Genomic DNA, 57373 nt, shown 5'->3' with positions numbered 1-57373 from the left:
ATCATCACCCTTTCCGTGGGCGCGTCCGGGTTGTCGATCTTATTTAAGAGCAGATCGACCGCCTTGCGCCCGATATCCCGCGACGGCTGTTCGATGGTGGTGAGCGAAACCATCTCCGCCAGCTCGGTGCCGTCAAAGCCGACCACCGCGATATCTTCTGGCACCCGCAGCCCTGCCTGCTGAATGGCGCGCAGCGCCCCCGCCGCCAGCGTATCGGAAACGGCAAACACCGCATCCGGCGGGTTTGCTTTTAGCAGGTTTTGCATCGCCGCCATGCCCGCACCAGAGCTGAGCTCACTGGCGTACTCCACCGCCTGATAGTCCAGATCCCGCAGGTGGATCACGCTCTTGTAGCCGCGTTCGCGCAGGCGGGCATATTTGTAGCTGAGATCGTGGTTGATCATCGCGATACGCTTGCGGCCGCCGTCGGCCAGCTGGCTGACGGCATGCTGTGAAGCGTCCACATCATTGATGCCGACGCAGGAGACCGCGCCCGCATCGGCATATTCGGCGCACTGCACCCACGGTGCAGAACCAATCAGCGCGGCAAGTTCCGGCAGCTTCGAGAAGGCGTCCATGGTGATAATGCCGTCGACGATTTTGCCGGAGAGCAGGCTTAAGCCCGAGCGGGAGCGCTCAATATCCGAGCCGGAGTTGCACAGCAGAATGCGATAGCCGTTCTTTTCCGCCTCGGCTTCGATACCCTTCACCACTTCGGCGCAGAACGGGTTGGCGATGTTCGAGACCATCACCAGGATCATATAGCTGCGGGCAGTGCGCAGCTGACGCGCCAGCAGATTGGGCTGGTAGTTACTCTCCTGGATCGCCTGCAAAACGCGCTCGCGGTTTTTCGCCTTTACGGTATCGCTGTTATTCAGTACGCGGGAGACCGTTGCCACGGATACCCCGGCCAGTTGAGCGATTTTCTGAATTGACATAGCGACGATACATCCTGCGGTTAGCGTTTTGTGCAGGCTACCATAAATTGATTGCCCGGCGAACCGGGCAATACGTCAGTATTCCACGCGCACCCAGCGCTGCTGCTGATGACTTTTCACAATTGCATCAATGATATACATCACACTGGCGCCATCGTAAAAGGTGGCAAACTGCGGATTATCCGGCATCGCGCCCGCCTGCACGGCACGGTAAAACTGCGCCATCATATTTTTAAAGGCATCCGGCCAGCCTTCAATGTGCCCGCCGGGGAAGTGGGCGCTGTCGGCCACGTCAGGGTTCATCAGGCCTGGATCGTCGGTGAGCGTCTGGTTTGCCCGGGCGCGATGGCCGATCCACAGCTGCTGCGGGATTTCCTGATCCCACGCCACCGACTGCTCGCTGCCGTTAATTTCAAAGGTCAGGCGGTTTTTTCGCCCCGCGCTCACCTGCGAGACGCTAAAGCTGCCCTTGCTGCCGTCGTCAAAGCGGAACAGCACCGAGCCAAAATCTTCGGTGGTGACCGGTTTGACTTCATACTCCGCCTGCTCGTCATGGGAGAAGGTCTGATAACCACCCGCGCTGGCCTTGCGCCTCGGCCAGACGATGGATAAATCAGCCATCACCTCGGTAATGCGCCTGACTGTCACATACTGTACCGTATCGCACCAGTGGGAACCGATATCCGCCACCGCCCGCGACGCGCCGCCGAGCGCGGCATCCACCCGCCAGTTGTAGTCGGTTTCCAGCAGCATCCAGTCCTGCAAATAGCTGCCGTGCGAGGCGAACAGCCGCCCGACGGTGCCCGCGCGCATCATGCTCGCCGCCTGGCGCACCATCGCAAACTGACGATAGACAAAGCTCACGCCATGCACCACGCCCGCCTGCTCTGCCAGCGCCACCAGCTCGCGCGCCTCGTCCGGCGTCATGCACAGCGGCTTTTCGGAAAACACGTGCTTGCCCGCGCGCAGGATCTGGCGGTTAATCTCCGCGTGCAGGTGGTTCGGCGTGCAGTTGTGCACCGCATGCAGATTGGGGTGCGCGAGCAGTTCTTCCACGCTGGCGTAAGCATGCGGGACATTTAGCTGGCGCGCCTTTTCCTGCGCCTTAACGAGCGAACCGTCGCAGAGCGCGACCACCTGCACAAACCCGAGACGCCTGAGCGCCTCGATGTGTGCCGGGCCAATAAACCCGCTGCCGATAATCCCGACGTTAATCATGGCAGCCCCCTGCGGCGAAATCATCAAACGCCCGTCCGGAAACGGGAATAATGTGGCGGCGGATAAATTCGCTGCCCTCACTCGCGCCGGTATCGCCATCCTTCAGGCAGCACTCCCACTCCAGCACCGCCCAGCCGTCGTAGTCGTACTGGGTCAGCTTGCTGAAGATGCCCTTAAAGTCGATTTGCCCGTCGCCGGGCGAGCGAAAGCGTCCGGCGCGGTTGATCCACGGCTGGTAGCCGCCGTAGACGCCGCTGCGCCCGCTGGGTCGGAACTCCGCGTCCTTCACGTGGAACGCTTTAATGCGCGCGTGGAAGATATCGATAAAGGCCAGATAGTCCATCTGCTGAAGCAGCATGTGGCTCGGGTCGTAGAGAATGTTGCAGCGCGGATGGTTATCCACCAGCGCCAGAAAACGCTCGAAGGTCACGCCGTCGTGCAGATCTTCCCCGGGATGCAGCTCAAAGCAGACGTCCACCCCCTGCTCGTCGAAGGTATCCAGTATTGGCCGCCAGCGGGTTGCCAGCTCCTCGAACGCTTCCTGAAAACGCTGCTGGTTATGCGGCGGCCACGGATAGAAAAACGGCCACGCCAGCGAGCCGGAGAAGGTCGCGTGCGCCTTCAGCCCTAATCTGGCCGAAGCGACCGCCGCCTGCTTCAGCTTTTCCGTCGCCCACGCCCGGCGCGCCGCCTCGTTACCGCGCACGGCGGCGGGTGCGAAATGGTCAAACGCCTCGCTGTAAACCGGATTCACCGCCACGAGCTGCCCTTCCAGATGGGTCGACAGCTCGCTGATAACCAGCCCGTGTGCGGCCAGCCTGGCGGTGATGTCGTCGCAGTAGGCCTGGCTCTCTGCGGCTTTCTCGACGTCAAAGATGTGCGGATGGTTGCAGGGGATCTGCACCGCCTTATAACCTTTACCTGCCGCCCATTCAGCAAGCCCGTCGAGCGAATTAAACGGCGCTTCTGCGCCAATAAACTGCGACAGAAAAATGCCCGGTCCTTTCATTGTCCTCATACCACCTCCTGAACGTTACGCCTTGTCATCGTCATACTTAAACGTGAGAAGGAAAATCAGCGCGATCGCCGCGGCAGCCACCGCCGGTATCCACCAGAATGTGACCCACGCCTGCGGCACGGTCTGTCCTGCCACCAGGCGGTTGTAGAGCGCGCCGGAAATCTGCGAGCCGAGCAGCATGCCGATGCCGTAGGTGAACATCACGATCATGCTCTGGGCCTGGCCTTTCACCTTTTCGCCCGCCACGCGGTCGGTATAGATAAAGCCGACGACAAAGAAGAAATCGTAGCAGACGCCGTGCAGCAGAATGCCGAGGTACAGCAGAATGCGCCCCTCTTCGCTGACGCCCAACGCGAACATGGCATAACGCACGAACCACGCCAGCATGCCGATCAGCAGCATGACTTTCACGCCCAGTCGGCGGAACAGCAGAGGAATGACCAACATGAAGACGATCTCAGACATCTGCCCGAAGGACATGGCGGTGCTGACGTCGGCAATGCCAGCATCCGCCAGATACGAGGCGGTGTAGGCGTAATAGGTGCCGAGCGGGACAGAGATCAGCATCGCGCAGACGGAGAAGACGAAGAAGTGGCGGGTTTTAAGCAGCGCGAAGGCGTCCGCGCAGAAGAGATCCCGCACCTTAACCGGCAGGCCTTTTGCCGGCGCTGGCGTGTGCGGCAGCGTCAGGCTGTAAAGCGCCAGCAGCACGGAGCTGACCGCCGCCACCTGGAAGATGGTGACGCTGGACGCCACGCCGGTGACGCCGATGAAAATGCCCGCCGCGATCCAGCCGATGGTGCCGAACACGCGCACTACCGGGAAGGTTTTATCCACGTTCGCCAGGCTGTGAAACGCAATGTTGTTGGTCAGCGCCAGTGTCGGCATATAGCAGAGCGTGTAGCCAAACAGCAGGCCAATCAGCAGCGCGCCATTCTCAGCAATCAGCGCCCCCGGCACGAACCAGAGGATCACCGCGCCCGCGAGGTGCATCACCGCCATCACCTTCTGCGAGGCGAAGAAGCGGTCCACCAGCATCCCGAGCACGAACGGCGAAAGAATGGAAGCGATGGGCCCGGCAGAGAACGCGTCGCCAATCAGCAAAGACATGTTGTGCCGGGTCATCACCAGGCCAAGCGTGACCGACCAGCTACCCCAGATAAAAAATTGCAGAAACATCATCAGCGACAGACGCGGCACCAGCAGCCGGTGTTGCGTTATCGCCTTTTCACTACTCTCAGTTGACACCATGATAAGCCTCACCCGGAAAAAGTAATCGATTACAAAACAGTTCAAATAAAAAGTAATCGATTACAAAATAAAGATCCTGTGGATCGAAACGGAATTGGGAGGGGGGTCACGATAAAGGTGGAGTGATACTTTGTAGGCCCGGTAAGCGCAGCGCCACCGGGCGTGAAGGCAGGCAGTGTGGTGTGGTCTGGTTTGGTGCGGTCTGGTGCCCTCACCTCGGCCCTCTCCCACAGGGAGAGGGAGAAAACCGCGCTACTTTTTGCGCGAGAGCTTAAATGCAATAAACAGGAACACCACCCACACCGGCAGCAGCATCGCTGACAGGCGCATCTCATCCATGGTGCACATCAGCACCAGAATCAGGCCGAGGAAGGCGATACAGAGGTAGTTCCCCGCCGGATAGAGCAGCGCTTTAAACTGCGTCTCGCGCCCCTTGCGGCGCATCGCCGCGCGGAAGCGCAGGTGCGCCAGGCAGATCATGATCCAGTTCAGCAGCAGCGTGGCGACAACCAGCGCCATCAGCAGGCCAAACGCCTCTTTCGGCAGCAGATAGTTAATCAGCACCACCAGCGAGGTGATAGCGCCAGAAAGGAACAGCGAGTTGACCGGCACGCCGCGACGGCTGACGCGAGTGAGGAACTTCGGCGCGTTGCCTTGTACGGAGAGGCCAAACAGCATGCGGCTGTTGGAGTAAACCCCGCTGTTGTAGACCGACAGCGACGCCACAAGAATGACGAAGTTCAGCGCCGAAGCGACCACGTTGCTGTTCAAATTGTGGAAGATCATCACGAACGGGCTACTGTCAGATTTCACTTCCACCCACGGGTAGAGCGCCAGCAGCACCACCAGCGAGCCGATGTAAAACAGCAGGATACGGTACACCACCTGGTTGACCGCTTTCGGAATGCTTTTGTGCGGATCGCGCGCTTCAGCCGCGGTGATGCCAATCAGCTCCAGCCCGCCGAAGGAGAACATAATGACCGCCAGCGAGAGGATCAGCCCTTTCCATCCAGTCGCCAGGAAGCCGCCGTGCTGCCACAGGTTATAGATCGTGGCGCGCTCGCCGCCGTGGCCGGAGAACAGCAGCCACAGGCCAAAGCCGATCATGCCGATAATCGCCAGCACCTTGATCAGCGCGAACCAGAACTCGGTCTCGCCATACAGGCGGACGTTCACAAGGTTAACGGCGTTAATGATGATGAAGAAGGCCGCGGCCCAAATCCACGTTGGCACGTCCGGGAGCCAGTACTGCATATAGATGCCGGCGGCGGTCAGCTCGGCCATGCCCACCAGCACGAACATCACCCAGTAGTTCCAGCCGGAGAGGAAACCTGCGAACGGCCCCCAGTATTTATAGGCAAAGTGTGCGAAGGAGCCGGACACCGGCTCTTCAACGACCATCTCGCCGAGCTGGCGCATGATCAGGAAGGCGATAATCCCGGCGATACCGTAACCCAGCAGAACCGCCGGGCCAGCCATTTGAATGGCGGGGCCGATGCCGAGAAAGAGCCCGGTACCGATCGCGCCGCCAAGGGCAATTAACTGAATATGTCGATTTTGCAAACCACGTTGCAGCGTCGGACTCTGATCCGACGAAGCTTCAGCGCTACCATGGCCTGAAGCGGATGACGCGTCTTTCACGCCCTACCCCTGTCTCTTTTTTAGAAGGGGCACGTTTTAACACTTCATGCTGGTGGTAGCAAGCTTAACGCCGGGCCAGCGCATGCGCCCGGCGGATAAACGTCACGACCCGATGATCCCGCCGTCCGCTTTGGTAATCACCACCGTTGACGATCGCGGACGCCCGTTCGGGCTGGCGTCTGGCCAGTTGGAAACAGCGCGCGGATTGGCCGGGTCGGTAATATCATCCCCGCCCTCCCCCGGATGCTGAATGTTGATAAACAGCGTGCGGTTGTCCGGCGTAAACGCAATGCCGGTGATTTCACATCCGCGCGGCCCGGTCAGGAAACGGCGATACTCGTTGGTGCCCGGAATGGTGGCCACCATCTGGTTATTGCCCATCCCCTCGTAGGCTTTCTTATTGATGGTGCTGGAAGAGACGTCGGTCTGGATCCACAGCACGCCCTGGTGATCGAACGACAACCCATCCGGGCTGCCAAATGCCGCGCCCTGCATCGAGCCTTTGGCTTTGGGATCGTCGCCGTCGGTGCGCCCGGCCATGACCAGAATATCCCACTTAAAGCGTGCGGCGGCAGGATCGGCACCCTCTTCGTGCCAGTGCATGATGTGCCCAAACAAGTTGTTGGCACGCGGGTTAGCGGCGTCGACCGGTGCCTTGCCCTCTTTACCGCGATCGCTGTTGTTGGTCAGCGTACAGTAGACGCTGCCGCTGGCGTGCGGATCGACCGCTATCCACTCGGGGCGGTCCATTTTCGTCGCTCCCACCACGTCGGCCGCCAGACGGGTTTTAATCAGCAGATCGCCCTGGCTTGCAAAACCGTTGCTTTTATCCAGGCCATTTTGCCCGAAGATCAGCGGCAGCCAGTCGCCGCTGCCGTCCTCGTTGAACCTGGCGACGTACAGCGTGCCGGACGTCAGCAGCTGCATATTAGCTTCCCGGTTCGCGGGAGCGTATTTTTTGTCGGAGACAAACTTATAGATGTACTCAAACTTCTGGTCGTCGCCCATGTAGACCACCACGCGATTATCGGCGGCGAGCGTGACGGCGGCCCCCTCATGCTTGAAGCGGCCGAGCGCGGTGTGCTTGCGCGGGGTGGAGGTCGGGTTGTAGGGATCGATCTCCACGACCCAGCCGAAGCGGTTAGGTTCGTTAGGGGTTTTATCAACGCTAAATCGCTCGTCCACCTCGTTCCAGCGGTAGGATTCATCGCTGTCGCTGATCCCGTAGCGTTTTTCCAGCGGGTTGAGATCGGTTTTTTTGACAAAAATATCCGACCAGTTCTCCTCGCAGGTGAGATAGGTGCCCCACGGCGTGTGGCCGTTGGCGCAGTTCTGCATGGTGCCCAGAACGCGTTCCCCCTGCGGGTCGGCGGCGGTTTTCATTAAATCCTGATGCCGCGCCGGGCCGGTAAGCTGCATCGGCGTATTGACGGTAATACGCCGGGCGAAGGAAGACGGACGCACTACCTCCCAGCCGCTGCCCGTTTTTTTCACTTCCACCACCGACACGCCCATCGCGTTCTGCCCCTTGCGGGCCTTGTCGAGACTCCAGTTCGCCGTACCGTCGGTAAACAGCATTCCGTTGTCGATGTACTCATGGTTCAGCGCCAGCAGGCCATGCTCCGGGTTTTGCGCCCCCTGCGGCAGGCTAAACCACGCCATGCCGTCGTGGTGCATGCCAGCCTGCACAGCCTGTTCGTCTGTGGTATTGCTGGCGTCCGGCTTAAAGGCCGGCATGTTGTCCTTGATCCCCGTCGGATCGCCCCAGCGATAGAACGGGCGGGCGATATAACCTTCCGGCACCCTGACCGTGTCTTCCGTAGAGACGTCGATGCTGGTAAAGCCCAGGGAAACCGCTTTTGCCAGCGCGGAAGGCTTCGATACCGCGGCAATGGCATTTTCGGGTGTGATCAGATACGGGAATGATACGGCAGCCCCCGCTACGGCCCCCATCTGGAGAAAACGGCGGCGCGAGAGGAACACTTCTGCAACCTCGGAGAATACCGGGTTAGCGCTGCGGTTACTGATATCGTCGCGATGTTCTTTTTTAAATACGGATTTGAGGGGTCTGCCCATAGCGGCTTCCTGTCATTGGCCAAGAGGTAAGGTTGTGGCGACCAGTGTAAGAAGCTTTTATTACAATTTTATAACACGACAACGAAGGGATTGGGGCGTCCCTGCCCCGGATAACGAGGTGGAACGCTTAGAACTCGTAGCCAACCGAGACCTTAAAGGTACGCGGCTCGCCCTGAGTAATGTAAGTACCGGAATCGTCCACGCTTGACCAGTAGTTCTCGTTGGTCACGTTGTCGATACCTGCCCGTACGGTCATCTGATTTTCATTGTGGTTCACCGCGAAGCGATAGCGCATGCCCAGATCCAGCGTGGTGTAGCTGTCCAGCTTTTTGCTGTTCGCAAGATCGGCATACTGCGTGCCGGAGTGGTTAACGCGCGCGGTCGCCGTCAGGCCTTCAATCGGCTTGATATCGTACTCTGCGCCCAGCACGGCGTAGAAGCTCGGAATACCGATCGCATCGTTGCCCTGATTGACGCCGTTTTTGGTTTTGGTCAGCTCGGCCTGCAACCAGGTGGCGCTGGCGTTCAGACGCATCCCGAGCATTGGCTCGCCGAAGACGTTCAGCTCCACGCCGCGGTTACGCTGTTCTGCATCCAGGCCGTAGTGACCGCTGTCGTCAAGGATCGCCGACGGCATTTTGATCTCAAACAGCGCCAGGGAGCCGCCCACGCGGCCAAAGTCCGCCTTTACGCCCACTTCGTTCTGCTTAGAGTGAACGATACCGGTGCTCTGGCCGTAGTTGTTTGCTGAGCGAGGCGCGGTTTCACCGGGCTGTAACGCCTCGGTGTGGTTGGCGTAGAGGGAAATTTCCTCCCACGGTTTATAGACTACGCCGTAGGTGGGCATCCAGCGGCTGCCGTCGAAACCGTCCGCGTCGTTTTCCGCACCGGTGATTTTGTTGTACCCGCGAATCACCACTTTCTGATGCCGCGCGCCTGCGGTGAACAGCAGCTTGTCGTCCAGCACGCCCAGGGTATCGCTCAGCAGCCAACCCTGCGTGCGGGTGCGCCCGCTGGTCAGCGGATCGCTGTATTTGCCGCCTGAGCCGTTGAGGTTGGAGCTGTCCGGCATATCGACGCCGGTGTTGTGGTAGATGTTGGTGGTCGGATTATCCTTCGTCGCCGACATTTTCCACGCGATCTTTTCGTTTTTGGTCATCGCCGAATAGCCAACATTGACCTTGTGCGAGACGAATCCGGTAGTGAAGTTACCGCGAATGCCCGCCATGCCGCTGACAGAATCGCTGATGCGGTTGGTATCAAGACGGCTGACCACCGCATTACCGCTCTTATCGAGGAGCTTCGGCGCGCTGTAGATCCCTTCTTCGTGCGCGTGCTGCGCGCCGAGACCGGTATACGCCGTCCAGCTATCGGTGATGTCATACTCGCTGCGCCACATCCCGAACTCGTTTTCGATATCGCTGTAGGCCCACTTCTGCGAGAAGTTGCGATCGTTCTTCGGCGGTTCAGGCACAAAATCCACCGCCGAGATGTTGACGCTGGTCGGGCTGCCGTGGAAGGTTTTTTTCTGGTAGCCCAGGTCCAGCGAGGTGCGGAAACGGTCGCCCTTGTAATCCAGGCCGGTGGAGAGCAGCGTGGTGCGGCGGCGGTCGTTCGGCACGCCGGTTTCCCCTTCGCGATGCACGAGGTTCACCCGCGCGCCAAACTGGTCGTTATCGCCAAAGCGGCGGCCCGCATCCAGCGTGGTGCCAATCTGGGAATCCGAGGTGTAGTCCACACCCACTTTCGCCTGCGGGGTGTCGCCCGCGTGTTTAGGCTCAAGGTTGATCATCCCGCCCACGCCCGAGCTTGCGGCACCGTTCATCAGGGAGTTGGCCCCTTTGAAGATCTCGATGCGGTCGACCATCTGGGCATCCACCACCTGACGCGGCAGCACCCCGGACAATCCGCCAAAGGTCATGTCGTCGCCGTCAAACTTCAGGCCGCGAATGCGGAAGGTTTCCGCGCTGTTGCCGTAACCCTGAACGAACTGCACGCCCGCGTCGTTGGCAACCACGTCAGCAATGGTTTTTGCCTGCTGATCTTCCACCAGCTTCGAGGTGTAGCTGATGATGTTGAACGGCACGTCCATGGCGTTCTGCTGACCGAGCATACCCATGCGCCCGCCGTTCGCCACCTGCCCGTCAAGGAAGGCGGGCACCAGCTGGTCGCCGCCGGGTTTGAAATCACTCCCCGCCGTGGACTGGACGACGATGGTGTCCTCTTTTTTCTCATCCGCCGCAAAAGCGGAGTGGGTTACCGCGCCGATGGCAATCGCCAGCAGCGTTTTGTGCATTGTGGTGTTGTTCATAATGAGCTCTTAACGTGCGCGCAAAAATGACCCGTTGTCGGGCCTTAAAAGTTATTAAAAGAAATGCAAATGAGAACTATACGCATTATGTATACGTAATCAAGTGTCAACGGCCTCTCTGAGCGAGAAGCGGCAAGAAACAATGTTGGGAGGGAGGTAGGGCGCGCAACCACCCCGAAACAGGGGTGGTTACTAAGGTATTATTTTTTCTTGTAAATATCGGCGGTGCCATGAATTTTGTTGTTTGTATTACCGGAAGTCAGCACCAGTACATCAGCACCTTCTTTATCGGCCTTTTCGACCAGCTCTTTTTTCGCATCGTCGACAGAGACTTCGTTAGCCGTGCTCACGGTACCGATTTTTTCATACTGAGACTCAACTTTCTCAAACTCGTTTTTCGTCAGCAGTTCAGCCGCAAAGGTATTGGTGGTAAACAGAAATGCAGCGCCCATCAAAATAGCAGTCGTTTTTTTCATAACCTTTTTCCTTGAGATTAATCAGCAACTACAAAAAGCCCCACGAGTGAGAGTGAGGTGATATGAGCATGGTAGAGGAATAACAAAATTGCCACAGCGTAAGAAAAATACTGTTATAACAGTCAATTGTGCTGTGAAAAATGTGCGTTAACGCTACTTTCGCGATGGGTGTTTCATGAAGAAAATCAGGCTGGCTTGAAACTGGCGTAAGCGCCTGTTTTTAAATGGCACGCCCTGTAGGATTCGAACCTACGACCTACGGCTTAGAAGGCCGTTGCTCTATCCAACTGAGCTAAGGGCGCACGGAGAAGAGTGTACTTCGCGGTGGTGAAACGCCTGGAATTATACGGTCAATGCGTAGTGAGTCAATGCCTTTTCCGCCTTCTCTGGCGATAATGACTAGCTGATTGTAAATACGGCTGTTTTTTCAACATTTATCCCTCTTTTACGGGCTGCGAAAAGGCTTAGCCGCTTTTAAGTAACGCCTGCTGTTTTCCTGTTTACTTCACCTTCACACTGTCCTGCGGTATCCCGGCCGCCTGGAGGCTGGAAGTGAACAGGACGACGGAGTGACAGCGCCAGAGCAGACAGGTTTTCCCGCGTGCGTGCAGCACATCTCACACGACATTACAGGCATTAAGCTTGAACCTATTGTCGCCCTCTCCTCTTCACGCGCGGTGGGAGCCGAAGTGCTCAGCGTGCTGTCGCCGCATCAGCAAAGCGAAAGCTTTTTCCAGGACTGGTCAGCCACCCGGGCGCTTGTGTTGCTGGAAGCACAGATCGCCGCGTTAAAAAACCCCTTCCCTTGTGACAACCTTTTCATAAATTTGCCGATAACCGTTCTGACCATACCGGAAATGTTCCAGCGTTTACTGCAACTTAACAGCCCACCGCTGAACATTGAACTCGTGGAACCTGCCTCGTTCTTTTCACTCTCAGACCCGGTACGTCAGAGGGTGAGTTGTGCGCTTCAGCAGTTGACCGCGCGGGGACACCGGATCTGGCTGGATGATATTGATGAAGCGTCAGGGCAAGCATTTTTATCCTGTCGCCTGCCGTTAAGCGGAATAAAAATCGATAAGATCGCTTTCTGGCGTTTACGTGAAACGCCGGCGCTGACACAGCTGGTCACCCTTTGTTCAAAAATTGCTGCGAATGTGCTTATTGAAGGCATTGAAACAGAACGGGACCGTACATGCGCGCTTCATGCTGGCGCGCGCTTCGGTCAGGGATATTATTGGCCATCCTGGAGATGGCAGGAGGACTGAACGGTCATCGCCAAGAGGGAAGCTATGCGAATGACAGTACGCCGTTACCGGCGTCGTCGGACAGGAAGTGATTCACTGGGTTCTACGCACTCGCCTTTTGCTCTCCCATTTTTTGATCGTCTCGAATATTTGAGCCAGTCAATCAACCAGACCCGCAAAACCGATGCTCCCTTTATCATTCTGGTCACACAGGATAATTATTTCCGTTCCGGTTTTCTGAGCGGGCAGTCGCCCCTGAGCAATTGCTGCGACTATTCCACGCTGGATGCCGCTCTCAGTGATTTAAATCACTGGCCTTCATCGCGTCTGGTAGTTGACATTGAAAGCCGCGCCTCGCCGCTCATTGACCTGCTGGACCGATTACGCCGCCACAGCCTGTTCGCCCCCTACCTGACACCCTACCTGCTCGTCCGCGCCGATGATTATGATGCTCGCCTGTTTTGTAAAGCGGCTGGCCCTTTTCATGTGCTTGAACGCCAGCTTACGGCGTTGGCTATGCAACAAACCTTGCTGGAAGCACCGGCACCCGCCGGCAACCGCAAAGAGTGGTTTTCACGGGATGAATGGCCGATCTTACAGGCGCTGTCACAGGGTAGCTCCTTGCGTCAGATCGCGCAGTTACAGAACCGCCCATATAGCCGCATTATTTACCGTCTCAGCTGCATCCTGGCGAAACTTGGACTGAATCATCGTCATGAGTTGCTACATCTTCTCAACAACCTCTCAGATTTCACGTATTAACGTATTCAGTAACTTCTTAATTCCTAAAGACCTTTAGGAAATTACTTAGGATACATGTTAAATTTTTGTGTTTTTTAACAAAACTTTCGATTTTATAACTATTCCTAATTCTTGACCTTAAACCATGCGAAATGCTGCTGGTACGCTCAACGAGAGTGATTTTATCCATGCGTTAAGGTTCTGGCGCTTCCGTTAACAGGATGATAATGGTGTAAAAACAAGCGATTTACCTGTAAAAGAATGCGATGAGAGGTGAAGAAAACAGCAGATAGTGCTGTTCTGTTGTTGGGAACGGCAATTTGCCAGGAGACGTTTGAAACGGAGAGATGACGCACGAAATGGCGGATTTCAGGGATGGCGGGCAGGCGGGATGCTGGTTGTCACAGCCCGCTCACTGTTAACATTCATTTAACATACAGTAAAATCGTTTATTTTTTGTTATTACATAAAGATGAAAGTGTGTGGTAAATGCAATATCAGGACATTTTTGCTAATTTTAAAAAGTTAGTGATTCAGATCCAGAACATAATAATCAGCAATATATGGATATTAATTTACAGGCTTTTCGGACAATACTTAAACGGTATAATAAGACGTGTTTGACACGCGAATAAGAAAAATCATTTTGCCATAACCAGCCTTATGAGATAACTGCGCTGAGGCATTGATATCACCACTACGTAAACAAGGATGCTTTCGCTCTTCCCAGGGACATTTACCGTACAAGGATCTGCGCAATTATCCTTCCGGCTTTTCGAGAGTTTTAACAAAACTCAGCATAACGCTTTTAACAATCTGAGGCATAAAAAATGAAACCGGCATCCGTTATCATTATGGACGAACACCCTATCGTCAGAATGTCGATAGAAGTCCTGCTACAGAAAAATAAAAACATCCAGGTCAAACTGAAGTCAGGCGACAGCCACGAAGTGCTTGACTGTATACGCAACCACCCCATTGACCTGGTCATTCTCGATATTGAAATGACGGGCACGGATGGGTTCGTATTACTGAAAAGAATCAGGAACTTAAATAAAGACATTAAGGTTCTTTTCCTCTCTTCAAAATCTGAAGCCTTCTACGCAGGACGCGCCATCCGCGCCGGGGCAAATGGTTTTGTCAGTAAGCGAAAAGATCTGGGGGAAATTTATAACGCGGTGGAAATGATACTGACGGGCTATTCTTTCTTCCCTTCAGAAACATTAAGTTTTATAAACCATCTGGGGTCGCGGACGGGCGCCGCTGTGGATATGCCATTATCGAATCGTGAAGTGACGGTTCTGCGATATCTGGCGAACGGATTATCTAATAAGGAGATTGCGGATCAATTATTACTTAGCAACAAAACAATTAGTGCCCATAAGTCTAATATCTTTTCCAAGCTGGGCGTGCAAAGTATCGTTGAATTAATTGATTACGCGAAAGCGCACGAATTACTGTAATCCCTCTCTCTCCCTGCAACATATAATCGTCACAGGGAGAGTGGATACGATTAATTATAATTGATCATGAACGTTGCATCGGCGTCAGCCCGGCCCGGCTGCGGATTATCCGCCGTGGCGATATAATTGGCATAAAACGACAGTTCTGCATTTCCCTGCGCATCCACCGCCACCGTCTGGCTGGCCTGCTGCAACGCGAGGCGCGTTTTATCCCGGTCAAGGATCTCCACGGCCACGTTGCTGGCCGCGCTGGCATCATTCAGCGCCAGCAGGCTGTTATCATGCCCGTCCATCTTCCCCGTAAATGTGACCGAAGCTGCCCCCGGCGGGCATCCGGTCAGCTTCAGGGTGAACGGCACAGGCTGCGTCCGGCTCCCCGTTGTGCGGAGCTGTTTCGTGGGCCAGGTGCCGAGCGTGACGGTTTTATTGCTGTCGTCCCCCTCCGCCACGCAGGTAAAATCCACGATATTGCCGTAGAGCTGAATGTTAATTTCCCCAAGCGCCGTCTCTGCGTGTGCAGGGGAGCAAAGCGCAAAGAGCGCGACGGCTAAATACCGTATTCCGTTTCGCATATCTGCTCCTTAGTCGTAGTCGACGCGTAAATAGCCGCGAGAGGTAAAACGCCCCTCGGCAGGTTTTTTACCGGTCACGCTGACGGGCCACGCGCGGATCCCCACCTGTGCCTGAGCGCTGTCGTCCAGACGGAACGGGATTTTGCTGGTCAGGTTGTTGGGCGTCAGCGGCACGCCATTACTGTTGGCAATCACAAAACCCACATCCGCGTTATCGGAAACCAGCGTACTGCCTGAAACCTTCTCCGCTTCAACACGCATCGTGAGCATGGCGTTCGCCTCGACGTTGGTGCATTTTATGCCGATGGTTTTGCTTTGCGCTGAGATCCCCTCCGGCTTATTCCCGATGCCCGCTTTACTGAACAGGGAGGCGCCGATGTCTCCGAAATCGAACTCCACCACATTCCCGGCATTAATTTCACAGCTCTGAGGCACCTGAATGGTCCCGCTGTAGCTGATGGTATAAACCGGCGTGGTGAGCGGATCCGAGGAGGTCGTGGTGACGTAAACCCGGAACATGGTCGCCCGGGGGATCACCACCATATTAATAAAGCGTCGGGTCACCTTAAGCCGGAAGACGAGGCTGGAATCCTGTACACCAAACGGTTTGTTTTTAGACACGTTCGGATGGCTCCCCATCTGAATGTACTTTCTGGGTGGATAGAAGGTGCCAGCGTAGCTGTCGGTGATTTTCATCGCTCCGTCCAGATAGTCGTTAAGCTTCAGATACTGGTAGCCATCGCTGGTGCCCGTGACCGGGAAATCGGTAACATAGCTGCGCTTGGTGGTGTTCCCGGACGTTCCCTTAGGACAGACGGCGTTAACACCCACCCACTGAGACTTCTCGCTGAGTGTGACAATCTGCCCCACCTGGTTATTGGAGCTGTTGAATTTATCCGTCAGGTCGTAATACACCTCCGTCGGCACGCCATTTTCATTGACGCAGACGGTGGCGAACGCCTGAGATAGCGGCAAAAATGCCAGCAGGGATAGCCCCAGATAATGGATTTTATTCACAGCGGATCCCCTTAAGTGTGATCGCCTGTTGCAGGCTCTGTTCTGGCAGGCTGTAGGGCGCACGACACTGGGACTGCTTCCCGTCTCCCCACTGAATCAGCAGCTCCCCGCTCAGTGGCAGCCCGCTCAGGTAAATCTGACCGTCATCTCCCACCATGCTGGTTACGCCGCTCTGCGTCTCACGCACCACCGCCCCAAACGGCACAGGCTGGTTATCACGCTTAACGGTGAGCAACGCGCGCACGCCGATGCGGGTGTCAAAACTGGCGCGCACCAGCGCACCGTTCGTCGGCACGACGCTGGAAACGTTATTTTCAATGTCGGTGTTGTTGCTCATGGTGTTAGTGTCGAGCGCCACGCGGTTGTAACGGTACACCGTGGCGTACGGCATCACCGCATAGCCACGCCAGTCGGTTTTGACACCGGTCTGGTTTTCGACGCTCACGCCTGACGCGCCCGGCGCTTTGATCAAGACGTTGGTATCGCCCAGCGGCTGACTGAATGTGATGCCGTCTGAATGCCCTACCACGCCGCCGGAGAGCTGCCAGTTGAGGTCGTGCTGATCCCGGGCGTAGTTGTAGCCCACGCCCAGCGTGCCGTACGTCGCCTGCCAGTTAGCGCTGGCGCTGCCGCTGGCACCGTTATTGCTGGTGTGACCCTGCGTGACGCTGTAGTTCAGGTTACGATCCTGGAGCAGCGTTCCGCTGATCCCGGTCTGCCAACTGGTATCACCGTCGCTGTTACGGCTGGCAGAGGCCGTGGCATAGGCCCGATCGATCGCGTTATCGCGACGGTAGCCGTGACGGGTGAACAGGCTGAACGGGACGGAGACGTTGAACGAGGCGATCCGGTCGGTTCCATCAATGCCGACGGCCTTGTTCCACGACCAGGATAAGGCGTAGCTGACCCCTTTCACCCCGCCCGCGTAGCCAAGCTGATACCAGACGTTGGATTCGCTGGTGCCCCAGTAACTTTGCTGGCTGCCCGACACGTACACCGAGCCGTAATCGCCAAGAGACTGGGAGATATTGAGCTGGAAACGCCCTTTTTTATTCAGCGTCAGGTTGTGATAGCTCTGCACGTCCGGCACGCCGTCATCGTCCTGATCGTCGCCATACTGGTAGCCTTCCATTGTGCGCCAGGCCACATCGTCGAGGGTGTAGAAGCCTTTGGTCGAGTAGCGATAGCCCAGCAGCTGGAAGTTGGTGCCGAATCCGTTAAGGGATTTTGCGTACAGGAACCGCAGGGACTGCCCTTCATGGCGGCTGTCATCGGCAAGCTGGCTGCGGGCATGGGTGAGATCAAGTGAAACCGCCCCCCAGTCACCGAGGTTTTTACCCGCGCCAATGGCGATGGCGGTATAGCGCGAGGCCAGCTGCGTTCCGCCGTACAGCGTGTAGCCGTCGGCAAGACCCGCAATCATCGTACCCTGAGTAAAGAACGGCGTGTCCTGCTCGCTGTTGCCGCTGCGATAGTCCCCTGCCACCAGATCGTATTTCCAGCGTCCTTCACGCTGGAGCAGCGGAACGGTGGAATACGGGACGGTGTAGCGCTGCTGGCTGCCGTCCTTCTCTTCCACCGTCACCTCCAGGTCACCGCTTGAGGAGGTCGGGTTAAGATCAGTTATCGCAAAAGCCCCCGGCTGCACATAGCTCTGGTAAATCACGTATCCGTTCTGGCGGATCACCACTTTGGCAGGGGTGCGGGCGATTCCGCGCACGGTAGGCGCGTAACCTTGCAGACTGTCCGGGTACATACTGTCGGACGAATAGAGGCGACCACCGCGAAAACCGACGCTGTCGAAGACATCGTTTCCGGTGTTGCTGTCGCCAAGCACCAGCTCGCTTTTCAGCGGGATGATCGTACGCTGCGCCCAGGTACCAATATTTTGCCAGCTGCTGTGCCGCTGGCCGTTGCTTTCGGTATAACGCCACGCGCCGTTATTGCGTAATCGCCAGGCGCCATAGTTCAACCCGCTTTGTAGGTTCAGATAGTAGCTGTCGTCGTCGCTGCCCCGGTTGCCGGTAAAGCTGTAGTTCAGCAGCGCGGCAGGGATGCCTTCATCCCACTGTTCAGGCGGAATATATCCGCGGGCGCTGTTTTGCATCGCCACCTGAGGCAGGCTGACGTTCAGGCGCAACGAGGCGAAGTTGAACGCCGCTTCGCTGCCCGGAATAGCCGTGGTGAGCGGAACGCAGGTATCGCCCTGCACGTTGCTCAGTTCCGGGAAGGCGGCGATATTGACGCCAAAGCGATCGAGCATCGCGCGCGTAATGCACGGCGACAAACCGCCTGCGACCGGCGGCGTGTTGTCAGCTTGCTCAAACCGCACGTCCTGCGTGCCGATAAACTCATCGTTACGCCAGATATCGACGCGATAGACGCCCGGTGCCTGCTGGTGGCCTTTTTCAAAACGCGACAAATCCGCGACGTTCGCCGTGTCATCGGAGAGAAACGCCGGGTTAAAGTAGCTTTCGCCCCAGCCAGCGAGTGGCCAGAGCGTTGCCATCAGTGCCAGCGCAACCGGGCAGTAACGCCATTGAGTGTTCATCGCCCTGTCTCTGCTCACAGGCTGACGCTACGCGCCGGCGTAATGGCGCCATAGTCATTCACACTCTGCCAGGAGAGCGTGCCGCTCGTAGCGGCAGGCAGCACCTGCTGCGCCGAGCTTTTAGGAGCAACCATCAGGTTATCCAGCGTCTGTCCGCCGAGCTTCAGATTGACCAGCGTGACGTAATACGGTGAGGCATTGCTCACCTTAAGATGGTTGCCGACGCGCTCAAAGCGCAGCTGTGAGAGCGCCTCTTCCGGCGGCATCGCCAGGTTAGCCGGGCGAACAAACAGCTTGATACGTGACAGAATAGCCAGTTGCAGGACGTTGTTGCCGTCCTGATGTTTTTTGCTGACGGAGGGAATCGCTTTGACGTTCATGTAAAAGAGCGATTCGCGATCGGCAGGCAGCGCCGGGCCTGCGTAGATAATGCGCAGGGTGTTTTCGCTGGCCGGCTCGCTGACAAACAGCGGCGGCGTGACGGCAAAGGTTTTTTCCTTTTGCCCGTTGGCATTTTCTATCCACGCGTTAATTAAATAGCGCTCTTGCTTATTGCTGTTGGTGATCGCCAGCGACGTTTGTTTGGCATCGGCCGGATAAATAACGCGCGTCGCGCCCAGCGCAATTCCGCCGGACGCATTCGCGCTGGCAGAAACCATCATCAAAATAAAAGATAAAAACAGTCCAGGTTTAATCAGGGTGTTCATCACAACCGTACCTTTAATAATTAGTTCGCAGGCGTCAGGGATAAATCAACGTAAACCAGACATTCGACTGAATAGTGCCTGGTACAAGGTGTTCGGAAATTGCCCGGTAGCGGGCGCTGAAATGAAATACCAGCTCGCGGGTGTTAATGGGTAACCAGCTCACCGCCGTCGCGTTCGGGATGATCTGACGTTGCTGTTCGTCAAAAAGCGCCAGCCCGACACCACTGCTGACCGCATTTTCCCCCGGCCGCGATGTCGCCAGGAAAACCTGCGGGTCTTCTGCCGGTGTCACTCCCTGGAACTGGATCCCCACGGTGCGGGAGACGTCCACGCTGCAATCCAGCAGACGTACGGTGAAAGGCACATTAACCGTGGAAAAGCTGCCGACGCCGGAAAAGGCGTTTGTGCGGTATTGCCCCATATCCACGCGCATATTCTGGCTGTCCGGAGCCACGGCGCAGCCGCCGTTAACCAGCTCTCCCCTGAGGTGTACTTTGCCGCCGTCAATAACCACGGTATGTGCGTTTACCGCTGGGGCAATCGCAAGGGCGCACAGCAGTATCCCAGTCCTTGTCATCCTTCGCTCCCGGTATAGGCGATCAAAAGACCTCTTCCCTGAGGCCAGCCACATCCCTGTACTCAGGCATTACTCGTATTTCATTACGAATGTTGCGTCCGCGTTTGCCTGGCCTGGCTCGGTGGTCGCCGCCGTGGCTTTATAGCGTGCGGTGAAGTTCAGGGTGTTAGTCCCTTCAATCAGGTTCTGCGCCGCAGAGAAGGTTGCACCGTCCGGGGTCAGCGTGGAGGATTTGCTGTCGAGGATCTCAATACCTACGCCCTTCGCGGAGTTGTCGTTGTTACCGGAGCTTACCGCCAGCAGCGTTTTGTCGGTGGCGTCGATCTGGCCGGTAAACGCGACAGCAGCGGTTTTCGCTACCGCAGGATCGCAGTCGTTCAGTTCGATGGTGAACGGAATATTGGAGGTGGTGTCACCCACTTTAGTGAATTTCGCGGTACGGTACTGGCCAAGATTAACCGTCTGCTCTGAAGAGTCAGTATTCACTGAACACGCGGCATTCACTAATTCACCTTTAAAATGCACCGTACCACCGTTTACAGATACAGGCGCTACCGGATCTTCTGCGTGAGCGGCACCCGCGACCAGGGCCAGAGTTGCAATAACAGTAGAAGCAATGTTGCTGAGTTTCATGTCTATTCCTTTAAAATGTAAATAACCCTTCCCGCGCATATTCGGGAATAAGAAATACGTTCAATTAAAAAATTGAAGGCTTATTTCGGAGAGGACAAAGTAGCTCAGGAATCTATTTTGTAATATGTCAAAACGCTGCCATTTAGCCAGGTCACATCCTAATCACCTCTAAGAAATTGACCATGCCCTGAGAAGGGATTTTGCGGGACATCGATGAAATCTCGTAAAGGGTGACTGACAGCGGCGCTCGCTTCTGACAAAATACAGGCAATCCCCCCTTTCTAACGTTACAGACGGAATCTTCTCTCTGATGGCAGCAAAGATTATTGACGGTAAAACGATTGCGCAGCAGGTGCGCTCTGAGGTTGCGGAAAAAGTGAAGGCGCGTAAAGCCGCCGGATTTCGCGCCCCCGGGCTGGCCGTTGTGCTGGTTGGCAGCAACCCGGCTTCGCAAATTTATGTCGGCAGCAAACGCAAAGCGTGTGAAGAGGTGGGGTTCGTCTCCCGCTCTTACGATCTGCCGGAAACCACCAGCGAAGCGGAACTGCTGGAATTGATCGACACCCTGAATGCCGATAAAGAGATCGACGGTATCCTGGTTCAGCTGCCGCTGCCTGCGGGCATCGACAACGTGAAGGTGCTGGAGCGTATCGCGCCGGACAAAGACGTTGACGGTTTCCATCCGTATAACGTAGGCCGCCTGTGCCAGCGCGCGCCGCGCCTGCGTCCATGCACCCCGCGCGGCATCGTGACGCTGCTGGAGCGTTATAACATCGATACCTATGGCCTGAACGCCGTGGTGATTGGCGCCTCCAACATCGTGGGCCGTCCGATGAGCATGGAGCTGCTGCTGGCGGGCTGCACCACCACCGTCACCCACCGCTTCACTAAAAACCTGCGTCACCACGTCGAAAACGCCGATCTGCTGATCGTTGCGGTCGGCAAGCCGGGCTTTATTCCGGGCGAGTGGATCAAAGAGGGCGCAATCGTCGTGGACGTGGGTATTAATCGTCTGGAAAACGGCAAAGTGGTCGGCGACGTGGTGTATGAAGATGCCGCAGCGCGCGCATCCTATATTACTCCGGTCCCGGGCGGCGTTGGCCCGATGACGGTAGCAACACTGATTCAGAATACCTTGCAGGCGTGCGAGGAGTATCACGACGTAGAGGACGCGTAATCATGGCAACTTTTTCTTTAGGTAAACACCCGCACGTTGAGCTGTGCGATCTGCTGAAGCTGGAAGGCTGGAGCGAAAGCGGCGCGCAGGCGAAAATCGTCATCGCCGACGGGCAGGTAACAGTAGACGGCGCGGTGGAAACCCGCAAGCGCTGCAAAATTGTCGCGGGTCAGACCGTGAGCTTCGCAGGTCAGAGCGTGACCGTGACGGCCTGAGCTGTCTGATGCCCTCACCCTAACCCTCTCCCACAGGGAGAGGGGATAAACATCCCCTCACACCCATCACGGTTAATTATCGATCAACTTCAAATAATCACTATTCCCTCTGGCGAAATGTGAAATTTAAGTTGCGCGATTTTCAGACTTTCCCCACGATAAGTAGAACGTTCTACTAAAACGTTCTACTTACAATAACAGCGCAAAAAAAGCGCTACTCGGGGGAAATCAGCATGAGCCTGATATCAGGGTTTGTTAAATCGCTGTCTAAGTTATCGATGATTGGTCGCGCCTTAATGCTGCCAATTTCACTGCTTCCCGCTGCGGGCCTGTTGCTGGCCTTCGGCGATAAGTTCCACTTGCCGCTGATGATGAACGCAGGCGGGGTTATCTTTGATAACCTGCCAATGCTCTTCGCCATCGGCTCTGCCGTCGGACTGGCTTCGGAATCCGGCATTGCCGCTCTCTCTGCGGCGGTCTCCGTGTTTGTCACTAACATCACCATCAGCACCGTGCTGAGCATTACGCCGGAAATGGCCTCCCAGGGCGGGAAATACGCCATGGTCGTCGGCATTCCGACGTTACAGATGGGCGTCTTTGGCGGCCTGATCTGCGGTATTCTTGCGGCCTGGTGTTACAACCGCTTCCACACCATGCAGCTGCCGGAATCCCTCGGCTTCTTCTCCGGCAAGCGCTTTGTGGCGATTGCGACGGCGTTTCTGTCGTTCCTGCTCGGCCTGCTGCTGCCGTACGTCTGGCAGCATATTCAGTCCGGCATCGACGCCCTGTCCGTGGTGGTGAACGGCGATAACCAGGCGGCCTCGACCTTTATCTTCGGGCTGGTGGAGCGCGCGCTGATCCCGCTCGGCCTGCACCACATCTGGTATCCCTCCTTCTGGTATTCGTTCGGGGATTACACTACCCAGGCGGGTCAGGTGATCCACGGCGACCAGACCATCTGGTTCAAGATGCTGGAAGAGGGAGTGAAATCCTTCAGCAGCGACACCTACCAGAACGCCGGGAAATTCATGCAGGGCGAGTTCCCGCTGATGCTGTTCGCACTGCCCGCGGCGTGTCTGGCGATGTACCACGAAGCGCACACGAAGAATAAGAAAATCGCGGCCGGTATTCTCTTCTCCGCCGCCCTCACCTGCTTCCTGACGGGCATCACCGAGCCGGTAGAGTTCACCTTTATCTTCGTGGCGCCGATCCTTTACGTCTTCAACGCCATCATGGCAGGCCTGGCGTACATGACCATGTACCTGCTGCATGCGCATATCGCCAAGTCGTTCTCGGCGGGCTTTATCGACTACCTGTCGTTCGGGATCCTGCCGTCGTTTAACGGCTATCAGACCAACTTCCTGAGCGCCATTATCATCGGCATTCCGATGGCATTAATCTACTACTTCACCTTCCGCTTCGTGATCCGCCGTTTCGACGTGAAAACGCCGGGCCGCACCGAAGTGACCGCCAGCGCGAATGACAAGTCCGATTCCGAACTTGCCACCGAAATCATCGGCCTGCTGGGCGGTGCGCAGAACATTGATTCCGTCGGCTCCTGCATCACGCGTCTGCGTCTGGAAGTGGCGAAGAGCGAAGCGGTGGACCGGGACGGGCTGAATGGGCTTGGCGCGCGCGGCGTGGTGTTCGTGGGCGATAACGGGATACAGGTGATTTTCGGGGCCAGAGCACAGTTTATCGCCCAGACGATGTCCACGATGATTGGCAAATAATAAGATGCCTGAAGGAGGCGTCTCCTGTACGCTGGGGGTCGCCTCTTATCTGGCTGATAATCGGTAAATTTCAGGGAGCGGTTTTGAAGAAAGTCAGCATTATTGATGTCGCAAAGCATGCGGGCGTGTCGGTTTCTACCGTTTCGCTGGTGCTGCGCCAGAAAGGGAAGATCTCAGAGGCGACGATCGGGAAGGTCAATGCCGCCATCACAACGCTGGGCTATGTTCATAACGTCGCCGCTGCCAATCTTCGCGCCAACACCTCCAACCTAATCGGACTGATCCTGCGCGACTTCAGCGACAGCTTTTCCATCAAGGTGATGGCGAGCATCGTTCAGGAGCTGGAGAAGCAGGGTTATATGGTTTTTCTCGGTCAGCCGCTGAATGACGGCGAACATCTTGAGCGTACCCTGCTCTCGTTTAAGCAGCAGGGCGTGGCGGGCGTCATCTACCTGGCGTCGGACACCCGCGCCGCCTCTCTCCCGGAACACATTCGCCACTGCCCGCTGCCGCTTGTGGCGGTTTCGCAGTCATTGCTGGAAGAGAAATGCAACCTGGTGATGCGCGATAACCGCCAGGCGGCGAACCTGGCCGCGCGTTATCTTATCGAGCGCGGGCACCGCAACATCGCCTACATTGGCGGGCGCGACGGGTGCCGTATCCGCGAGCAGCGCCTGCTCGGTTTTCGCAGCGCGATGACGCAGAACGGCCTGGTCTGGCGTGAGGAATATTCTCCCGCCTGCACCGATGACACGCAGGCGGCGGCCATGGCGACTCGTCAGCTGCTGGAGAAGAACAACACGATTACCGCCCTGCTCTGCCATTCACCGGACGCGATGATCGGTTCGATCTCCGGTATTCACCAGGTGGGGCGCACGGTGGGCAAAGACGTGTTTTTAACCCAGCAGGTGGCGCTGATTGGTTTTGAAGATATGCTCCACGTTAATCTTACATCACCGTCACTGACTTACGTTTCGTCTGCCAGCGAAGAGACCGGCCGCCAGGCGGCAGGGCTGATGATCCGCAGGCTGAAAGAGCCGGATCTGCAAACGCAGCGCATTACCCTCTCCGGGCAGCTTATCGCGCGGGAATCGGCGTAAAATCAGAATTTAGCACAGGTTTGCTGCGGCGGATCTGCTGCTATATTCCCATGATTTGCCATGGATAAATGCAATGCCTACCGTTATCACCCACGCTGCCGTACCTCTGTGTCTGGGCTTAGGGCTCGGAACCAACGTCATCCCACCCCGCCTGCTGTTTGCCGGGATCGTCCTCGCCATGCTGCCCGATGCCGATGTACTGGCGTTTAAATTCGGTGTTGCCTACGGGAATATTTTCGGCCATCGCGGTTTCACTCATTCGCTACTGTTTGCCCTGGTGGTGCCGATACTCTGCGTGCTGGCAGGCCGACGATGGTTCAGGGCCAGCCTGACGCACTGCTGGCTGTTTTTAACCGTGTCGCTGCTGTCGCACAGCCTGCTGGATTCGATCACCACCGGCGGGAAAGGCGTCGGCTGGCTGTGGCCCTGGTCAGATGAGCGCTTCTTTGCGCCGTGGCAGGTGATCAAAGTCGCGCCGTTTGCGCTGTCGCGCTATACCACGCCATACGGGCATGAGGTCATTATCTCAGAACTGCTGTGGGTGTGGCTGCCGGGGATGGTGCTGATGGGGATGTTATGGTGGAGAAAACGTGCGCGCTGATGCCCTCACCCCGGCCCTCTCCCATGTAGAGAGGGAGAAAACCTAACAATTCCCTCTCCCTGTGGGAGAGGGTTAGAGTGAGGAGAAAATTACTTACGACGCCAGGTGGTTCCCTGCGGGCCATCTTCCAGAATAATGCCCATCTCGGTCAGACGGTTACGCGCCGCATCCGCCGCCGCCCAGTCTTTCGCCTGACGCGCTTCCAGACGCGCTTTAATCAGTGCTTCAATTTCCGCCACTTCGCCGTCGTCCGCCTGCGCGCCGCTTTGCAGGAACACATCCGGCTCCTGCTCCAGCAGGCCGAGCACGGAAGAGAGCTTACGCAGATGAGACGCCAGCGCATTGGCCGCCGCCATATCTTCTGACTTCAGGCGATTCACCTCACGCGCCATGTCGAACAGCACGGAATAGGCTTCAGGGGTGTTGAAGTCGTCGTTCATGACCTCAACGAAGCGGGCTTCGAACGCCTCGCCGCCTGCGGCTGGAACAGACTTGTCGGTGCCGCGCAGTGCGGTATACAGACGCTCCAGCGCAGCGCGCGCCTGCTTCAGGTTCTCTTCGCTGTAGTTCAGCTGGCTGCGATAGTGGCCAGACATCAGGAAGTAACGCACGGTTTCCGCGTCGTAATACTTCAGCACGTCGCGCACGGTGAAGAAGTTACCCAGCGATTTCGACATCTTCTCGCGGTCAACCATCACCATCCCGGAGTGCATCCAGTAGTTCACGTACTCGCCGCCGTGAGCACAGGTGGACTGCGCGATTTCGTTTTCGTGGTGCGGGAACATCAGATCCGAACCGCCGCCGTGGATGTCGAAATGGTTGCCCAGCTGCTTGCAGTTCATCGCGGAACATTCAATGTGCCAGCCCGGACGCCCTTCGCCCCACGGGGATGGCCAGCTCGGTTCGCCCGCTTTGGACATCTTCCACAGCACGAAGTCCATCGGATTACGCTTCACGTCAACCACGTCCACGCGCGCACCGGCCTGGAGCTGGTCCAGATCCTGGCGGGAAAGCGCACCGTAGGTTGGGTCCGTCGGCACCGAGAACATCACGTCGCCGTTGTCCGCCACATAGGCGTGACCACGCTCGATCAGCTTTTGGGTGATATCAATGATTTCATGGATATGGTGGGTCGCACGCGGCTCGCTGTCCGGACGCAGAATATTTAAGGCGTCAAAATCCTTGTGCATTTCGGCGATCATGCGATCCACCAGCGCGACAAAGCTTTCGCCATTTTCATTAGCACGTTTAATGATTTTGTCGTCGATGTCGGTGATATTGCGCACATACTTCAGGTTGTAGCCCAGGAAGCGCAGGTAGCGTGACACCACGTCGAACGCGACAAAGGTACGGCCATGGCCGATGTGACAGAGATCGTAAACCGTAATACCACACACGTACATGCCGACTTCCCCGGCATGGATAGGTTTAAATTCCTCTTTTTGGCGCGTCATTGTATTAAAGATTTTTAACATCGAAGATTCCATGTAAACACGTGTGTGGATTGTTTGTTCCTTATAATACCCATAATTCGGAGTACGGTCAGCACACAATGCAAGGTGATCGTGTCCTGTGGTTATGCTATAACAAGCCCCTATATGTGACCCGAGCACGGGTCGACGCACCACAATAACGGAACAGGATGCAAAAATGGTTACTTTCCACACTAATCATGGCGATATCGTAATCAAAACCTTTGATGACAAAGCGCCTGAAACAGTTAAAAACTTCCTGGACTACTGCCGCGAAGGTTTCTACAACAACACTATTTTCCACCGTGTGATCAATGGCTTTATGATCCAGGGCGGCGGTTTCGAGCCTGGCATGCGCCAGAAAGAGACGAAAGAAGCGATCAAAAACGAAGCGAACAACGGCCTGAAAAACACCCGTGGTACGCTGGCAATGGCCCGTACTCAGGCGCCACATTCTGCAACCGCACAGTTCTTCATCAACGTAGCGGACAACGACTTCCTGAACTTCTCTGGCGAAAGTCTGCAAGGCTGGGGCTACTGCGTATTCGCAGAAGTGGTTGAAGGGATGGACGTGGTCGACAAGATCAAAGCCGTTTCTACTGGCCGCAGCGGTATGCACCAGGACGTTCCTAAAGAAGACGTTGTGATTACAAGCGTGACCGTCAGCGAGTAATTCGTGGCGACACTCTTTATTGCGGATCTACATCTGCAAACAGAAGAACCGGCGATAACCGCCGGTTTTCTGCGTTTTTTACGCGGTGAAGCGAAAAACGCCGACGCGCTGTACATTCTGGGCGACCTGTTTGAGGCCTGGATTGGCGACGACGATCCGAACCCGCTGCACCGTGAGATGGCTGCGGCCATTAAAACGCTGGTGGATTCCGGCGTCCCCTGCTATTTCATTCACGGCAACCGTGATTTCCTGATCGGCCAGCGCTACGCCCGCGAGAGCGGCATGACGCTGCTGCCGGAAGAGCAGGTGCTAAACCTCTATGGCCGCAATATTCTGATCATGCACGGCGACACGCTCTGCACTGACGATACTGGCTACCTGGCGTTTCGCGCCAAAGTTCACACCCCGTGGATCCAAAAAGTGTTCCTCGCCCTGCCGCTGTTTATTCGCAACCGTATCGCCGCCAGAATGCGCGCGGGCAGCAAGGCCGCCAACAGCAGCAAATCGATGACCATCATGGACGTCAACCCGCAGGCGGTGGTGAAGGTGATGGAGAAGCATCGCGTTCAGTGGCTGATCCATGGCCATACCCATCGTCCCGATGTGCATTCCCTTATCGCCAACGGCGAGCCCGCCCATCGCGTGGTTTTAGGAGCCTGGCACAGCGAAGGATCGATGGTCAAAGTCACGCCGGAAGGTGTTGAACTGATCGCCTTCCCGTTTTAACCCTCCCCGTCTTTTCGCCCATTTCCCGACCACGCAACCGTTTTCCTTGCCGGTATTACATGCTATTCTCTGTGCCCTCGAAAGCAGTGTGTTCCGCACCACAGGAGTTTTAAGACGCATGTCTTCCCGCAATAATCCGGCGCGTGTCGCCATCGTGATGGGGTCCAAAAGCGACTGGGCTACCATGCAGTTCGCCGCCGAAATCTTTGAAATCCTGAATGTTCCGCACCACGTCGAAGTGGTTTCCGCGCACCGTACGCCGGATAAACTGTTCAGCTTCGCCGAAAGCGCCGAAGAGAACGGTTACGAGGTGATCATTGCCGGTGCGGGCGGCGCAGCACATCTGCCGGGCATGATTGCCGCCAAAACGCTGGTGCCGGTACTGGGTGTTCCCGTGCAAAGCGCCGCGTTAAGCGGGGTTGATAGCCTTTACTCTATCGTCCAGATGCCGCGCGGTATTCCTGTCGGTACGCTGGCGATTGGTAAAGCGGGTGCGGCAAATGCCGCCCTGCTGGCCGCGCAGATCCTGGCGACGCATGATAAAGAGTTACATCAGCGTCTGGCGGAGTGGCGTAAAGCCCAGACCGACGAGGTGCTGGATAACCCGGATCCGCGGGGTGCAGCATGAAGCAGGTTTGCGTTCTTGGTAATGGTCAGCTTGGCCGGATGCTGCGTCAGGCCGGTGAGCCGCTGGGTATTGCCGTCTGGCCCGTCGGGCTGGATGCCGAGCCGGAAGCCGTGCCGTTCCACCAGAGCGTGATCACCGCCGAAATTGAACGCTGGCCGGAAACCGCCCTGACCCGCGAGCTGGCGCGCCATAACGCCTTTGTAAACCGCGACGTGTTTCCGATCATTGCCGACCGCCTGACGCAAAAACAGCTTTTCGACAAGCTCGGCCTCGCGACCGCGCCGTGGCAGCTGCTTTCCGATAAGCGCGAATGGGATGACGTCTTTGCGATGCTGGGAGACCTGGCGATTGTGAAGCGTCGCGTCGGCGGCTACGACGGCCGCGGGCAGTGGCGCCTGCGCGCGAACGACACCGCCGAGCTGCCGGATGACTGCTACGGCGAGTGCATCGTTGAGCAGGGCATTAACTTTAGCGGTGAAGTGTCGCTGGTGGGCGCGCGCGGGCATGACGGGCACACCGTTTTTTACCCGCTAACGCATAACCTGCATCAGGACGGGATTCTGCGCACCAGCGTCGCCTTCCCGCAGGCCAATGCTGACCAGCAGGCGCAGGCGGAAGAAATGCTCTCTGCCATCATGCATGAGCTGGGCTATGTGGGCGTAATGGCGATGGAGTGTTTCGTCACGCCGTCGGGTCTGCTGATCAACGAACTTGCGCCGCGCGTGCACAACAGCGGTCACTGGACGCAAAACGGCGCCTCCATCAGCCAGTTCGAGCTGCACCTGCGCGCCATCACTGACCTGCCGCTGCCGCAGCCGGTGGTGACCAGCCCGTCGGTGATGATCAACCTGATCGGCACCGATCTGAACTACAACTGGCTGAAGCTGCCGCTGGTGCACCTGCACTGGTACGACAAAGAGGTACGTCCGGGGCGTAAGGTCGGCCACCTGAACCTGAACGATACCGACACGGACCGCCTGAGCGCTACGCTGGAAGCGATTGTTCCCCTGCTGCCGCCAGAATACGCGAGCGGCATTGTCTGGGCGCAGTCAAAACTGAAGTAAGTATCCCCCGCCGGGGAGTTGACCTTCCCCTTCCCCGGCGTACAATTCCCGCCCATTGCTGCTCAGTTTTCTTCTGGAATCACCATGAACGATGGAACGGACTATCGCGCGATCCTCGCGTCCGATACCCCTTTAATCGACGTTCGCGCGCCGATCGAATTTGCCCAGGGTGCGATGCCCGCCGCACTCAACCTGCCCTTAATGAACGACGACGAGCGTGCCGCCGTCGGCACCTGCTATAAACGCCAGGGTCCGGACGCCGCGCTGGCGCTCGGCCATAGCCTGGTCAACGGCGAGACGCGAGAGGCGCGCATCAACGCCTGGCGGGAAGCCAGCCTGGCCCATCCTGAGGGCTACCTTTGCTGCGCGCGCGGTGGCCAGCGCTCACACATCTCCCAGGCCTGGCTGAAAGAGGCGGGAATCGATTATCCGCTGATCCGCGGCGGCTATAAGGCCCTGCGTCAGACGGCGATTCAGGTGACCATTGAGCAGTCACAAAAACCGATGGTGCTTATCGGCGGCTGTACCGGAAACGGTAAAACGCTGCTGGTTAAGCAGCATGCGCAGGGCATCGATCTGGAAGGGCTGGCGCACCATCGCGGCTCATCATTTGGTCGCACGCTCACCCCGCAGCTTTCCCAGGCCAGTTTTGAAAATCACCTTGCCGTCGAACTGCTAAAAAAAGACGCCGCGCGCTGGGTGCTGGAAGATGAAGGCCGGATGATTGGCTCTAACCACCTGCCGGAATGCCTGCGCGACCGCATGGTTGACGCCCCTGTCGTTGTCGTCGAAGACCCCTTTGAAGTCCGCCTGGAGCGCCTGCGCGAAGAGTATTTCGACCATATGTGGGCCGATTTTTCTGCTGCCTACGGCGAGAAAGCGGGCTGGAAAGCGTATAGCGAATATCTGCATCACGGCCTGTACGCCATTCGTCGCCGTCTGGGACTGCAACGCTTCGCGGAATTTACCGCCCTGCTGGATGCCGCGCTTGTCGAGCAACAGCGTACTGGCAGCACTGACGCGCACTTCAGCTGGCTTGTGCCGCTGCTGAAGGATTATTACGACCCGATGTACGGCTATCAGCTGGAGAAAAAGGCGGAGAAGATTGTGTATCGCGGGACGTACGAAGAAATTGCTGAGTGGCTCGATCGCTGAAAAATAAAGCCGGGTGGCGAGGTAAAAGCAAAACGGCAACCTGGGTTGCCGTTTTTAATGTTTTTTCCCTCTCCCCGTGGGAGAGGGTCAGGGTGAGGGCATCAGGCCGCACCCTACATGACAACTTAGAAGTCGTAACGCAGACGCACCAGGTTCATGTCGCCCAGGTTGTCGGTGCTGGAGGTGAACACGTGTTCGTAATCCACGCGGAAACCGTAATCCAGCTGGAAGCTGATACCCACACCGTTGTCGATGCGCTGGTAGTTACGGCCATTCACGTACTCGATACGGTCGCCCATGAAGTACGGCTGGATGGATTTCACCGCATACTGACCAACAGGGAACTTGTAACCCGCAAAGTATTCAATACCCCATGCATCACCGGCGAAGTAGTCGTTAACGGACACTTTTTTGGTGGTCAGGAAGTTTTGATACCAGCCGCCGCCTGCGGAGAAGGTCCAGTTATCCGGCGTCCAGCTCAGGGCGGTACCAAGGATGTTCTGGTCGTAGGATTTGCTGTCGCCGTTGTCCGGGTTACGCATGTCCGCGCGGGTGTAGTTCCACGCTGCGCCCCAGGTCAGATCGGTGGTCAGGTGATAATCGATACCCAGTGAACCGCCGCCTTTACGCTTGTAGCGCAGGCCGTTGCCCGGCAGGTATTCGCTGTCTTCAAACAGGTAAGAGGCGTAGATGTCAGCATCGCCCACGGTTTTCTTGTACTTCAGCATCTGGCGTGAACGGTAAGAGCCGTCGTAGTCGCCATTAATCCCGTTACCTGGCGCCTGACCAATCATGTCGTAGTCCCAGATATCGGTTTTTGCGCCCACCACGTCATAGTACACGCTGTTCTGCTGGCCGAAGGTCAGCGTACCCCAGGTGTCGCTCTTCAGACCGGTGTAGAGCATACGGCGTGAAGTATCGTGCGCGCCGTCGGCGTAGTGGTTATCCCAGTTAAACTGCGCCGGAATGTTCACACCCAGCTCGTAGTAAGTGATCCAGCTGATGTCATCGAACAGGTAGTAGTCTGCCGCGAAACGGAAGCGGGTACCGCCGTCAAAGCCGTTGCGCTTGTAGCCGTTTTTGCCGTCATCGCCGGTCATGTTCTGGAACTGAGGACGAATACTACCGCCAACGGTGAAGTTCAGGCGGCTCAGCGGGTTACCCGCCTGCGGATCCTGTTTCAGAAGAGTGATTTCCGCCTGGGATGCGAAAGAAGCCAATGCCACTGCTGCGCCGATCGTTGTCGCCAGCGCTGTTTTTCTTATAGTCATTCTTTTTCCTTGATAGACACGCTGCTAAATATTTAGCTGGTGAATATTAACCGGAAAAATTCGGGCTGTGTGGGCGGGTTTTTAATGTTTTGTGCTACTAAATGCAGGGGCATTAACGATTTGTGCCGTTAAGCAATGACGCACCAGCAGAAATGCCGGTGCGTCATCATCACGTCAGTAAACTAGCTGACAAACTGGCGGAATAGCGCTTTACCTTTCAACAGCCGGGATCCGAGCCAGCCGCCGCACAGGGACAGCAGCACGGCGCCGCAGACGGGCAGCGTGAGCCACAGCCGCCAGTCGGGCTCCCACGGGAAGTCGAAGACTTTGCTCTGGAGTACCGCCAGCGCCGTTTCCGCCCCGATGGCCGCCACCAGGCCCGCCACCAGCCCGAGCAGGGCAAATTCGCTCCACAGCGTGGCGCGCAGCAGCCGTTTACTGGCCCCCAGCGTGCGGTAGACAACCAGCTCCTGATGACGCTGACGCATGCCGACCTGCACCTGCGCCAGCAGCAGCAATATGCCACAGATCGTCACCAGCACCACCATCACCTCCAGCGCGCGGCTTACCTGCTCCAGCACCTGCCCGACCTGTTTAAGGATCGCGCCAATATCCAGCAGGCTCACCGTCGGAAATTCCCGGTTAAGCTGCGTCAGCATGCCGTTGCCGTTTTCCCAGCGGAAGCTGGTGAGCCAGCTCTGGGGCTGTCCGTCCAGCGCACCCGGCGGGAAGATGAAGAAGAAGTTTGGCCGCAGGCTTTCCCAGTCCACTTTACGCAGGCTGGTAACTTTGGCGGTGAAATCCTGGGTATCACCGGTGAAGGTCACGCTGTCGCCGAGGTTCACGTTCAGGCGTGTCGCCAGCCCCTCCTCCATCGACACTTCCCCCGCTTTCGGCGGCCAGGTGCCAGCAACGATCGGGTTATGGTCCGGACGTTTCGCCTGCCAGGTCAGGTTGAGTTCGCGGTTGAGCGATTCATCCTTATTTCCCTCCGTCGACTGGCCGTTGATCTGCGTCAGTCGGGCGCGCACGATCGGATAGAACGACTCGGGAATAATGTGATGCTCGGACAGGAAGCCCTTCAGCGGCGTCACCTGCTCGGGCGCGATGTTGATCAGGAAATAGTTCGGGCTTTCTGGCGGAAGCTGCTGCTGCCAGCGATCCAGCAGATCCCCGCGCAGCACCAGCAGAAGCGCCAGCAGCATAAACGACAGCGAAAATGCCGAGAGCTGGCTGAGGGTAGACCACGGCTGGTGCAGCAGTCGGTTAACCGCTAACCGTATGGAAAGTGATTTAACTGTCAGCTTTCTCAGCACATTAAGCAGTATCCAGCCCACTACGCCGCACAGCAGCGCCAGCACCACCGCGCCCGCCAGCACCGCCCACAGCAGCGTACTGCCGCCCATCAGCCAGGCCAGCAGCCCGACCGCCACCGCAATAATCACCGGCAGGTAGAACTTCAGCGGCCAAACGCTGGCCACCACATCGCGGCGCAGCACGCGCAGCGGCTGGGTGGCGAGCAGCAGTCGGTACGGGCGTAACCCCACCAGCAGGGAGATCGTCGTCATCGCGCCGATTGCCCACAGCCACGGCCAGAGGCTGGCAGGCGGTAATGCGGCGGGCAGTACCGGTTTGAGCAGCACCATCAGAAGCTTTTCAAACAGCAGCCCTATCGCCCCGCCGGTCAGAGCCGACAGCGCCAGCACCATCAGCCACTGGCCGACAATCAGCTTGCGCAGTTGCGCGCGGCCCGCGCCGAGGGTTTTGAGGATCGCCACCAGATCGTAACGGCTGCGGCAGTAGTGCCCCATCGCCACGGCAACCGCCGCAATGGCAAGCAGCAGGGTTAACAGCGCCGACAGCAGCAGGAACTGCTGAGAACGCTCAAGAGATTTGCCGAGCGCCCCGTCATCCTGCTCCAGCCCGTACCAGCGGTGTTCCGGCTTGAGCTGCGGCAGGAGCCATTTTTCGTACGCCTCCAGCTGAGCTGGCGTTCCGCCAAACTTATACCGCCAGGTGACACGGCTTCCCGGCTGGACGGCGTGGGTTTTCGCCACATCCGCGGTGTTCATCAGCAGGCGCGGCGCAAGCTGGAACGGATTAAATCCGGAGTCGGGCTCCTGCACCACTTCCCCGGCAATTTTGAGTGTCGCGTCGCCGACATCGATACTGTCGCCGGGTTTCAGGTTCAACAGCGCCATCAGTCGCGATGCCAGCAGGACCGTACCGGCCGTCGGTTTTAGCCCCGGCGGGCTGGTTTGTAAGTCACCGTACATCGGGTAGATGTCATCCACGGCTTTTACGCTGGCAAGCTGCGGCGTGTCGCCCGCAAAGGTCATGGTCTGAAAGGTGATCTGCTCCCCTACTTTCAGCCCCTCTGTGCGCGCTTCCTCAATCCAGCCCGGCGGCACGGGGCGAGAACTTTGCAGAGCCCGGTCCCCGGCCATAAATTCCCGACTCTGCTGGCTAAGCCCTTTCTCCATACGATCGCTGACGCTACCGAGCGCCAGCACGCAGGCCACCGCCAGGCTCAACGCCAGCCAGACAATCAGCAGCGAGGGCGAGCGCCACTCGCGCCAGAACCAGCGGGCAATCATGCTTCCTCCTGAAGAATACCGTTCACCAGCCGCAGGCGGCGGTCGCAGCGGGCGGCCAGCTGCGGGTCGTGGGTAACCAGAATCAGCGTGGTGCCGTGCTCGCGGTTGAGGGAAAACAGCAGATCGGCAATTTTGTCCCCGGTTTTACGGTCGAGATTGCCCGTTGGCTCATCGGCAAACAGCACTTCCGGGCGCCCGTTAAACGCCCTGGCCAGCGCCACGCGCTGCTGCTCACCGCCGGAAAGCTGTGCCGGAAGGTGGTCGAGACGTTTTCCCAGCCCCAGCTGTTCCAGCAACGCCTTCGCGTGATCGCGGCTTTCACGGGTATTTTCACCGCGCAGCAGGCCAGGTAGCTCAACGTTTTCCAGCGCGTTCAGCGTCGGGATCAGCATGAATGACTGAAAGACAAACCCGATATGCCGGGCTCGCAGCGCGGCGCGGGCCTCTTCATCAAGCGCGTGGAGGGGCTGGCCGACCAGGTTCACTTCCCCACTGCTGCCATCGTCCAGACCGGCGAGAATGGCCAGCAGCGTGGACTTACCGGAACCGGATTCACCAATCAGGGCGATGGTTTCGGCACGTTTGACAACGAGTTCAACTCCGGTGAGGATGGAAAGCTCGTGTTCCCCCTGACCGACGGACTTCTTAAGACGATGAACTTCAACAATGTTTTCCGCTGGCATTTGCCCTTCCTGTTTTTGATGCTGATGACCTTCCGCGCGGCGGCTGCGGACACGTTATTGATTCTGGGCGACAGCCTGAGCGCGGGCTATCGTATGGCCGCCAGTGCGGCCTGGCCCGCCCTGCTCAATGATAAATGGCAGTCCCGGGCCTCTGTCGTGAACGGCAGCATCAGCGGCGATACGTCGCAGCAAGGCTTATCGCGCCTGCCTGCCCTGCTTAAGCAGCATCAACCGCGTTGGGTGCTGGTCGAACTGGGCGGTAATGATGGTTTGCGCGGCTTCCAGCCTCAGCAAACGGAGCAAACGCTGCGGACCATTTTGCAGACCATTAAGGCCGCCAATGCCCAGCCGCTGCTGATGCAAATTCGCCTGCCCGCTAACTACGGCCGTCGGTATAATGAGGCGTTTAGCGCGATCTATCCTAAGCTTGCCAAAGAGTTTGATATTCCGCTGCTGCCATTTTTCATGGAAGAGGTCTATCTGAAACCCCAGTGGATGCAGGATGATGGCATTCACCCCAATCGCGATGCCCAGCCGTTTATTGCCGACTGGATGGCAACCCGGCTGGCTCCTTTAGTAAAACATGACTCGTCAAACAGCTGAGAACCTGACAGGTAAAGTTATGCAAAAATCGGTCTTAATAACAGGATGTTCCAGCGGAATTGGCCTTGAAAGCGCCCTTGAACTGAAACGTCAGGGGTTTTGGGTGCTGGCAGCCTGCCGCAAACCCGAGGATGTCGAACGCATGCGAGGGCTGGGATTTACCGGCATTCTGCTGGATCTCGATTCGCCAGAGAGCGTAGAGCAGGCCGCCGATGAGGTTATCGCCCTGACCAACAACCGTCTTTACGGTCTGTTCAACAATGCGGGCTACGGCGTGTACGGCCCGCTACAGACTCTCTCACGGGAACAGCTGGAGCAGCAGTTCTCCGCAAACTTTTTCGGGGCGCATCAGCTTACCATGCGCCTTCTCCCGGCCATGCTGCCGCACGGCGAAGGGCGGATTGTCATGACCTCCTCGGTGATGGGCCTGATCTCCACGCCGGGCCGCGGGGCTTACGCTGCCAGTAAATATGCGCTTGAAGCCTGGTCCGATGCGTTGCGCATGGAGCTGCACCACAGCGGTATTAAGGTCAGCCTGATTGAACCCGGCCCGATCCGCACCCGCTTTACGGAAAACGTTAACCAGACGCAGGCGGACAAACCGGTCGAAAATCCCGGCATCGCGGCGCGTTTTACGCTTGGGCCAGAAGCCGTCGTTGCCAAAGTGCGCCACGCGTTTGAGAGCGATACCCCTAAAATGCGCTATCCGGTCACGCTGGTGACCCATGCCGTCGGCTGGTTGAAACGCCTGCTGCCGGGGCGGATGATGGACAAAATTTTGCAGGGTTGAGTTGAAGCGACCACGCTTACCCCCATGTAAAGAGTAAACCGATAAAAGAGAATGCCGCATGTCCGTACAGAATATCGTCAACATAACTGAAGCTAACCTGCAACAGACGCTCGAACAGTCAATGACTAAACCGGTGCTGTTCTACTTCTGGTCTGAACGCAGCCAACACTGCCTGCAACTGACGCCGGTCCTGGAAAGCCTTGCCGCGCAGTACAACGGTCAGTTCATTCTGGCGAAGCTGGATTGTGACGCCGAACCGATGGTGGCTTCCCAGTTTGGCCTGCGTGCGATCCCCACCGTCTACCTGTTCCAGAACGGTCAGCCGGTGGATGGCTTCCAGGGGCCGCAGCCAGAAGAGGCGATCCGCGCCCTGCTGGATAAAGTCCTGCCGCGCGAAGAAGAGCTGAAAGCGCAGGAAGCCATGGCGCTGATGCAGGAAGGCAAGTACGACGAGGCGCTGCCGCTGTTAAAAGACGCGTGGCAGCTGTCGAACCAGAACAGCCAGATTGGTCTGCTGCTGGCAGAGACCCAGATTGCGCTGCACCGCCCTGAAGACGCGGAAGCCGTGCTGAAAACGGTGCCGATGCAGGATCAGGATACCCGTTATCAGGGTCTGGTGGCGCAGATTGACCTGCTGAAACAGGCGGCCGATACCCCTGAAATTCAGCAGCTTCAGCAGCAGGTTGCAGACAAACCGGAAGATGCCGCGCTGGCAAGCCAGCTGGCGCTTCAGCTTCACCAGGTGGGGCGTAACGAAGAGGCGCTGGAGCTGCTGTTTAGCCATCTTCAGAAGGACCTGGGCGCCGCAGACGGACAGGCTCGGAAGATGTTCCAGGAGATCCTGGCCGCGCTGGGTACCGGTGACGCGCTGGCGTCGAAATATCGTCGTCAGCTGTACGCGTTGCTCTACTAGCAAAAAAATGCCCGGTGGCGCTAATGCTTACCGGGCCTACAAAAGCAGATATTACCCCGTCTTTTTCAACTGCGTCACCACCAGCTGGTGGCGAGCGTTGTAAAACTTCCGATAGGTCAGGTAGCAGGCAATGATGGTGGACAGGCTCGCCGTAGAGAGCAGCATAAACGTCACCATAATCTGGTATTTAATGGCTTTTACCGGATCGATACCGGCAAAAATCAGCCCCGACATCATGCCCGGCAGGCTCACCAGCCCCACCGTTTTGGCGGAATCCACCGTTGGGATCAGCGAAGAGCGAATGCTGTCGCGGATCAACCTCGCCGAGGCCACCTTCGGCGTCGCGCCAAGGCTTAGCTTCTCCTGAAGCTGCTGCCGTTCACTGCTGAACCGTTGCCCCAGATTGTTGTAGCACAACCCGACCGCCACCATCGCATTGCCCGCAATCATCCCGGAAATGGGGATCACCTGCATCGGTGTAAATTCTATCGAGCCGGAAAGCACCAGCACAGCCAGCGTTAACGCGGTCCCGGTAGTGATGGCGATCAACGACGAAATGAACGCTTTATCGATGTATTTACTGCGTTTCTGCGCGTTCCATGCCGCGTTAAAGCAGATAAACAGCACCATCAACAGGGTCAGCACGGCATGATTGACGTTGAAGATGTATTTCAGCACATAGCCGACGATGATGAGCTGAATGACCGCGCGGGCGATACTCCAAAGAATATCTTTTTCCAGCCCCAGCTTTTCCCGGTAGCTGACCACAATCGCCACCAGCACCAGGACCATCGACAGCGCCAGCGATTCGTTAGTTATGTTATGTTCACCCACGGTGAGCCTCCTCCATTTTCCCGCCCTGCGGCCTGAGCGTGATGACATCATCCGCATGGGTAATTTCATTTGAATCATGCGTCACCCACAGCACGGCAATATTCTGCTCCCGGGCGTAGCGATGGATAATGTCATTGACGTTGCGCTTGTTAGCGTCATCCAGCGCGCTGGTGATTTCGTCCAGCAACAGCGCCTTCGGCAAGAATTGCAGGTTACGGATCAGCGAGACGCGCTGCTTTTCCCCTCCCGACAGTTCGGCGATCGATTTGGTCAGCGTCTCCGGCGAAAGCCCGAACCGGGTCAGATCGTCGGTAAACTTTTTCGGATCAGGCGTTTGGTTGCGGATGTGCCAGGGGAAAACCAGATTGTCGTACACCGTGTCGCCAAACAGGGACGGCGTTTGCACGCAGTATGACACCTGCTGGCGATAGCTTTCCGGTGAAAGCGTGGCGATATCTTTTCCTGCAAACAGGATGGTTCCCTCCGTTGGGCTCAGTAGCGAAGCCACGATTTTCAGGAGGGTGCTTTTGCCGCAGCCGGAGGGACCGGTTATCAGTTTAAATTCGCCCGGAGAGAGACAAAAATCGACGTGCTGAAGGATGGTGTTATCACCCACACGAAAGCCAACATCCCTGATATCCAGAAGATTTTTTTTATTATTCATTCCGATTCCATTAACCGCTGTGATAAGAAGAGCCTTTAGCATAATCCTTTCCGCTACGCAGCGCGAATAGCCTTAACCTATAGCAAGTGTTAAACTTTTTGCCTGTTTATTGTCACCTCTATCACTACAGGAAGTCAGCAACATGACACATATCTTTTATGAGTTCTCCTCCCTGAAGCCTGGTGTTCCTGATGTGGAAACATTAATGGAAGTCATCAATTCTTCTGAACTCACGCGTTTTGTCATGGGTGCAGAGGTGGTCGATTTTGTTAAGAAGGCGCTCATCGTTAACACCACAATCGGTAGCTTTAAAAACTGCTATTTTGCTTTTGATGATGGGGCTTACTTTCTCGAGTTTGACGGCAAGGGTAAATCCAGACGCTTTACTGAGGTGCCTGACTGGTTCGTTTCCCCTGCGGAATTTGCCCGCTCGCAATGGCTGATTAACCATGACCTGGCCGATGTGAAGGCGACGGCGTTTATTGACGTGCTGATGTCCTACCCGCTTAAAGAGCGCCGGGCGCACTGCAATCTGCTGTTTGGTCTGGATCTGCATAAGGTCAATGTGGTTCCGGCACCTACAGCCCCTGCCGGAAAAATGGGCAATAAAAACGGAAAAACTACCAAGCCTCGCGTTACGGATCTCGGCTCTTTTGAGCTTTTTACCGCGTTCTTTGCGCGTATGAAAACCGCCGTCAATGCTAATGAATTCCCTACCCTACAGGTGCTGACCGGCCAGGAGGATCTTACAAAAGCGCCGCACAACTTAAAGCAAGGGATCAGAACCTGGTTTAAAGCGATTACTGGCGATCTGCCGCCGAACAACAAACGTGTCGGGGCGGGCAATGCGGTATTGTTCTGCGCTCCCGTTCGCGAGCAGATCCAGCAGATAGAGGCCATCGGCCTGGAAAAATACTATCAGGGCTTATCAAAAGCCATCGCTGACGCCGGGGATGGGTTTATCACTGACTTCAGCTATACCTGGTCTGAAAAGTAACGCTTTGCGCCCCGCATCCCGAACGGGGCGTTTTATTTCTGCCAGTCCGGTTCCCACCTCTTTACAGGGGCGAAATCCTGTTCGTTAGCCGATATACTTACGTTCAACAAATACGCAGTTTTCTCGTTACGGCATGCAAAACAGGAGGTTTTTATGCTCATCGTTGTTCCTGTCCTTATTTTCGTTGCGCTGGTTATCGTGGGCGCAGGCGTCAAAATTGTCCCGCAGGGTTACCAGTGGACCGTCGAACGCTTCGGTCGCTACACCAATACCCTTCAGCCGGGTTTAAGCCTGATCGTCCCGTTCATGGACAGAATTGGGCGCAAGATCAACATGATGGAGCAGGTGCTGGATATCCCTTCTCAGGAAGTCATCTCCAAGGATAACGCCAACGTCACCATCGATGCGGTGTGCTTTATTCAGGTGATTGATGCGCCAAAAGCGGCCTATGAGGTGAGCAACCTGGAGCTGGCGATCGTCAACCTGACCATGACCAACATCCGTACCGTGCTTGGCTCGATGGAGCTGGATGAAATGCTCTCCCAGCGCGACAGCATTAATACCCGCCTGCTGCACATTGTGGATGAAGCCACCAATCCGTGGGGGATCAAAGTGACACGCATTGAGATCCGCGACGTGCGCCCACCGGCAGAGCTGATTGCTTCCATGAACGCGCAGATGAAGGCCGAGCGTACCAAGCGTGCCTATATTCTTGAAGCCGAAGGGGTGCGTCAGGCTGAAATCCTGAAAGCGGAAGGGGAAAAACAGTCGCAGATCCTGAAAGCCGAGGGCGACCGTCAGTCTGCCTTCCTCCAGGCGGAAGCGCGTGAACGTTCGGCAGAAGCGGAAGCCCGCGCGACGCAAATGGTCTCCGAGGCGATTGCCGCCGGGGATATCCAGGCCGTGAACTACTTCGTCGCACAAAAATATACCGATGCGCTGAAGGAGATCGGCTCCGCGAACAACAGCAAAGTGGTAATGATGCCGCTGGATGCCAGCAGCCTGATGGGGTCTATCGCCGGAATTGCCGAACTGATCAAAGACGGCGGAAACGAGCGTAAAAAATGATTGAGCTCATCGTTGCACATCCTCATGCGTTCTGGCTAAGCCTTGGCGGACTGCTGCTGGCCGCCGAGATGCTTGGCGGCAACGGTTATCTGCTGTGGAGCGGGGTTGCCGCGGTGATTACCGGGCTGGTCGTCTGGCTGCTGCCTGTCGGCTGGGAGTGGCAGGGCGCGCTGTTTGCCGTGCTGACGCTGCTGGCCGCCTGGCTGTGGTGGCGCTGGCTGAACAAACGGGTGAAGGCGCAGAAGCCGGTCGACGCGCATCTCAACCAGCGTGGGCAGCAGATCGTGGGTAAACGCTTTACGCTTGATAACACGCTAATAAACGGACGCGGTCATATGCGCGTGGGGGACAGTTCGTGGCCGGTGGTGGCCGATGATGACCTCAGCGCCGGCACGCGGGTTGAGGTCATCGCGGTGGAAGGTATTACCCTGCGGGTTAAAGCCTGTTAGGCGTGGGTTTTACGGTGGCAGCAGCCGGAAAGATTGTCGATAATCGGGCACTCGGCGCTGTCATCTCCCGGGCAGGATTCTGCCAGCTGTAACAGTTGCTCACGCATCGCCTGTAATTCGATGATATGGCGTTCGATCTCCGCCACTTTTTCCAGCGTACGTTTTTTCACGTCGGCACTGTGGCGTTTCGGATCGTTAAACAGGTTAACCAGCTCGCCGCACTCCTCAAGGTTAAATCCTACCTGTCTTGCCTGGCGCAGTAACGTCAGTTCATCAAGATGCAGCTGCGTATAGCTGCGGTAGCCGTTCTCACTGCGCAACGGTGGCGTCACCAGCCCTTTTTCCTCATAAAAGCGAATCGCTTTGCTGGTTAAACCGGTTTTTTTCGCAACATCGCTGATATTCACATTTCCCCCTTGACCTTCCCCTTGATGGAAGGTTTAACCTTCATAACAGTTAGCGAAAAGCAGAGTGAAGGTCAACAATTGACCAGAACATTATACGGGAGTTTTGTTATGTCTCACACTATTGACCTGACACTGGACGGCCTCTCCTGCGGCCACTGTGTCAAACGCGTTAAAGAAAGCCTGGAGCAGCGTCCTGACGTGGAAAGCGCTGAGGTGACTATCGATCATGCCGCCGTGACCGGCAGCGCCAGCGCCGACGCGCTGATTGATACCATTAAACAGGCCGGTTACGGGGCGGAGTTAAGCCACCCAAAGGCTAAACCGCTGGCAGAGTCATCATCCCCGTCGGAAGCACTGACAGCGGCCACTCCTGAGCTTCCGGTAGCTGATGACATTGATGACAGCCAACAGCTGCTGATCAACGGCATGAGCTGCGCCAGCTGCGTTTCCCGGGTACAAAACGCCTTACAGGCGGTACCGGGTGTAGCACAGGCACGGGTAAACCTGGCGGAGCGTACTGCGCTGGTGATGGGCAGCGCCTCCGCCGCAGAGTTAGTGCAGGCCGTGGAGAAAGCGGGCTACGGGGCGGAGGCCATCGAAGATGATGCCGAGCGCCGCGAGCGCCAGCAGGAAACGGCTGTCGCCACCATGAAGCGCTTCCGCTGGCAGGCGATTGTCGCCCTGCTGGTCGGTATTCCGGTGATGGTGTGGGGCATGATGGGTGACAACATGATGGTCACCGCTGACAACCGCACCCTGTGGCTGGTGATTGGTCTGATTACCCTTGCGGTGATGGTGTTTGCAGGCGGGCATTTCTATACCAGCGCCTGGAAGAGCCTGAAAAACCGCACCGCGACGATGGATACCCTGGTCGCCCTCGGGACCGGCGCGGCGTGGCTCTATTCGATGAGCGTTAACGTCTGGCCGCAGTGGTTCCCGATGGAGGCGCGCCATCTCTATTATGAAGCGAGTGCGATGATTATCGGTCTGATTAACTTAGGCCATATGCTCGAAGCCCGCGCGCGTCAGCGCTCGTCGAAAGCGCTGGAAAGATTACTCGATTTAACCCCGCCGACGGCCCGCGTGGTCACGGACGACGGGGAAAAAAGCGTTCCGCTCTCAGAGGTACAGCCGGGAATGACGCTGCGCCTGACCACCGGCGACCGCGTGCCCGTCGACGGTGAAATCACCCAGGGCGATGCCTGGCTGGATGAAGCGATGCTGACCGGCGAGCCGATTCCTCAGCAGAAATCTCAGGGCGACGCCGTGCATGCCGGTACGGTCGTGCAGGACGGCAGCGTGCTGTTCCGCGCCAGCGCGGTCGGGAGCCATACCACGCTGTCACGCATCATTCGCATGGTCCGCCAGGCGCAGAGCAGTAAGCCGGAGATTGGTCAGCTTGCCGATAAAATCTCCGCCATTTTTGTGCCGGTAGTCGTCGGTATTGCCCTGCTGAGCGCGGCAATCTGGTATTTCTTCGGCCCGGCGCCGCAGATTGTCTACACCCTGGTGATCGCCACCACGGTACTGATCATCGCCTGCCCTTGTGCCCTTGGCCTGGCCACGCCGATGTCGATTATCTCTGGCGTCGGACGCGCCGCCGAATTTGGCGTACTGGTCCGTGATGCTGACGCCCTGCAACGGGCAAGCACGCTGGACACCCTTGTTTTTGATAAAACCGGCACGCTCACCGAGGGCAAACCGCAGGTGGTGGCCGTCAGTACCGTTGGCTGTACGGAGACGGATGCCCTGCGCCTGGCCGCCGCGCTGGAACAAGGCTCCAGCCACCCGCTGGCGCGCGCCATCCTGGAGAAAGCCGGTGATGCTCGTCTGCCGCAGGTAAGTAACTTCCGCACCCTGCGCGGTTTAGGGGTCAGCGGTGAAGCCGAAGGCCATACGCTGCTGCTGGGAAACCAGGCACTGCTGACTGAACACGGCGTTGATACGTCCGCGCTGGACGCTGAGCTGAACGCGCAGGCCTCTCAGGGCGCGACGCCGGTTCTGCTGGCGAGGGATGGTCAGGTGGCGGCGCTGCTGGCCGTGCGCGATCCGTTACGCCAGGACAGCGTAGATGCCTTACAGCGCCTGCACCGCGCGGGCTATCGTCTGGTGATGCTGACCGGGGACAACCCGACCACCGCTAACGCCATCGCCAAAGAAGCCGGTATTGATGAGGTGATCGCGGGCGTGCTGCCGGACGGCAAAGCGGACGCCATCAAGAACCTGCAAAGTCAGGGTCGCCAGGTGGCGATGGTGGGCGACGGCATCAACGACGCCCCGGCGCTGGCGCAGGCTGACGTAGGAATTGCGATGGGCGGCGGGAGCGATGTCGCCATTGAAACCGCGGCGATCACCCTGATGCGCCACAGCCTGATGGGCGTGGCGGACGCGCTGGCGATTTCGAAAGCCACGTTGCGCAACATGAAGCAGAACCTGCTGGGGGCGTTCGTCTATAACTCGCTCGGCATTCCGATTGCCGCCGGGATTTTGTGGCCGCTGACCGGTACCCTGCTGAACCCGGTTGTTGCGGGTGCGGCGATGGCGCTCTCGTCAATTACCGTGGTGAGCAACGCTAACCGTCTGCTGCGGTTTAAACCGAAAGATTGAACCTTGTACCCGTACGCGCTAGCATGAACCTTTACGTTTATGGAGCGCGTATGGGTCTGTTTCATCGTATAAAAACATCGTTTCGCGCCCTTTTCCCTCGCCGTTACGCCTGGCCCGGTCTGGATATCTCGCTTCCCGGCGGGCAACACCTGCACCTGGTCGGCAGTATCCATATGGGCACGCAGGGTATGTCACCTCTGCCGCCCGGTCTGATAAAGCGCCTGAAGCGCGCCGACGCGCTGGTCGTCGAGGCGGACATCTCGGGCCATGAGTCACCGTTTGCCGGGCTTGAAAGCGATCTCCCGCTGGCGGAACGTCTGAATGAGGCCCAGCTCGCGGAACTGACGCGCGTCGCCGAGGAAACCGGCGTATCGCTCTCCATGATTGACACCCTGCCGCTGTGGCAAATCGCAATGGTATTACAGGCCACGCAGGCCCAGCGTCTGGGGCTGCGGGGTGATTACGGCATTGATTACCAGCTGCTGAACGTGGCGCGGGCGCGCCGTATGCCGATCATCGAACTGGAAGGTACGGACAGCCAGATTGCGCTCCTGCGAGAGCTTCCCGACGACGGTCTGATGCTGCTGGATGATACCCTCACCCACTGGCACACCAACGCACGCCTGCTGCAGACTATGATTGGCTGGTGGCTGGATGCACCGCCCGCGGACGGCAGGCTGACGCTACCGTCGACGTTCAGTGAATCGCTGTATGATGTGCTGATGAATGCGCGTAACAAAGCCTGGCGAGAGACGCTGCATGCTCTGCCAGCGGGGGAATACGTGGTGGCGGTTGGGGCGTTACATTTATACGGCGAAGGGAATTTGCCGTCGTTGCTGAAATAAAAAAATGGCCAATATCTCTATTGGCCCGTCAAAGAGGAATTTCATCGTTTTTATTATACCGAAGTGACCTTCGGCTGAGCCGATTGTCGCTCAAAGTGACCATCACTGCCAACACTATTGCGCAAGATGGTGCTATTTTTTAGACAAACGTCAGGCGTATGCTGGCTGCATGAATTGTCTGTCGTAAGAAGGATAGCTATGACTCCCGCCGTTAAATTACTTGAAAAAAACAACATTTCTTTCCGGATCCACACCTACGATCACGATCCGAATGAAACCAACTTTGGTGATGAAGTGGTGCGTAAGCTGGGGCTGAACGCGGACCAGGTCTATAAAACGCTGCTGGTGGCGGTGAATGGCGATATGAAGCATCTCGCCGTGGCGGTGACTCCCGTGGCGGGACAGCTGGATCTGAAGAAGGTCGCCAAAGCGCTGGGGGCGAAGAAGGTGGATATGGCGGATCCGATGGTGGCGCAGCGCACCACGGGCTACCTGGTGGGCGGCATCAGCCCGCTCGGGCAGAAAAAACGCCTGCCGACGCTGATCGATGCCCCTTCACAGGAATTTGAGACCATCTATATTTCCGGCGGCAAGCGCGGGCTGGATATTGAGCTGGCCGCGGGCGATCTGGCGAAAATGCTGGACGCGAAATTTGCGGATATTGCGCGCCGGGATTGAGAAAATTGCCCGGTGGCGCTGCGAGGTAAAAGCAAAACGGTAACAGGCGTTACCGTTTTTTGTGTTCGCGCCCTCTCCCGGTGGGAGAGGGTTGGGGTGAGGGCATCAGGCCGCACCACACTACTGCCAGCTCACCTCACCTTTCGGCTCATACGCGTTCACGTCAATCGGGGAATTTTGCTGGATAAACTGCTTCAACACTTCCGCATCAATAAACCCGGTATTTACATAGCCCGGTTTGTTATCGATATGCGGATAGCCGTCGCCGCCGGTGGCGTTAAAGCTTAACGTTGCCAGGCGGTAGGTTTTCGCCGTATCAACCGGTTCGCCTTTGATTTTGAGATCGTTGAGCTTACCGTCCTTCGCGACGAAGCTGACGTTAGCAAACTGCGGATACGCCCCGGAATCTGGCTTCATCTGCGCCACGGCGGTCAGGTAGTCAATCACCTCCTTCCCGCTCATGTCCGCATAGACCACCACGTTGCCAAACGGCTGCACTTTGAGCACGTCTTTATAGGTGATGTCTCCGCCTTCGATGGAGTCACGAATACCGCCGCCGCTCATCACGGCGAAATCCGCATTCGTGCGCGCCATCTGCGCGGCCAGCACCAGACGCCCCATATTGGTCTGCACGAAGCGGACTTTGCTGCGGTCTCCTTCCAGTCGTCCGTTAAGCGTGCCAATCTTCACGTCCAGCTGCGCTTTCCCTTTGCTCTGGAACGGCGTCAGCAGAGAGAGCATCTGCTGGTTTTCAGCGATCTCTGGCGTGTAGAGTACCCGCTCGCTTTTGCCGTCCGGGTAGGTCACTTTCTTCTTCAGGTTGACCGGGATGAGCTGATAGTGCACCAGCTTCATCTCGCCGTTACGGAATTCGAAATCCGCGCGGCCAACGTATTTACCCCACTCGTGGGCCTGTACAATCCAGATCCCGTTCTGACGATCCGGCGCGCACGGCGTGCCGGGCACATAATCTACCTGCTTTTTATTCTCAGAAGCCATGCAGACCGGATCCTGCGAATGACCGCCCACAATCATCGCCAGCGAGCCCGCTGGAAGGCTGCGCGCCATCTCCACGTCGCCCGGCGCGTTAGAGCCGTGCTGACCGTTATCGTAATGCCCCATGTGGGTGGTCGCGATAATCACATCCGGTTTTTCATTCTGCTGCAACTCCTGGATCACCAGCTTCGCTTCGTCCGCCGGTTTACGGAATTCGATGTCGGTGAAAAATTCAGGGTTGCCAATTTTGGCCGTATCGTCGGTGGTTAAGCCGATGACCGCGATCTTCAGATCCTGACGCTTGAACAGCGCCCACGGTTTAAACAAGCGCTCGCCGGTGCTTTTCTGATAAATATTGGCGGAAAGGAACGGGAATTTGGACCACTTCTCCTGCTGGCGCAACACGCTCAGCGGATTATCAAATTCGTGGTTTCCGACCGCCATCGCATCGTAACCAATTAAATTCATGCCGCGGAAATCAGGCTCGGCATCCTGCAAATCAGATTCCGGTACGCCGGTATTAATATCCCCGCCCGACAGCAACAGCACGCTGCCGCCCTGGGCCGCGACCTCTTTACGAATGCCGTCCACCAGCGTTTTTTGCGCCGCCAGGCCATATTCACCGTATTCGCTGCGCCAGAAATGGCCGTGATGATCGTTAGTATGCAGAATGGTAATTTTATAGGTTTTATCTTTTTCATACGCCTGCGCGGGCAGGCTTGTTAGCCCCCATGCGGCGATGAGCGCCAGCGCGACGCCACGCTTCATTAACTTCATCTTCTCTCTCCCTGACCCATAGACAAACGCAAAAATTACAGTGACTCACAAGAATAGACAAATAAGTTTTCAGAATTGCGACTTTCTTCAAATGTCACGGACGGGTATGTTAGTCGGATAATAATTACTCCCTGCATCTCTAATAACAAATCGACGTGGTATTTATGGCAATCAGTGAATCAACCCAGCCCGTCCAGGGCGCTCCGGCGTCGCCGCCGAAATCGCGCACTTCCTTTAAAGTATTAGGCGCAATCAGTCTCTCTCATCTGCTCAACGACATGATCCAGTCGCTGATTCTGGCGATCTACCCGCTGTTGCAGTCTGAGTTCTCATTAACCTTCGTGCAGATCGGAATGATCACCCTGACCTTCCAGCTGGCCTCTTCGCTGCTACAGCCGGTGGTGGGCTACTGGACGGACAAATACCCGATGCCATGGTCGCTGCCCATTGGGATGTGCTTCACCCTGAGCGGGCTAGTGCTGCTGGCCATGTCTGGCAGCTTTGAGGCGGTACTGGTTGCCGCGGCGCTGGTGGGAACCGGTTCATCGGTGTTCCATCCGGAATCGTCCCGCGTGGCGCGTATGGCCTCCGGCGGACGCCACGGGCTGGCGCAGTCTCTGTTCCAGGTGGGGGGGAACTTTGGTAGCTCCCTCGGTCCTCTGCTGGCGGCGGTGATTATCGCGCCCTACGGTAAAGGCAACGTGGCGTGGTTTGTGCTGGCCGCGCTGCTGGCGATTGTCGTCCTGGCGCAAATCAGCCGCTGGTATGCCGCGCAGCATCGCGTAAATAAGGGAAAACCTGCCGCGAAGATAACCAACCCCCTTCCGCGCAATAAGGTGATCCTTGCCGTCAGCGTGCTGCTGGTGCTGATTTTCTCGAAATATTTTTATATGGCGAGCATCAGCAGCTATTACACCTTCTATCTGATGCAAAAATTCGGATTATCGGTACAAAACGCCCAGTTCCATCTCTTCGCCTTCCTGTTTGCGGTGGCGGCAGGCACGGTGATTGGCGGCCCTGTGGGGGATAAAATCGGACGTAAGTATGTGATTTGGGGCTCTATCCTCGGCGTTGCGCCGTTTACGCTTGTTTTACCGTACGCAACGCTGGAATGGACCGGAATATTGACGGTGATTATTGGTTTTATTCTCGCGTCGGCGTTTTCAGCCATTCTGGTCTATGCGCAGGAACTGCTGCCGGGACGTATCGGTATGGTTTCCGGCCTCTTTTTCGGTTTTGCCTTTGGCATGGGCGGCCTTGGCGCAGCCGTGTTAGGGATGGTTGCAGACCACACCAGCATCTTCCTGGTCTATAAAATCTGCGCTTTCCTGCCACTTCTGGGGATGTTGACCATATTCCTGCCTGACAACCGCCATAAAGCGTAACTTCACGGCTGCCAAAGTTAAACTTTGGCAGCCGGATAACCTGATGTCATAAGGCTTTCCTCTCCCTCCCCTCAGCAAATTTATCAAAATCTGCCTTTTTTCATGCTTATTGCCTTTTTATTGTGTTTTCAACAATTATTCATAAACATAAGCGTAAAAATTGTCATAAACTATTAATCGGCTTTTTGGTATTTGCACCAAAAATGGATCACCCATCGCAAAAGGAGACGGAATGCACCACGCCACACCGCTTATCACCACCATTGTTGGTGGACTTGTGCTCGCTTTTATTCTCGGCATGATTGCCAATAAACTGCGTATTTCGCCCCTGGTAGGCTATTTGCTGGCGGGCGTGCTGGCAGGGCCCTTTACGCCGGGTTTTGTCGCAGATACCAAACTGGCGCCTGAGCTGGCGGAATTAGGCGTGATCCTGCTGATGTTTGGCGTCGGGCTGCATTTTTCCCTGAAGGATCTGATGGCGGTAAAGTCGATCGCCATACCGGGAGCGATCGCCCAGATAGGGGTGGCGACGCTGCTGGGCATGGCGCTTTCGGCGGTGCTGGGCTGGTCAATCATGACCGGTATCGTATTTGGGCTGTGTCTTTCAACCGCCAGTACCGTGGTGCTGCTGCGCGCGCTTGAAGAGAGGCAGCTGATAGACAGCCAGCGCGGGCAAATCGCGATAGGCTGGCTGATTGTTGAAGATCTGGTAATGGTGTTGACGCTGGTTCTGCTGCCCGCCGTCGCCGGGATGATGGAAAAAGAGAATATCGGCTTCGCCTCGCTGGCACTAGATATGAGCATTACCATCGGTAAGGTTGTGGCGTTTATCGCCATCATGATGCTGGTGGGCCGCCGTCTGGTGCCGTGGATCATGTCCCGCAGCGCCGCCACGGGCTCGCGTGAACTGTTCACGCTTTCAGTCCTTGCGCTGGCGCTGGGCATTGCCTTTGGCGCCGTCGAGCTGTTTGACGTCTCCTTTGCGCTGGGCGCGTTCTTCGCCGGGATGGTGCTGAACGAGTCCGAGCTGAGCCACCGCGCCGCGCACGATACCCTGCCGCTACGTGATGCATTCGCGGTGCTGTTCTTCGTCTCCGTCGGGATGCTGTTCGACCCGTTGATCCTCATCCAGCAGCCGCTGGCCGTGCTGGGTACGCTGGCAATCATCATCTTTGGTAAGTCCGTTGCCGCCTTCTTCCTGGTGCGGATGTTCGGTCACTCGCCGCGCACGGCGCTGACCATCGCCGCCAGCCTGGCGCAGATTGGCGAGTTCGCCTTTATTCTTGCCGGTCTGGGGATGGCCCTGAACCTGCTCCCACAGGCTGGGCAAAATCTGGTGCTGGCGGGGGCGATCCTCTCCATCATGTTGAACCCGGTATTGTTTGCCCTGCTGGAGAAATATCTCGAGAAGACCGAAACCCTCGAAGAGCTGACGCTGGAAGAGGCGACAGAAGAAGAGAAACAGATCCCGGTGGATATCTGCAACCACGCGCTGCTGGTCGGTTTTGGCCGCGTCGGCAGCCTGCTGGGTGAAAAACTGATGGCTCAGGGCATTCCACTTGTAGTGATTGAAACGTCACGCACCCGCGTCGACGAACTTCGCGAGCGTGGCATCCGCGCGGTGCTGGGCAACGCGGCTAACGAAGAGATTATGAATCTGGCGCATCTGGACTGCGCTCGCTGGCTGCTGCTCACTATCCCGAACGGTTACGAGGCTGGCGAGATTGTCGCCACAGCCCGTGAAAAATGCCCGCATATCGAAATCATTGCCCGCGCCCATTATGATGACGAAGTGGAGTACATCACCGAGCGCGGCGCGAATCAGGTGGTGATGGGTGAGCGTGAGATTGCGAATACGATGCTGACAATGCTGACGAAACCGCCGGTTGAAGAGGCAGTAACGGGGTAAGTTTTGTGCTGCCTGATGCCCTCACCCTGACCCTCTCCCGCAGGGAGAGGGAACAAACACTAAAAACGGCAACCACAGGTTGCCGTTTTACTTTTACCTGTCCCAATACGCCTCTTCGAGGCTGTCTTCCCGTTCCGGCAGCCCCCGCGTTAAGCGCGGAGAATGCTGGTTCAGCACCTGATAACTCACGCGGTTCGCGTACTTACACACCTGCGCCAGCGAGGAATAGGTCAGCCAGTCGAAGGTATGTTTGCTGGAATTCGGCACGTTGGTTTTGTGGTAGGCGTTGGCGGTAATGTCGTGCAGCAGCGCGGCCAGCGCGCCGTCGCCCGCGCCGTTAGTGTTCATGATCTTCTCAGGGCCACCCATATACGGTGCGATGTGAGAGAAGATACGCAGCGGGTTGATGCAGTCTTTATGACGCATAGCGCGGCTGAACTCATACTGGTTAAATTCGGCGATTGCGCCCGGCAGCAGCGGGTGCTGGGTTTTACGCTTGCTCTCTTCTTCCGTGAAGCCCGCCATGTACAGCCCGACCGGCCCGGCGGTGCAGAGCACCAGGTCCACCCAGTCCAGCGCCTTATCAGACGCTAGCAGCGGATCGCTTTCGCCGGTCAGCGCTTCGGCTTCTTCTTCATTCATCGCCAGAATCGAGACGTGTTCTTTCAGGAAGGCCTGCCACCACTCCGGGTTGTCGGCAATGACGAATTTGGTGCCCAGCGTCAGAACCACAGGCACGTTGTATTTCTTCGCGTACTCAATTGCCTTCATGGTTGCGTCCGGCATTGGTTCGCCCGGCTTGCAGCGCACCAGATAGGAGGTCAGTACCAGCGCAGACGCGCCCGCGATCACCTCTTCCGGGATACTTTCAGCGCGCAGCTTATTCATATGGCCGGGGCTGATGGCAAAGGTACGCTCGCCGGAATCGCTTATCAGCGTAAAGCAGCGGCCAATCGGCCCGTCAACGCCCTGTAAATAGTTCAGATCGGTGCGGCTGGAGGTATTGCACAGGTAGCGGTAGGCGTAGCCACCGATTTCGATATTGCTGCACATCACGCCAAGCAGCACCGAGCGGTCGTCTGCCAGTACGGAGTAGTTGTGCATGGTGTTGCCGATAGTGCCGCCGGCAAACTGGTGGGTGATAAGATTTTCGCGCACCAGCTCCTGATACAGCGCTTCAGCAACGTCATCCTCAATCACCAGCGAGTGCCCGGCGCTCAGACCGTAACGTGCGACAAACGCATCATCCACTTTGGCTTCAATGTCCACCAGCGTCTGATCGATACCGACCACCCAGGCAGCGCTGGTTTCGCTTTCCTGCTGAATTTGCTGTAACAGCGGATCGCGGGCATCGACGGGGAAATAGTGTTTGGACTTACGTTTACCGGGAAATTTCATGGTCTGAACTGTGCAAAGAATACGGGCCGGGAATGGTAGCACAAACCCGGCCCGTAACGCGATCAGCGGCGGGTGGTGACCAGTGACACCATCATGTCGATGTGTTCAGGGGAGTCGTTAAGCGCAGGAATATATTCGTATTTCGTTCCGCCCGCCTCCATAAAGAACTCTTTGTTCTGGACGGCAATTTCTTCCAGCGTTTCCAGACAGTCCGCCGAGAAGCCCGGCGACATCACCTGAATGTGCTTCACGCCCTTCTCGCCCAGCATTTTTAGCGTTTCATCAGTATACGGGGTCAGCCAAGGTTCACGGCCGAAGCGCGACTGGAAGGTCATCATCACCTTCTCAGGCGGCAGGCCGAGGGCGGAGACCAGCTCGCGGGTGGTATCGCGGCAACGCTGGGGGTAATCGTCCCCTTCGTTCGCGAAACGCTGCGGAATACCGTGATAGGAGAGCAGCAGCAGATCCGGCTCGCCGTGTTTTTCAAACGACGCGCGCACGCTGCTGGCAAGCGCCTGAATGTACAGCTCGTTATCGGCGTAGTCGCGGATAAAGGTGATACCCGGTATACGGCGGCGGGTCGCCAGAATGCGCCCCAGTTCGTCCCAGACGGCAGCTACCGTGGAGCACGAATACTGCGGATATAGAGCCAGCACCACAATGTGTTCAACGCCCTGCGCCAGCAGAGAGTCAACGGCGCTTTCCAGGGACGGCTTACCGTAGCTCATGCCGAGCGCAACGGGCATGTCCGGCAGGCGGGCGGCCAGCGCCTTCTCCTGACGACGGCTGTACACCATCAGCGGCGAGCCCTCTTCCATCCACACGGACTGATAGAGCTTTGCCACACGCGGGGAACGAATCGGCAGAATGACGCCACGCAGCAGTGGCCACCACAGCAGTCTTGGGGTATCCACGACGCGCGTGTCGCTTAAAAATTGTCGCAGGTAGCGTTTTACCGCCGCTGGAGTAGGTGCTTCTGGGGTGCCCAGATTGGCAAGCAGGATGCCGGTTTTCGCCTGACTCATTCACGCCTCTTAACCATTTGATAGGCTGTCAATTGTAGCGGAAATGCGTTTAAACGAAACCCATTGCTGCAATAGGTAAGATGAGAATTTTTCTCACCCGGGGCTCCGGGTGAGAGAGGTGCGCTTAGCCGAGAATTTTTTCCAGCTCTGCACGTACGTCAGCCACGGCTTTGGTGCCGTCCACTTTCGCGTATTTGGTGTTACCCGCCTGCGCTTCTTTGGTGTAGTAGCCGATCAGCGGTGCGGTCATCTGATGGTATTCCACCAGGCGTTTACGCACGGTTTCTTCCTGATCGTCTTTACGGGTGGTCAGCTCTTCGCCGGTCACGTCGTCTTTGCCTTCAACCTTAGGTGGGTTGAATTTAATGTGGTAAACGCGGCCAGAAGCAGCGTGTACGCGACGGCCAACGATACGGTCAACGATCAGCTCGTCCGGTACGTCGAACTCCAGCACGTAATCCACGTTGATGCCCGCTTCTTTCATGGCGTCAGCCTGAGGAATGGTGCGCGGGAAGCCGTCCAGCAGGAAACCATTGCGGCAGTCTTCCTGAGCAATGCGCTCTTTTACCAGCGCGATAACCAGTTCGTCGGTCACCAGCTTGCCTGCGTCCATGATGTCTTTAGCTTGTTTGCCCAGCTCGGAGCCAGATTTAACAGCGGCACGCAGCATGTCACCAGTAGAGATTTGCGGAATACCGTATTTCTCCATGATGAACTGAGCCTGAGTTCCCTTACCCGCGCCCGGAGCGCCAAGCAGAATAATACGCATTGCGAAAATCCCCTCAAATGTCGATTCAATTTTTCAAAAGCGCTAAACAATACCACCAGAACGGGTATCGCTCAAGGAAGGCGGGGAGGCTGAAACGGTTAATGAGGGGAGATAATTTGGGAGAGTGCGGTCTGGTGCCCTCACCCTAACCCTCTCCCACAGGGAGAGGGAACTCTTTCACCCTCTCCCTGTGGGAGAGGGTCGGGGTGAGGGAAGATTACGCCAGCAGCAGCGCATTCACACGTTTAATGAACAGGTTAGGATCTTCCAGCGTACCGCGCTCGGCCAGCAGGGACTGATCCAGCAGCAGTTCAACCCACTCCGCAAAGCGGGCGTCGTCCTGGGTATCCGCCGCGCGTTTCACCAGCGGGTGATCCGGATTAAGCTCAAAGATATATTTCACTTCCGGCACGGCCTGGCCCGCCGCAGCGAACAGCTTCGCCATCTGGGTGCTCATTTCGTCCGCATCGGTGGTGACAATGGCAGGCGTATCGGTCAGACGGTGCGTGAAGCGCACCTCTTTCACGCGGTCACCCAGCAGGGTTTTCACGCGCTCAATGAACGGCTCCAGCGCCTTCTCGGCTTCTTTCGCGCTTTCGTCCACTTCATCTGCCAGCTTGTCGATGGACTCGTCAGCTTTGGCAACGGACTGGAACGCCTTACCGTCGAACTCGGTCAGGTAGTTCATCATCCATTCGTCGATGCGGTCAGACAGCAGCAGCACTTCGATGCCTTTTTTACGCAGCAGCTCCAGGTGCGGGCTGCTGTTCGCTGCCGCATAGCTGTCGGCGGTGATGTAGTAGATCTTCTCCTGCCCTTCTTTCATGCGGGAGACGTACTTTTCCAGCGACACGGTCTGGGCGGAGGAGTCGTTGTGCGTAGAGGCGAAGCGCAGCAGTTTAGCGATAGCTTCCACATTCGCGGTGTCTTCCGCCGGACCTTCTTTCAGCACCAGGCCAAACTGTTTCCAGAAGGTCTGGTATTTTTCCGCATCGTCCTTCGCCAGTTTTTCCAGCATCTGCAACGCACGTTTGGTCAGGGCGTTACGCAGGTTACGGGTGACGGTGCTGTCCTGAAGGATTTCACGCGAGACGTTCAGCGGCAGGTCGTTGGAATCAATCAGGCCGCGCACAAAGCGCAGATAGTTCGGCATGAACTGCTCGGCGTCGTCCATGATGAACACGCGCTGCACGTACAGCTTCAGGCCATGCTTGTGATCGCGGTTCCACATGTCCCACGGCGCCTGTGCCGGGATGTACAGCAGGCTGGTGTACTCCTGCTTACCTTCCACACGGTTGTGGCTCCAGGTCAGCGGGTCGGTAAAGTCGTGGGCGATGTGCTTGTAGAATTCGTTGTACTCGTCGTCTTTAATTTCAGATTTGTTACGCGTCCACAGCGCCTGCGCCTTGTTGATTTTCTCCCAGGAAACCACGGTTTCGCCGTCTTTCTCTTCCTGTTTTTCAATCTCAACCGGCAGCGCGATGTGGTCGGAATACTTGCTGATGATGGAGCGTACGCGCCAGTCGTTCAGGAAATCGTCTTCGCCTTCACGCAGGTGCAGGGTGATTTCGGTGCCGCGATCCGCTTTGGTGATGTCATCAACGGTGTACTCGCCTTCCCCTTTGGATTCCCACAACACGCCGTTCTCGGCGCTGTCGCCCGCGGCGCGGGTGCGCACGGTGACTTTGTCCGCCACGATGAACGCCGAGTAGAAGCCTACGCCGAACTGACCAATCAGCTGGCTGTCTTTCGCCTGGTCAGAGCCCATGGACTCAAGGAACGCTTTGGTGCCGGATTTGGCGATGGTCCCGAGGTGGTCGATCACCTCGTCGCGGTTCATCCCGATGCCGTTATCGGCAATCGTCAGGGTGCGGTTCTCTTTATTGAACGAGACGCGCACGCGCAGTTCGCCGTCGCCTTCATACAGATCCGGGTTAGACAGCGCGCGGAAGCGCAGCTTGTCCGCCGCATCGGAGGCGTTGGAAATCAGCTCACGCAGGAAAATTTCTTTGTTGGAATACAGGGAATGGATCATCAGGTGCAGAAGCTGTTTTACTTCTGACTGGAAACCACGGGTTTCTTGTCCTTTCATCTAAGTCGACCTCAACAATGCCATTTAATGGGGTTGTAAAACGTTGAGTGAGAGATGGGGATAAGGGGGGAAATTTTCAAGCGGAGGCCGCGCGCGCAGCCTCCGTTTGGTCAGAAAATAATCTTGTGACGTCCGGCCAGCGAGTGCGACAGCGTGGTGCCGTCGACCATCTCCAGCTCACCGCCGACCGGCACGCCGTGGGCGATGCGGCTGGCGTCAACGCCGTACTGCGCGCACAGTTCGGCGATGTAGTTGGCGGTTGCCTCCCCTTCCACCGTGGGGTTGGTGGCGAGGATCACCTCTTTGATGGTTTCCGACTCCAGGCGCTGCTCCAGACGATCGAGACCGATATCGTCCGGGCCGATGCCGTCCAGCGGGGAGAGATGCCCCATCAGCACAAAATAGCGGCCGGAAAACTGCCCGGTTTGTTCGATGGCGTAGATGTCCGCCGGACTCTCCACCACGCAAATCTGACCGTTTTCCTGACGACGCGGGTTCGTGCAGATGTTGCATACGTCCTGCTCGGTAAAGGTACGGCAATCCGCACAGTGACCAATTTCTGACATGGCGCGGGTCAGAGCCTGCGCCAGGCGCATCCCGCCGCTGCGGTCGCGCTGCAATAGCGTAAACGCCAT

General features: G+C 57.1%; 51 protein-coding genes and 1 tRNA gene (2 of these 52 running past the window's edge). 24 read left to right on the top strand and 28 right to left on the bottom strand.

From position 1 onward, the window contains the following. The 9 genes from SK47_RS04985 to SK47_RS04945 all read right to left on the bottom strand — a co-directional run. Positions 1 to 938: the 5' portion of a LacI family DNA-binding transcriptional regulator gene (locus SK47_RS04985; protein ID WP_048243571.1), read on the bottom strand. The gene continues 34 nt to the left of window position 1, outside the view; 938 of the gene's 972 nt are visible here — the first part of the coding sequence; its start codon is at positions 936 to 938; its stop codon lies off the left edge, out of view. 75 nt (positions 939 to 1013) lie between these two features. After that, on the bottom strand, positions 1014 to 2156 hold the full coding sequence (locus tag SK47_RS04980) for a Gfo/Idh/MocA family protein (RefSeq protein WP_048243569.1): 1143 nt from the start codon (positions 2154 to 2156) through the stop codon (positions 1014 to 1016). Continuing rightward, entirely contained in the window at positions 2149 to 3174 is a 1026-nt protein-coding gene (locus SK47_RS04975) for a sugar phosphate isomerase/epimerase family protein (protein WP_048241213.1), read from the bottom strand. The genes SK47_RS04980 and SK47_RS04975 overlap by 8 nt, the downstream gene beginning before the upstream one ends. A 15-nt stretch (positions 3175 to 3189) precedes the next feature. Continuing rightward, a complete protein-coding gene (locus SK47_RS04970) occupies positions 3190 to 4425 on the bottom strand; it encodes an MFS transporter (protein ID WP_045343166.1) in 1236 nt (411 codons plus the stop codon). A gap of 252 nt (positions 4426 to 4677) precedes the next feature. Further along, positions 4678 to 6066: a phenylalanine transporter gene (gene pheP, locus SK47_RS04965; protein WP_048243567.1), complete on the bottom strand. Its 1389-nt coding sequence runs from the start codon at positions 6064 to 6066 to the stop codon at positions 4678 to 4680. Between the two features lie 102 nt (positions 6067 to 6168). Continuing rightward, positions 6169 to 8142: a PhoX family protein gene (locus tag SK47_RS04960; protein ID WP_048243564.1), complete on the bottom strand. Its 1974-nt coding sequence runs from the start codon at positions 8140 to 8142 to the stop codon at positions 6169 to 6171. A gap of 127 nt (positions 8143 to 8269) precedes the next feature. Then, on the bottom strand, positions 8270 to 10453 hold the full coding sequence (locus tag SK47_RS04955) for a TonB-dependent receptor (protein WP_023324262.1): 2184 nt from the start codon (positions 10451 to 10453) through the stop codon (positions 8270 to 8272). Positions 10454 to 10653: 200 nt separating this feature from the next. Further along, the gene (gene yahO / locus SK47_RS04950; protein ID WP_003858898.1) at positions 10654 to 10929 is read right to left on the bottom strand and encodes a DUF1471 family periplasmic protein YahO; all 276 of its coding nucleotides are present in this window, start codon (positions 10927 to 10929) and stop codon (positions 10654 to 10656) included. A gap of 225 nt (positions 10930 to 11154) precedes the next feature. Next, positions 11155 to 11231 (bottom strand) — tRNA-Arg (locus SK47_RS04945). 303 nt (positions 11232 to 11534) lie between these two features. Between SK47_RS04945 and SK47_RS04940 the strand changes: the two genes are divergently transcribed. The 3 genes from SK47_RS04940 (at position 11535) to fimZ (ending at position 14380) form a co-directional block, all read left to right on the top strand. Then, positions 11535 to 12197 carry an EAL domain-containing protein gene (locus SK47_RS04940; RefSeq protein WP_045330287.1) on the top strand — a complete coding sequence of 221 codons (663 nt, stop codon included), beginning with the start codon at positions 11535 to 11537 and terminating at the stop codon, positions 12195 to 12197. A gap of 24 nt (positions 12198 to 12221) precedes the next feature. Continuing rightward, positions 12222 to 12938: a helix-turn-helix transcriptional regulator gene (locus SK47_RS04935; protein ID WP_022650524.1), complete on the top strand. Its 717-nt coding sequence runs from the start codon at positions 12222 to 12224 to the stop codon at positions 12936 to 12938. Between the two features lie 809 nt (positions 12939 to 13747). After that, on the top strand, positions 13748 to 14380 hold the full coding sequence (gene fimZ / locus SK47_RS04930; protein ID WP_003858901.1) for a fimbria biosynthesis transcriptional regulator FimZ: 633 nt from the start codon (positions 13748 to 13750) through the stop codon (positions 14378 to 14380). A 50-nt stretch (positions 14381 to 14430) separates the two neighbouring features. On the opposite strand, the gene sfmF is transcribed toward fimZ, so the two are convergent. The 6 genes from sfmF to fimA form a co-directional block, all read right to left on the bottom strand. Further along, on the bottom strand, positions 14431 to 14952 hold the full coding sequence (sfmF, locus tag SK47_RS04925) for a fimbria assembly protein (protein ID WP_023315556.1): 522 nt from the start codon (positions 14950 to 14952) through the stop codon (positions 14431 to 14433). 9 nt (positions 14953 to 14961) lie between these two features. After that, complete coding sequence (gene fimH, locus SK47_RS04920) at positions 14962 to 15969, bottom strand: type 1 fimbria D-mannose specific adhesin FimH (RefSeq protein WP_003858903.1); 1008 nt, start codon at positions 15967 to 15969, stop codon at positions 14962 to 14964. After that, complete coding sequence (locus SK47_RS04915; protein ID WP_045346986.1) at positions 15962 to 18520, bottom strand: fimbrial biogenesis usher protein; 2559 nt, start codon at positions 18518 to 18520, stop codon at positions 15962 to 15964. Before SK47_RS04915 ends, fimH begins: the two co-directional genes overlap by 8 nt. A gap of 14 nt (positions 18521 to 18534) precedes the next feature. Continuing rightward, complete coding sequence (gene fimC / locus SK47_RS04910; RefSeq protein ID WP_022650522.1) at positions 18535 to 19227, bottom strand: type 1 fimbria chaperone FimC; 693 nt, start codon at positions 19225 to 19227, stop codon at positions 18535 to 18537. Between the two features lie 34 nt (positions 19228 to 19261). Next, positions 19262 to 19804, bottom strand: a complete 543-nt coding sequence (gene fimI, locus SK47_RS04905) for a type 1 fimbrial protein subunit FimI (protein WP_003858910.1) — start codon at positions 19802 to 19804, stop codon at positions 19262 to 19264. A gap of 69 nt (positions 19805 to 19873) precedes the next feature. Continuing rightward, positions 19874 to 20437 (bottom strand): type 1 fimbrial major subunit FimA, encoded by a 564-nt coding sequence (gene fimA / locus SK47_RS04900; protein ID WP_003858911.1) that lies wholly within the window; start codon positions 20435 to 20437, stop codon positions 19874 to 19876. Between the two features lie 310 nt (positions 20438 to 20747). Here fimA and folD point away from each other — a divergent pair, with 310 nt between their 5' ends. The 5 genes from folD to SK47_RS04875 all read left to right on the top strand — a co-directional run bounded on the left by folD (position 20748) and on the right by SK47_RS04875 (position 25263). Further along, positions 20748 to 21614 (top strand): bifunctional methylenetetrahydrofolate dehydrogenase/methenyltetrahydrofolate cyclohydrolase FolD, encoded by an 867-nt coding sequence (gene folD, locus SK47_RS04895; protein WP_006809817.1) that lies wholly within the window; start codon positions 20748 to 20750, stop codon positions 21612 to 21614. Between the two features lie 2 nt (positions 21615 to 21616). Then, on the top strand, positions 21617 to 21829 hold the full coding sequence (gene ybcJ / locus SK47_RS04890; protein WP_022650521.1) for a ribosome-associated protein YbcJ: 213 nt from the start codon (positions 21617 to 21619) through the stop codon (positions 21827 to 21829). 233 nt (positions 21830 to 22062) lie between these two features. Further along, the gene (locus SK47_RS04885; protein WP_048243562.1) at positions 22063 to 23562 is read left to right on the top strand and encodes a PTS transporter subunit EIIC; all 1500 of its coding nucleotides are present in this window, start codon (positions 22063 to 22065) and stop codon (positions 23560 to 23562) included. 83 nt (positions 23563 to 23645) lie between these two features. Then, positions 23646 to 24662: a Mal regulon transcriptional regulator MalI gene (malI, locus tag SK47_RS04880; protein WP_023296051.1), complete on the top strand. Its 1017-nt coding sequence runs from the start codon at positions 23646 to 23648 to the stop codon at positions 24660 to 24662. Positions 24663 to 24735: 73 nt separating this feature from the next. Continuing rightward, positions 24736 to 25263: a metal-dependent hydrolase gene (locus SK47_RS04875; RefSeq protein ID WP_048243560.1), complete on the top strand. Its 528-nt coding sequence runs from the start codon at positions 24736 to 24738 to the stop codon at positions 25261 to 25263. 89 nt (positions 25264 to 25352) lie between these two features. Here the strand turns inward: SK47_RS04875 and cysS are convergent, their stop codons facing one another. Then, positions 25353 to 26738, bottom strand: a complete 1386-nt coding sequence (gene cysS, locus SK47_RS04870; RefSeq protein ID WP_022650518.1) for a cysteine--tRNA ligase — start codon at positions 26736 to 26738, stop codon at positions 25353 to 25355. A 175-nt stretch (positions 26739 to 26913) separates the two neighbouring features. Between cysS and ppiB the strand changes: the two genes are divergently transcribed. The 5 genes from ppiB (at position 26914) to mnmH (ending at position 30981) form a co-directional block, all read left to right on the top strand. Continuing rightward, the gene (gene ppiB / locus SK47_RS04865) at positions 26914 to 27408 is read left to right on the top strand and encodes a peptidylprolyl isomerase B (protein ID WP_000256009.1); all 495 of its coding nucleotides are present in this window, start codon (positions 26914 to 26916) and stop codon (positions 27406 to 27408) included. Between the two features lie 3 nt (positions 27409 to 27411). Continuing rightward, positions 27412 to 28134, top strand: a complete 723-nt coding sequence (gene lpxH, locus SK47_RS04860) for a UDP-2,3-diacylglucosamine diphosphatase (protein WP_022650517.1) — start codon at positions 27412 to 27414, stop codon at positions 28132 to 28134. 118 nt (positions 28135 to 28252) lie between these two features. Next, entirely contained in the window at positions 28253 to 28762 is a 510-nt protein-coding gene (purE, locus tag SK47_RS04855; protein ID WP_003858921.1) for a 5-(carboxyamino)imidazole ribonucleotide mutase, read from the top strand. Further along, positions 28759 to 29826 carry a 5-(carboxyamino)imidazole ribonucleotide synthase gene (purK, locus tag SK47_RS04850; protein ID WP_003858922.1) on the top strand — a complete coding sequence of 356 codons (1068 nt, stop codon included), beginning with the start codon at positions 28759 to 28761 and terminating at the stop codon, positions 29824 to 29826. The genes purE and purK overlap by 4 nt, the downstream gene beginning before the upstream one ends. Positions 29827 to 29910: 84 nt before the next feature. Next, entirely contained in the window at positions 29911 to 30981 is a 1071-nt protein-coding gene (gene mnmH / locus SK47_RS04845; protein ID WP_022650516.1) for a tRNA 2-selenouridine(34) synthase MnmH, read from the top strand. Positions 30982 to 31106: 125 nt separating this feature from the next. Here the strand turns inward: mnmH and SK47_RS04840 are convergent, their stop codons facing one another. The 3 genes from SK47_RS04840 to ybbA all read right to left on the bottom strand — a co-directional run bounded on the left by SK47_RS04840 (position 31107) and on the right by ybbA (position 35532). Then, positions 31107 to 32252 carry a porin gene (locus SK47_RS04840; protein WP_022650515.1) on the bottom strand — a complete coding sequence of 382 codons (1146 nt, stop codon included), beginning with the start codon at positions 32250 to 32252 and terminating at the stop codon, positions 31107 to 31109. 182 nt (positions 32253 to 32434) lie between these two features. Next, on the bottom strand, positions 32435 to 34849 hold the full coding sequence (gene ybbP / locus SK47_RS04835; protein WP_045346981.1) for a putative ABC transporter permease subunit YbbP: 2415 nt from the start codon (positions 34847 to 34849) through the stop codon (positions 32435 to 32437). Further along, the gene (gene ybbA / locus SK47_RS04830) at positions 34846 to 35532 is read right to left on the bottom strand and encodes a putative ABC transporter ATP-binding protein YbbA (protein WP_023315548.1); all 687 of its coding nucleotides are present in this window, start codon (positions 35530 to 35532) and stop codon (positions 34846 to 34848) included. Before ybbA ends, ybbP begins: the two co-directional genes overlap by 4 nt. On the opposite strand from ybbA, the gene tesA reads away from it, so the two are divergent. From tesA to SK47_RS04815, 3 genes are read left to right on the top strand one after another with little or no spacing between them, the layout of a single operon-like run. Beyond that, positions 35503 to 36135: a multifunctional acyl-CoA thioesterase I/protease I/lysophospholipase L1 gene (gene tesA / locus SK47_RS04825; RefSeq protein WP_003858933.1), complete on the top strand. Its 633-nt coding sequence runs from the start codon at positions 35503 to 35505 to the stop codon at positions 36133 to 36135. The two genes, ybbA and tesA, sit on opposite strands and share 30 nt — an antisense overlap. Further along, positions 36116 to 36925, top strand: coding sequence for an SDR family oxidoreductase (locus SK47_RS04820; RefSeq protein ID WP_156172552.1), 810 nt, complete (start codon positions 36116 to 36118; stop codon positions 36923 to 36925). Before tesA ends, SK47_RS04820 begins: the two co-directional genes overlap by 20 nt. Positions 36926 to 36983: 58 nt before the next feature. Continuing rightward, positions 36984 to 37838 carry a co-chaperone YbbN gene (locus SK47_RS04815; protein ID WP_048243556.1) on the top strand — a complete coding sequence of 285 codons (855 nt, stop codon included), beginning with the start codon at positions 36984 to 36986 and terminating at the stop codon, positions 37836 to 37838. A gap of 51 nt (positions 37839 to 37889) precedes the next feature. Here the strand turns inward: SK47_RS04815 and fetB are convergent, their stop codons facing one another. Together fetB and fetA are read right to left on the bottom strand one after the other, a co-directional pair. Further along, on the bottom strand, positions 37890 to 38672 hold the full coding sequence (fetB, locus tag SK47_RS04810; protein WP_023324253.1) for an iron efflux ABC transporter permease subunit FetB: 783 nt from the start codon (positions 38670 to 38672) through the stop codon (positions 37890 to 37892). Then, a complete protein-coding gene (gene fetA, locus SK47_RS04805) occupies positions 38665 to 39336 on the bottom strand; it encodes an iron efflux ABC transporter ATP-binding subunit FetA (RefSeq protein WP_015571235.1) in 672 nt (223 codons plus the stop codon). Before fetA ends, fetB begins: the two co-directional genes overlap by 8 nt. A 142-nt stretch (positions 39337 to 39478) precedes the next feature. Here fetA and SK47_RS04800 point away from each other — a divergent pair, with 142 nt between their 5' ends. The 3 genes from SK47_RS04800 to SK47_RS04790 all read left to right on the top strand — a co-directional run bounded on the left by SK47_RS04800 (position 39479) and on the right by SK47_RS04790 (position 41850). Further along, the gene (locus tag SK47_RS04800) at positions 39479 to 40333 is read left to right on the top strand and encodes a hypothetical protein (RefSeq protein ID WP_023324252.1); all 855 of its coding nucleotides are present in this window, start codon (positions 39479 to 39481) and stop codon (positions 40331 to 40333) included. A 153-nt stretch (positions 40334 to 40486) separates the two neighbouring features. Next, on the top strand, positions 40487 to 41401 hold the full coding sequence (locus tag SK47_RS04795) for an SPFH domain-containing protein (RefSeq protein ID WP_003858941.1): 915 nt from the start codon (positions 40487 to 40489) through the stop codon (positions 41399 to 41401). Continuing rightward, on the top strand, positions 41398 to 41850 hold the full coding sequence (locus tag SK47_RS04790; protein ID WP_022650512.1) for an NfeD family protein: 453 nt from the start codon (positions 41398 to 41400) through the stop codon (positions 41848 to 41850). The genes SK47_RS04795 and SK47_RS04790 overlap by 4 nt, the downstream gene beginning before the upstream one ends. Here the strand turns inward: SK47_RS04790 and cueR are convergent. Beyond that, positions 41847 to 42257 carry a Cu(I)-responsive transcriptional regulator gene (gene cueR / locus SK47_RS04785; protein ID WP_017383222.1) on the bottom strand — a complete coding sequence of 137 codons (411 nt, stop codon included), beginning with the start codon at positions 42255 to 42257 and terminating at the stop codon, positions 41847 to 41849. The two genes, SK47_RS04790 and cueR, sit on opposite strands and share 4 nt — an antisense overlap. Before the next feature lie 108 nt (positions 42258 to 42365). Between cueR and copA the strand changes: the two genes are divergently transcribed. The 3 genes from copA to ybaK all read left to right on the top strand — a co-directional run bounded on the left by copA (position 42366) and on the right by ybaK (position 46387). Continuing rightward, on the top strand, positions 42366 to 44864 hold the full coding sequence (copA, locus tag SK47_RS04780; protein ID WP_003858946.1) for a copper-exporting P-type ATPase CopA: 2499 nt from the start codon (positions 42366 to 42368) through the stop codon (positions 44862 to 44864). Between the two features lie 50 nt (positions 44865 to 44914). Continuing rightward, positions 44915 to 45709: a TraB/GumN family protein gene (locus SK47_RS04775; RefSeq protein ID WP_048243554.1), complete on the top strand. Its 795-nt coding sequence runs from the start codon at positions 44915 to 44917 to the stop codon at positions 45707 to 45709. A gap of 198 nt (positions 45710 to 45907) precedes the next feature. After that, a complete protein-coding gene (gene ybaK / locus SK47_RS04770) occupies positions 45908 to 46387 on the top strand; it encodes a Cys-tRNA(Pro)/Cys-tRNA(Cys) deacylase YbaK (RefSeq protein WP_021241623.1) in 480 nt (159 codons plus the stop codon). Between the two features lie 120 nt (positions 46388 to 46507). Here the strand turns inward: ybaK and ushA are convergent, their stop codons facing one another. Further along, positions 46508 to 48160 (bottom strand): bifunctional UDP-sugar hydrolase/5'-nucleotidase UshA, encoded by a 1653-nt coding sequence (gene ushA / locus SK47_RS04765; RefSeq protein WP_022650509.1) that lies wholly within the window; start codon positions 48158 to 48160, stop codon positions 46508 to 46510. 164 nt (positions 48161 to 48324) lie between these two features. Between ushA and SK47_RS04760 the strand changes: the two genes are divergently transcribed. After that, entirely contained in the window at positions 48325 to 49545 is a 1221-nt protein-coding gene (locus tag SK47_RS04760) for an MFS transporter (protein ID WP_048243552.1), read from the top strand. Positions 49546 to 49777: 232 nt separating this feature from the next. Next, positions 49778 to 51454, top strand: a complete 1677-nt coding sequence (gene ybaL, locus SK47_RS04755) for a YbaL family putative K(+) efflux transporter (RefSeq protein ID WP_022650507.1) — start codon at positions 49778 to 49780, stop codon at positions 51452 to 51454. A 93-nt stretch (positions 51455 to 51547) separates the two neighbouring features. Here ybaL and SK47_RS04750 read toward each other — a convergent pair whose 3' ends face one another. The 5 genes from SK47_RS04750 to recR all read right to left on the bottom strand — a co-directional run. Then, positions 51548 to 52852, bottom strand: a complete 1305-nt coding sequence (locus SK47_RS04750; protein WP_022650506.1) for an inosine/guanosine kinase — start codon at positions 52850 to 52852, stop codon at positions 51548 to 51550. Positions 52853 to 52914: 62 nt separating this feature from the next. Then, on the bottom strand, positions 52915 to 53877 hold the full coding sequence (hemH, locus tag SK47_RS04745; RefSeq protein ID WP_003858963.1) for a ferrochelatase: 963 nt from the start codon (positions 53875 to 53877) through the stop codon (positions 52915 to 52917). A 124-nt stretch (positions 53878 to 54001) separates the two neighbouring features. Continuing rightward, a complete protein-coding gene (gene adk, locus SK47_RS04740) occupies positions 54002 to 54646 on the bottom strand; it encodes an adenylate kinase (RefSeq protein WP_006809841.1) in 645 nt (214 codons plus the stop codon). A gap of 217 nt (positions 54647 to 54863) precedes the next feature. After that, entirely contained in the window at positions 54864 to 56738 is a 1875-nt protein-coding gene (gene htpG, locus SK47_RS04735) for a molecular chaperone HtpG (protein ID WP_048243551.1), read from the bottom strand. Positions 56739 to 56848: 110 nt separating this feature from the next. Continuing rightward, a protein-coding gene (gene recR, locus SK47_RS04730; protein ID WP_006809843.1) for a recombination mediator RecR crosses the window boundary here: on the bottom strand, positions 56849 to 57373 show its 3' portion. The gene runs 81 nt beyond the window's last position; only the last 525 of its 606 coding nucleotides appear in the window; the start codon falls outside the window, past its right edge; the stop codon is at positions 56849 to 56851.

The sequence above is a fragment of the Enterobacter sp. BWH52 genome (assembly GCF_001037565.1).
In the GTDB taxonomy this organism is placed as follows: domain Bacteria; phylum Pseudomonadota; class Gammaproteobacteria; order Enterobacterales; family Enterobacteriaceae; genus Enterobacter; species Enterobacter hormaechei_C.
The sequence above is the reverse complement of the archived record's forward strand: the minus strand, read 5'-3'. Positions and strand labels throughout refer to the sequence as shown.

What these genes read in the sequence shown, in the direction of transcription:
- folD (WP_006809817.1), top strand. Translation starts at nt 20,748, where the DNA reads ATGGCAGCAAAGATTATTGACGGTAAAACGATTGCGCAGCAGGTGCGC.
- purE (WP_003858921.1), top strand. Translation starts at nt 28,253, where the DNA reads ATGTCTTCCCGCAATAATCCGGCGCGTGTCGCCATCGTGATGGGGTCC.
- SK47_RS04955 (WP_023324262.1), bottom strand. Translation starts at nt 10,453, where the DNA reads ATGAACAACACCACAATGCACAAAACGCTGCTGGCGATTGCCATCGGC.
- ybaK (WP_021241623.1), top strand. Translation starts at nt 45,908, where the DNA reads ATGACTCCCGCCGTTAAATTACTTGAAAAAAACAACATTTCTTTCCGG.
- copA (WP_003858946.1), top strand. Translation starts at nt 42,366, where the DNA reads ATGTCTCACACTATTGACCTGACACTGGACGGCCTCTCCTGCGGCCAC.
- ppiB (WP_000256009.1), top strand. Translation starts at nt 26,914, where the DNA reads ATGGTTACTTTCCACACTAATCATGGCGATATCGTAATCAAAACCTTT.
- SK47_RS04885 (WP_048243562.1), top strand. Translation starts at nt 22,063, where the DNA reads ATGAGCCTGATATCAGGGTTTGTTAAATCGCTGTCTAAGTTATCGATG.
- fetA (WP_015571235.1), bottom strand. Translation starts at nt 39,336, where the DNA reads ATGAATAATAAAAAAAATCTTCTGGATATCAGGGATGTTGGCTTTCGT.
- tesA (WP_003858933.1), top strand. Translation starts at nt 35,503, where the DNA reads ATGAACTTCAACAATGTTTTCCGCTGGCATTTGCCCTTCCTGTTTTTG.
- ybaL (WP_022650507.1), top strand. Translation starts at nt 49,778, where the DNA reads ATGCACCACGCCACACCGCTTATCACCACCATTGTTGGTGGACTTGTG.
- SK47_RS04875 (WP_048243560.1), top strand. Translation starts at nt 24,736, where the DNA reads ATGCCTACCGTTATCACCCACGCTGCCGTACCTCTGTGTCTGGGCTTA.
- htpG (WP_048243551.1), bottom strand. Translation starts at nt 56,738, where the DNA reads ATGAAAGGACAAGAAACCCGTGGTTTCCAGTCAGAAGTAAAACAGCTT.
- SK47_RS04795 (WP_003858941.1), top strand. Translation starts at nt 40,487, where the DNA reads ATGCTCATCGTTGTTCCTGTCCTTATTTTCGTTGCGCTGGTTATCGTG.
- SK47_RS04815 (WP_048243556.1), top strand. Translation starts at nt 36,984, where the DNA reads ATGTCCGTACAGAATATCGTCAACATAACTGAAGCTAACCTGCAACAG.
- SK47_RS04790 (WP_022650512.1), top strand. Translation starts at nt 41,398, where the DNA reads ATGATTGAGCTCATCGTTGCACATCCTCATGCGTTCTGGCTAAGCCTT.
- ybcJ (WP_022650521.1), top strand. Translation starts at nt 21,617, where the DNA reads ATGGCAACTTTTTCTTTAGGTAAACACCCGCACGTTGAGCTGTGCGAT.
- SK47_RS04935 (WP_022650524.1), top strand. Translation starts at nt 12,222, where the DNA reads ATGCGAATGACAGTACGCCGTTACCGGCGTCGTCGGACAGGAAGTGAT.
- purK (WP_003858922.1), top strand. Translation starts at nt 28,759, where the DNA reads ATGAAGCAGGTTTGCGTTCTTGGTAATGGTCAGCTTGGCCGGATGCTG.
- ybbA (WP_023315548.1), bottom strand. Translation starts at nt 35,532, where the DNA reads ATGCCAGCGGAAAACATTGTTGAAGTTCATCGTCTTAAGAAGTCCGTC.
- SK47_RS04750 (WP_022650506.1), bottom strand. Translation starts at nt 52,852, where the DNA reads ATGAAATTTCCCGGTAAACGTAAGTCCAAACACTATTTCCCCGTCGAT.
- fimZ (WP_003858901.1), top strand. Translation starts at nt 13,748, where the DNA reads ATGAAACCGGCATCCGTTATCATTATGGACGAACACCCTATCGTCAGA.
- SK47_RS04760 (WP_048243552.1), top strand. Translation starts at nt 48,325, where the DNA reads ATGGCAATCAGTGAATCAACCCAGCCCGTCCAGGGCGCTCCGGCGTCG.
- sfmF (WP_023315556.1), bottom strand. Translation starts at nt 14,952, where the DNA reads ATGCGAAACGGAATACGGTATTTAGCCGTCGCGCTCTTTGCGCTTTGC.
- adk (WP_006809841.1), bottom strand. Translation starts at nt 54,646, where the DNA reads ATGCGTATTATTCTGCTTGGCGCTCCGGGCGCGGGTAAGGGAACTCAG.
- SK47_RS04970 (WP_045343166.1), bottom strand. Translation starts at nt 4,425, where the DNA reads ATGGTGTCAACTGAGAGTAGTGAAAAGGCGATAACGCAACACCGGCTG.
- SK47_RS04840 (WP_022650515.1), bottom strand. Translation starts at nt 32,252, where the DNA reads ATGACTATAAGAAAAACAGCGCTGGCGACAACGATCGGCGCAGCAGTG.
- ushA (WP_022650509.1), bottom strand. Translation starts at nt 48,160, where the DNA reads ATGAAGTTAATGAAGCGTGGCGTCGCGCTGGCGCTCATCGCCGCATGG.
- yahO (WP_003858898.1), bottom strand. Translation starts at nt 10,929, where the DNA reads ATGAAAAAAACGACTGCTATTTTGATGGGCGCTGCATTTCTGTTTACC.
- SK47_RS04915 (WP_045346986.1), bottom strand. Translation starts at nt 18,520, where the DNA reads ATGAACACTCAATGGCGTTACTGCCCGGTTGCGCTGGCACTGATGGCA.
- hemH (WP_003858963.1), bottom strand. Translation starts at nt 53,877, where the DNA reads ATGAGTCAGGCGAAAACCGGCATCCTGCTTGCCAATCTGGGCACCCCA.
- cysS (WP_022650518.1), bottom strand. Translation starts at nt 26,738, where the DNA reads ATGTTAAAAATCTTTAATACAATGACGCGCCAAAAAGAGGAATTTAAA.
- mnmH (WP_022650516.1), top strand. Translation starts at nt 29,911, where the DNA reads ATGAACGATGGAACGGACTATCGCGCGATCCTCGCGTCCGATACCCCT.
- SK47_RS04980 (WP_048243569.1), bottom strand. Translation starts at nt 2,156, where the DNA reads ATGATTAACGTCGGGATTATCGGCAGCGGGTTTATTGGCCCGGCACAC.
- SK47_RS04975 (WP_048241213.1), bottom strand. Translation starts at nt 3,174, where the DNA reads ATGAGGACAATGAAAGGACCGGGCATTTTTCTGTCGCAGTTTATTGGC.
- SK47_RS04820 (WP_156172552.1), top strand. Translation starts at nt 36,116, where the DNA reads ATGACTCGTCAAACAGCTGAGAACCTGACAGGTAAAGTTATGCAAAAA.
- fimA (WP_003858911.1), bottom strand. Translation starts at nt 20,437, where the DNA reads ATGAAACTCAGCAACATTGCTTCTACTGTTATTGCAACTCTGGCCCTG.
- SK47_RS04800 (WP_023324252.1), top strand. Translation starts at nt 39,479, where the DNA reads ATGACACATATCTTTTATGAGTTCTCCTCCCTGAAGCCTGGTGTTCCT.
- ybbP (WP_045346981.1), bottom strand. Translation starts at nt 34,849, where the DNA reads ATGATTGCCCGCTGGTTCTGGCGCGAGTGGCGCTCGCCCTCGCTGCTG.
- fimC (WP_022650522.1), bottom strand. Translation starts at nt 19,227, where the DNA reads ATGAACACCCTGATTAAACCTGGACTGTTTTTATCTTTTATTTTGATG.
- SK47_RS04960 (WP_048243564.1), bottom strand. Translation starts at nt 8,142, where the DNA reads ATGGGCAGACCCCTCAAATCCGTATTTAAAAAAGAACATCGCGACGAT.
- SK47_RS04775 (WP_048243554.1), top strand. Translation starts at nt 44,915, where the DNA reads ATGGGTCTGTTTCATCGTATAAAAACATCGTTTCGCGCCCTTTTCCCT.
- fimI (WP_003858910.1), bottom strand. Translation starts at nt 19,804, where the DNA reads ATGACAAGGACTGGGATACTGCTGTGCGCCCTTGCGATTGCCCCAGCG.